General features: G+C 72.6%; 41 protein-coding genes. 19 read left to right on the forward strand and 22 right to left on the reverse strand.

Annotated elements, in window-relative coordinates:
- The 5 genes from ACME2J_RS14440 to mtnA form a co-directional block, all read right to left on the reverse strand.
- Positions 1 to 273: AlkA N-terminal domain-containing protein (locus ACME2J_RS14440; RefSeq protein WP_495545631.1), on the reverse strand; the 273-nt coding region annotated here is incomplete at its 3' end.
- Positions 270 to 728, reverse strand: coding sequence for a methylated-DNA--[protein]-cysteine S-methyltransferase (locus tag ACME2J_RS14445; protein WP_495545632.1), 459 nt, complete (start codon positions 726 to 728; stop codon positions 270 to 272). The genes ACME2J_RS14440 and ACME2J_RS14445, both read right to left, overlap by 4 nt.
- Positions 725 to 1,696 (reverse strand): zinc-dependent alcohol dehydrogenase, encoded by a 972-nt coding sequence (locus ACME2J_RS14450; RefSeq protein ID WP_495545633.1) that lies wholly within the window; start codon positions 1,694 to 1,696, stop codon positions 725 to 727. The genes ACME2J_RS14445 and ACME2J_RS14450 overlap by 4 nt, the downstream gene beginning before the upstream one ends.
- Positions 1,696 to 2,664, reverse strand: coding sequence for an alcohol dehydrogenase catalytic domain-containing protein (locus ACME2J_RS14455; RefSeq protein ID WP_495545634.1), 969 nt, complete (start codon positions 2,662 to 2,664; stop codon positions 1,696 to 1,698). The genes ACME2J_RS14450 and ACME2J_RS14455 overlap by 1 nt, the downstream gene beginning before the upstream one ends.
- Complete coding sequence (gene mtnA, locus ACME2J_RS14460) at positions 2,661 to 3,725, reverse strand: S-methyl-5-thioribose-1-phosphate isomerase (protein ID WP_495545635.1); 1,065 nt, start codon at positions 3,723 to 3,725, stop codon at positions 2,661 to 2,663. Before mtnA ends, ACME2J_RS14455 begins: the two co-directional genes overlap by 4 nt.
- 49 nt (positions 3,726 to 3,774) lie before the next feature.
- Between mtnA and ACME2J_RS14465 the strand changes: the two genes are divergently transcribed.
- Entirely contained in the window at positions 3,775 to 5,568 is a 1,794-nt protein-coding gene (locus ACME2J_RS14465; RefSeq protein ID WP_495545636.1) for a hypothetical protein, read from the forward strand.
- 45 nt (positions 5,569 to 5,613) lie between these two features.
- Here ACME2J_RS14465 and grxD read toward each other — a convergent pair whose 3' ends face one another.
- Positions 5,614 to 6,006, reverse strand: a complete 393-nt coding sequence (grxD, locus tag ACME2J_RS14470) for a Grx4 family monothiol glutaredoxin (RefSeq protein WP_495545637.1) — start codon at positions 6,004 to 6,006, stop codon at positions 5,614 to 5,616.
- 2 nt (positions 6,007 to 6,008) lie between these two features.
- Complete coding sequence (locus ACME2J_RS14475; protein ID WP_495545638.1) at positions 6,009 to 6,239, reverse strand: BolA family protein; 231 nt, start codon at positions 6,237 to 6,239, stop codon at positions 6,009 to 6,011.
- A 94-nt stretch (positions 6,240 to 6,333) separates the two neighbouring features.
- On the opposite strand from ACME2J_RS14475, the gene ACME2J_RS14480 reads away from it, so the two are divergent.
- Positions 6,334 to 6,717: a HesB/IscA family protein gene (locus tag ACME2J_RS14480; RefSeq protein ID WP_495545639.1), complete on the forward strand. Its 384-nt coding sequence runs from the start codon at positions 6,334 to 6,336 to the stop codon at positions 6,715 to 6,717.
- 263 nt (positions 6,718 to 6,980) lie between these two features.
- Complete coding sequence (locus tag ACME2J_RS14485; RefSeq protein WP_495545640.1) at positions 6,981 to 7,961, forward strand: hypothetical protein; 981 nt, start codon at positions 6,981 to 6,983, stop codon at positions 7,959 to 7,961.
- Here the strand turns inward: ACME2J_RS14485 and ACME2J_RS14490 are convergent.
- On the reverse strand, positions 7,886 to 8,947 hold the full coding sequence (locus ACME2J_RS14490) for a DUF389 domain-containing protein (protein WP_495545641.1): 1,062 nt from the start codon (positions 8,945 to 8,947) through the stop codon (positions 7,886 to 7,888). The two genes, ACME2J_RS14485 and ACME2J_RS14490, sit on opposite strands and share 76 nt — an antisense overlap.
- A gap of 28 nt (positions 8,948 to 8,975) precedes the next feature.
- On the reverse strand, positions 8,976 to 9,668 hold the full coding sequence (locus tag ACME2J_RS14495; protein ID WP_495545642.1) for a chlorite dismutase family protein: 693 nt from the start codon (positions 9,666 to 9,668) through the stop codon (positions 8,976 to 8,978).
- 28 nt (positions 9,669 to 9,696) lie between these two features.
- On the opposite strand from ACME2J_RS14495, the gene ACME2J_RS14500 reads away from it, so the two are divergent.
- The 5 genes from ACME2J_RS14500 to ACME2J_RS14520 all read left to right on the forward strand — a co-directional run bounded on the left by ACME2J_RS14500 (position 9,697) and on the right by ACME2J_RS14520 (position 15,094).
- On the forward strand, positions 9,697 to 11,805 hold the full coding sequence (locus ACME2J_RS14500) for a hypothetical protein (protein WP_495545643.1): 2,109 nt from the start codon (positions 9,697 to 9,699) through the stop codon (positions 11,803 to 11,805).
- 10 nt (positions 11,806 to 11,815) lie between these two features.
- Complete coding sequence (locus ACME2J_RS14505) at positions 11,816 to 14,170, forward strand: flippase-like domain-containing protein (RefSeq protein WP_495545644.1); 2,355 nt, start codon at positions 11,816 to 11,818, stop codon at positions 14,168 to 14,170.
- The gene (locus ACME2J_RS14510) at positions 14,167 to 14,490 is read left to right on the forward strand and encodes a DUF4333 domain-containing protein (protein WP_495545645.1); all 324 of its coding nucleotides are present in this window, start codon (positions 14,167 to 14,169) and stop codon (positions 14,488 to 14,490) included. The genes ACME2J_RS14505 and ACME2J_RS14510 overlap by 4 nt, the downstream gene beginning before the upstream one ends.
- Positions 14,487 to 14,759, forward strand: a complete 273-nt coding sequence (locus ACME2J_RS14515; RefSeq protein WP_495545646.1) for a GIY-YIG nuclease family protein — start codon at positions 14,487 to 14,489, stop codon at positions 14,757 to 14,759. Before ACME2J_RS14510 ends, ACME2J_RS14515 begins: the two co-directional genes overlap by 4 nt.
- Positions 14,760 to 14,824: 65 nt before the next feature.
- Positions 14,825 to 15,094, forward strand: coding sequence for a YdeI/OmpD-associated family protein (locus ACME2J_RS14520; protein WP_495545647.1), 270 nt, complete (start codon positions 14,825 to 14,827; stop codon positions 15,092 to 15,094).
- Positions 15,095 to 15,404: 310 nt separating this feature from the next.
- Here the strand turns inward: ACME2J_RS14520 and ACME2J_RS14525 are convergent, their stop codons facing one another.
- Entirely contained in the window at positions 15,405 to 16,433 is a 1,029-nt protein-coding gene (locus tag ACME2J_RS14525; RefSeq protein ID WP_495545648.1) for a hypothetical protein, read from the reverse strand.
- A 403-nt stretch (positions 16,434 to 16,836) separates the two neighbouring features.
- Between ACME2J_RS14525 and ACME2J_RS14530 the strand changes: the two genes are divergently transcribed.
- Complete coding sequence (locus ACME2J_RS14530; RefSeq protein ID WP_495545649.1) at positions 16,837 to 17,025, forward strand: hypothetical protein; 189 nt, start codon at positions 16,837 to 16,839, stop codon at positions 17,023 to 17,025.
- A 65-nt stretch (positions 17,026 to 17,090) separates the two neighbouring features.
- Here the strand turns inward: ACME2J_RS14530 and ACME2J_RS14535 are convergent, their stop codons facing one another.
- The 8 genes from ACME2J_RS14535 to mbhE form a co-directional block, all read right to left on the reverse strand.
- The gene (locus tag ACME2J_RS14535) at positions 17,091 to 20,681 is read right to left on the reverse strand and encodes a methionine synthase (protein WP_495545650.1); all 3,591 of its coding nucleotides are present in this window, start codon (positions 20,679 to 20,681) and stop codon (positions 17,091 to 17,093) included.
- Positions 20,682 to 20,761: 80 nt separating this feature from the next.
- Positions 20,762 to 21,106, reverse strand: a complete 345-nt coding sequence (mnhG, locus tag ACME2J_RS14540; RefSeq protein WP_495545651.1) for a monovalent cation/H(+) antiporter subunit G — start codon at positions 21,104 to 21,106, stop codon at positions 20,762 to 20,764.
- Complete coding sequence (locus ACME2J_RS14545; RefSeq protein ID WP_495545652.1) at positions 21,103 to 21,372, reverse strand: MrpF/PhaF family protein; 270 nt, start codon at positions 21,370 to 21,372, stop codon at positions 21,103 to 21,105. The genes mnhG and ACME2J_RS14545 overlap by 4 nt, the downstream gene beginning before the upstream one ends.
- Before the next feature lie 16 nt (positions 21,373 to 21,388).
- Positions 21,389 to 21,883 (reverse strand): Na+/H+ antiporter subunit E, encoded by a 495-nt coding sequence (locus ACME2J_RS14550; RefSeq protein WP_495545653.1) that lies wholly within the window; start codon positions 21,881 to 21,883, stop codon positions 21,389 to 21,391.
- On the reverse strand, positions 21,880 to 23,262 hold the full coding sequence (locus tag ACME2J_RS14555) for a complex I subunit 5 family protein (RefSeq protein ID WP_495545654.1): 1,383 nt from the start codon (positions 23,260 to 23,262) through the stop codon (positions 21,880 to 21,882). Before ACME2J_RS14555 ends, ACME2J_RS14550 begins: the two co-directional genes overlap by 4 nt.
- Complete coding sequence (locus tag ACME2J_RS14560) at positions 23,262 to 23,642, reverse strand: sodium:proton antiporter (RefSeq protein ID WP_495545655.1); 381 nt, start codon at positions 23,640 to 23,642, stop codon at positions 23,262 to 23,264. The genes ACME2J_RS14555 and ACME2J_RS14560 overlap by 1 nt, the downstream gene beginning before the upstream one ends.
- Positions 23,639 to 24,103: an MnhB domain-containing protein gene (locus ACME2J_RS14565; RefSeq protein ID WP_495545656.1), complete on the reverse strand. Its 465-nt coding sequence runs from the start codon at positions 24,101 to 24,103 to the stop codon at positions 23,639 to 23,641. Before ACME2J_RS14565 ends, ACME2J_RS14560 begins: the two co-directional genes overlap by 4 nt.
- Complete coding sequence (mbhE, locus tag ACME2J_RS14570; RefSeq protein WP_495545657.1) at positions 24,100 to 26,373, reverse strand: hydrogen gas-evolving membrane-bound hydrogenase subunit E; 2,274 nt, start codon at positions 26,371 to 26,373, stop codon at positions 24,100 to 24,102. The genes ACME2J_RS14565 and mbhE overlap by 4 nt, the downstream gene beginning before the upstream one ends.
- A gap of 112 nt (positions 26,374 to 26,485) precedes the next feature.
- Here mbhE and ACME2J_RS14575 point away from each other — a divergent pair, with 112 nt between their 5' ends.
- Together ACME2J_RS14575 and ACME2J_RS14580 are read left to right on the forward strand one after the other, a co-directional pair.
- Positions 26,486 to 27,286, forward strand: a complete 801-nt coding sequence (locus ACME2J_RS14575; RefSeq protein ID WP_495545658.1) for a DUF2182 domain-containing protein — start codon at positions 26,486 to 26,488, stop codon at positions 27,284 to 27,286.
- 2 nt (positions 27,287 to 27,288) lie between these two features.
- On the forward strand, positions 27,289 to 27,930 hold the full coding sequence (locus ACME2J_RS14580) for a DUF1326 domain-containing protein (RefSeq protein ID WP_495545659.1): 642 nt from the start codon (positions 27,289 to 27,291) through the stop codon (positions 27,928 to 27,930).
- Between the two features lie 152 nt (positions 27,931 to 28,082).
- On the opposite strand, the gene ACME2J_RS14585 is transcribed toward ACME2J_RS14580, so the two are convergent.
- Positions 28,083 to 28,757, reverse strand: coding sequence for a phosphatase PAP2 family protein (locus ACME2J_RS14585; RefSeq protein ID WP_495545660.1), 675 nt, complete (start codon positions 28,755 to 28,757; stop codon positions 28,083 to 28,085).
- 39 nt (positions 28,758 to 28,796) lie between these two features.
- Positions 28,797 to 29,540, reverse strand: a complete 744-nt coding sequence (locus ACME2J_RS14590; protein WP_495545661.1) for a hypothetical protein — start codon at positions 29,538 to 29,540, stop codon at positions 28,797 to 28,799.
- A 136-nt stretch (positions 29,541 to 29,676) separates the two neighbouring features.
- Between ACME2J_RS14590 and ACME2J_RS14595 the strand changes: the two genes are divergently transcribed.
- On the forward strand, positions 29,677 to 30,510 hold the full coding sequence (locus ACME2J_RS14595) for a PfkB family carbohydrate kinase (protein WP_495545662.1): 834 nt from the start codon (positions 29,677 to 29,679) through the stop codon (positions 30,508 to 30,510).
- Between the two features lie 131 nt (positions 30,511 to 30,641).
- Here the strand turns inward: ACME2J_RS14595 and ACME2J_RS14600 are convergent, their stop codons facing one another.
- Complete coding sequence (locus tag ACME2J_RS14600) at positions 30,642 to 32,801, reverse strand: glutamine synthetase III family protein (RefSeq protein ID WP_495545663.1); 2,160 nt, start codon at positions 32,799 to 32,801, stop codon at positions 30,642 to 30,644.
- A 271-nt stretch (positions 32,802 to 33,072) separates the two neighbouring features.
- On the opposite strand from ACME2J_RS14600, the gene ACME2J_RS14605 reads away from it, so the two are divergent.
- From ACME2J_RS14605 to ACME2J_RS14615, 3 genes are all read left to right on the forward strand, one after another.
- Positions 33,073 to 34,524 (forward strand): ammonium transporter, encoded by a 1,452-nt coding sequence (locus ACME2J_RS14605; protein WP_495545664.1) that lies wholly within the window; start codon positions 33,073 to 33,075, stop codon positions 34,522 to 34,524.
- Positions 34,521 to 34,892, forward strand: coding sequence for a P-II family nitrogen regulator (locus ACME2J_RS14610; protein WP_495545665.1), 372 nt, complete (start codon positions 34,521 to 34,523; stop codon positions 34,890 to 34,892). The genes ACME2J_RS14605 and ACME2J_RS14610 overlap by 4 nt, the downstream gene beginning before the upstream one ends.
- Positions 34,893 to 34,993: 101 nt before the next feature.
- Positions 34,994 to 36,232 (forward strand): PucR family transcriptional regulator, encoded by a 1,239-nt coding sequence (locus ACME2J_RS14615; protein ID WP_495545666.1) that lies wholly within the window; start codon positions 34,994 to 34,996, stop codon positions 36,230 to 36,232.
- 42 nt (positions 36,233 to 36,274) lie between these two features.
- Here the strand turns inward: ACME2J_RS14615 and ACME2J_RS14620 are convergent, their stop codons facing one another.
- Entirely contained in the window at positions 36,275 to 36,862 is a 588-nt protein-coding gene (locus ACME2J_RS14620) for a hypothetical protein (RefSeq protein ID WP_495545667.1), read from the reverse strand.
- Between the two features lie 299 nt (positions 36,863 to 37,161).
- On the opposite strand from ACME2J_RS14620, the gene ACME2J_RS14625 reads away from it, so the two are divergent.
- The 4 genes from ACME2J_RS14625 to ACME2J_RS14640 all read left to right on the forward strand — a co-directional run.
- On the forward strand, positions 37,162 to 37,902 hold the full coding sequence (locus tag ACME2J_RS14625; RefSeq protein WP_495545668.1) for an MlaE family ABC transporter permease: 741 nt from the start codon (positions 37,162 to 37,164) through the stop codon (positions 37,900 to 37,902).
- Positions 37,902 to 38,699 carry an ABC transporter permease gene (locus tag ACME2J_RS14630; RefSeq protein WP_495545669.1) on the forward strand — a complete coding sequence of 266 codons (798 nt, stop codon included), beginning with the start codon at positions 37,902 to 37,904 and terminating at the stop codon, positions 38,697 to 38,699. The genes ACME2J_RS14625 and ACME2J_RS14630 overlap by 1 nt, the downstream gene beginning before the upstream one ends.
- 5 nt (positions 38,700 to 38,704) lie before the next feature.
- The gene (locus ACME2J_RS14635; protein WP_495545670.1) at positions 38,705 to 39,787 is read left to right on the forward strand and encodes an ABC transporter ATP-binding protein; all 1,083 of its coding nucleotides are present in this window, start codon (positions 38,705 to 38,707) and stop codon (positions 39,785 to 39,787) included.
- A 96-nt stretch (positions 39,788 to 39,883) separates the two neighbouring features.
- A partial coding sequence (locus ACME2J_RS14640) for an MMPL family transporter (protein WP_495545671.1) occupies positions 39,884 to 41,263 on the forward strand: 1,380 nt, incomplete at its 3' end.

Genomic DNA, 41,263 nt, shown 5'->3' on the forward strand with positions numbered 1-41,263 from the left:
GCCGACCGCCGCCCGCGCGCCGACGAGCGCCGTCAGCCGGCCCACGGCATCCGCGCGCGCATCCCGGCCGGGACGCCCCGCGAACCGCGCGCGGGCGCGATCGGGCCCGAGGTCGAGAGCGACGACGAGCGGGCCGTCGCGCGTCGGGACGACCCGCCGATACGTCGTGCCCTCCACGCTCTCGACCCCGGGGACCGCTCGGGCGGCGAGCCAGGCGAGGAGGCGCTCGCCGTCGAACGGCGTCGTGGGCGCGAGATCGGTCCCGGCGCTCACCCGCGCTCGAGCGCGAGGAGCGCGCGCTTGCGGGCGAGTCCGCCGGCGTACCCGGTGAGGCGGCCGCCCGCGCCGACGACCCGGTGGCAGGGCACGACGACGCAGAGGGGGTTGGCCGCGTTCGCCGCCCCGACCGCCCGGGCCGCCCCCGGTCGCCCGAGCGCGGCGGCGAGCTCGCCGTAGGTCCGCGTCTCGCCGTACGGGATCGCCGCGACGGCCGACCAGACACGGCGCTGCCACGCCGTGCCGTCGCCGCGGGCGGGCACCGTCATCTCGCGCCGCTCGCCGGCGAAGTACTCCTCGAGCTCGGCGCGGGCCGGGCCCAGCGCCCCGGCCACCTCCCGCCACTCGGGGTCACGTGGGAGGTCGAAGGCAGCGTGGCGCAGCGCGTCGCCGTCGCCGACGAGGCGCAGCGGGCCGATCGGGGTCGGCATGACGGTCGTGACGAGCCTCATGCAGATGCAACGGCGTCGCGGGCCGTCGTGTGAGGAGCGATGCGCGGGTCGACGACGACCTTGCGCGCGGCGCCGCCCGGCGACGGGGCGTGGAGCGCGCCGGCGAGCTGTTCGAGGGCGACGACGTCACCGAGGAGGGCGGCGCCGTCGACCTCTCCCGTGGCGAGCAGCGTGAGCGCCGCGTCGACCTCCGCGCGATCGTGGTGGAAGGCCCCGCGCACGTCGACCTCCTCGTAGTGGATCGCGCCCGCCGGCAGCGCCGCGCGCGTGCCGCTCGGACAGCCGCCGACGAGCACGGCGCACCCCCCGGGCGCGACGGCCGTCACGGCGTCCGCCCAGGCTTCGGGACGGCCGACCGCCTCGAAGACGAGATCGTGGCGCCCCTCGAGGCGCTCGGCGGTCCGCGCGCCCCAGGCCTCCGCCTGCGCCCGTCGCGCCGCATGGCGGTCGGCGAGCAGGACCTCCCGCCCGTCGAGGACGAGCAGCCGCGCGATCATGAGCCCCATCGAGCCGCCGCCGAGCACCGCGCAGTCGGCGCTCGACGTCCCTCGTGCGACGGCGTGCATGCACGCCGCGAGCGGCTCGGCGACCGCGGCCGTCGCGAAGTCGAGCCCGCGCGGGAGGGCATGGAGGGCAGCCGCGGGGACCGCGATGCGCTCCGCGAAGCCGCCGAGGATCCAGCGCATGCCGCGGCAGAGCTGGGCGCGGCCGGCGAGGCACGGCGCGCAGCGCCCGCACGCGACCGAGTCGCCCACGAGCACCGCCTCGCCGGTGTCGGCCCGGACCCCCGCCATCTCGTGACCGAACCGGCAGGGGTACGGGCCGAGGATGCGATGCCCGTGACGCAGCATCTTCGCGTCCGTCCCGCACGCCGTCGCGGCGCGGATCTCGACGACGACCTCGCCGCGCGGGTCCGGGACCTCCTCGACGCGGAGGTCGTCCGGGCCGTGGAGGACGGCGGCGCGCATCACGGGACGACGAGCGCCTTGATCGCCGAGCCGGTCCGCTGCAGGTCGAGTGCCCGTGCCGTCTCCGCGAGCGGGAGGCGATGCGTGACGAGGGGGAGCGGATCGACCTCGCCGGTGCGCAGGAGCGCGAGCGCGGCGCGCATCTCCGCGGGGCCGGCCGAGTAGCTGTGGTGGATCTCCGCCTCCGCGAGGTAGAGCGGGAGCGCAGGGAGGTCGAGCCGCGCCTCCGGGGAGGGCGGGGCGTAGAGACACAGTGCGCCGCCCGGCGCGAGCGCACCGGCGGCGTCGGCGATCGCGGCGGCCGCCGGGGTGCACACCAGAGCGACGTCGGCCTCCTCCGCGCCCTCGTGGACGGTCGCGCCGAGACGCACGGCGAGCGCGCGCCTCTCCTCCCGCGGCTCGCGGACGAGCACGCGCGCCACGCCACGGGCGCGTGCGGCCGCGACCGCGAGGAGGCCGCTCGTGCCCGCCCCGACGACGAGGAGGGCGTCGTCGGGCCCGAGCCGCGTGCGATCGAAGGCGCGCAGCACGCAGGCGAGCGGCTCGGTGAACGTGGCCCGCTCGACGTCGAGCCCGTCGAGCGGCAGGAGCTCGTCGACGAGGTCCGCCGGGACGCGCACGCGCTCCGCGAACCCGCCCGGATCGAGGGCCGTCGTGCGGAAGCGGTCGCAGAGCGTCTCGTGCCCGCGACGGCACCGCCGGCACTCGCCGCACGGCGCGTGGTGGTGGACGACGACCCGGTCGCCCGGCGCGAGGCCGTCGACGCCCGCGCCGACCGCCTCCACCTCGGCGCACAGCTCGTGCCCGAGGACGACCGGCACCTTCTTCGCGACCCACCCCCGGCTCACGTCCGACCCGCACACGCCGCACGCGAGGACGCGGCCGACGACCTCTCCCGGCCCGGCGACGGGATCCTCGATCTCGACGATCTCGACGTCGTCCGGGGAGGTCGAGCGCGCCGCCCTCACGCGACGCCCGCCTGGGACCGCGGCGGCACGAGCCGCAGGACGCCCTCGCGGTCGACGGGGCGGGCGACGCCGCGCTCGGTGACGAGAGCGGAGACGAGCCGGGCCGGCGTGACGTCGAACGCCGGGTTGCGTGCCGCCGACCCCTCGGGCGCGACCTCGCGGCCGTCGAAGCTCGTCACCTCGCCGGGGGCGCGCTCCTCGATGACGATGCCCTCGCCGCTCTCGAGGCCCGGGTCGATCGTCGACGTCGGGCCGGCGACGACGAACGGGATCCCGGCGTCGGCGGCGGCGAGCGCGTGGGCGAGCGTGCCGACCTTGTTCGCCGCGTCGCCGTTCGCCGCGACGCGGTCGCATCCGACGACGACGGCGTCGACCTCGCCGCGGAGGATGAGCCCCGCGGCCGCGCCGTCGACGAGCACGGCGTGGGGGAGGCCGCGGCGGCGGAGCTCCCACGCGGTGAGCCGGGCTCCCTGGAGGAGCGGCCGGGTCTCGCACGCGAGGACCTCGACCGCGACGCCGCGGTCGGCGAGGGCGCCGATGACGCCGAGGGCGCTGCCCGTCCCGCCGGTCGCCAGCGCCCCGGCGTTGCAGTGCGTGAGGATGCGGACGCGCTCGCCGCCGACGAGGCCCGCGAGGAGATCGGCGCCGAGCCGGCCGATCTCGGCGGAGGCCGCATGCTCCTCGGCCTCGATCGCCTCGGCCTCGGCCCGCGCGGCTGCCGCCATGCGGGCGGGGCCGGCGGCGAGGGCCGCGTCGCGGACCCGGTCGACCGCCCAGGCGAGGTTGACGGCGGTCGGACGCGCGTCGCGCAGCGCGGCGGCCGCGTCCTCGAGCGTGCCGAGGGACGGCTCCGCGCGGAGCGCGGCCGCGAGGCCGTAGGCCCCGGCGATCCCGATGTTCGGGGCGCCCCGGACGACGAGCCGCCGGATCGCGTCGACGAGCTCCGCGGTCGTCTCGGGCACGACCCACGCCTCCTCGTGCGGGAGCCGGGTCTGGTCGAGGAGGTGGAGGCGGGAGCCGTCCCAGCGCAGCGCGGCGTGCTCTCCGGTCGGCAGATCCATCGAGGCAATCCTACGGCCGGGGATCGCATCGGCCGATAGTGGTCGTGCCATGGGCAGGATCCTCCGCTACGGTGCCGCCGTGCCGCGCCTCACCGCTCTCGCCGCCGTGCTCCTCCTCGTCGGGCCCGCGGCGACGCCGGCACGCGCGCAGGCCGAGCCGATCATGCCGCTCGCGGAGGTGGGGCCCGGCCTCGCCTGCTGGGGCGCGACCGTCGTCCGGGGCGTGGACATCACGACCTTCGGCGTCGAGGTCCTCGACGTCATCGCCGGTGACACGGGCGCCGCGAGCCCCCGCATCCTCGTCCGCGTCTCGGGGCCGGCCGTCGACGCGACCGGCATCGGGCCCGGCTTCTCGGGATCGCCGATCCGCTGCCTGGATGCCGCGGGCGTCCCGCGGAACATCGGCGCGATCAGCGAGGGGATCGGCGAGTACGGCGGCAAGGTCGTGCTCGCGACGCCGATCGAGCTCATCCTCGGCACGGACGTCGCCGTCCCGGCGGCCACGCGACGGGCGCCGCGCACGCTGCGCGCGGCGCGACCGCTCGCGAGCCCGCTCTCGGTCTCGGGCGTGAGCGGGCCCGTGGCGCGGCTCCTGCGCCGCGCCGCGCGTCGCGCGGGGCGCCCGCTCGCCATCTCGCCGGCGGGGGCGCCGCGGAGCCGCTCCGTCTTCCCGGTCCAGCCGCTCGTGCCGGGCGCCTCCGTGTCGGTCGGCCTCGCGAGCGGCGCGGTGAGCGTCGGCGCGATCGGGACGGTCGCCTACGCGGCCGGCGACGCCGTCTGGGCCTTCGGACACCCGTTCGACGGCGTGGGGGCCCGCTCGCTCCTCCTCCAGGACGCGTGGGTGCACACGGTCGTCTCGAACCCGCTCGGCTCCGAGGAGCTCACGACGTACAAGCTCGCGTCCCCGGGCCACGACGTCGGCACCCTGACGAACGACGGGAACAACGCGGTCGCCGGACGGGTCGGCGCGCTCCCCGCCCGCTTCCCGCTGCGGATCGTCACGACCGATGTCGACCGGGACCGCACCCGCGTCCAGGAGATCACCGTCGCCGACGAGTCGCGGCTCGGCCTGCCGACCGGCGTCTCCGGGCTCGGGATCGCCGCCCCGACGGCGATCGGCAACGGCGCGCTCGCCGCGCTCGACGGCGGCCCGGCCCGGCAGTCCGGGCAGATGTGCATGCGCATCGAGCTGCGCGGGCGCGAGAGGCCGCTGCGGTTCTGCAACCGCTACGTCGGCGGCGGACCTGGTCCCAACGGCGCCGCGATCACCGACGTCTCGACCGCGATCGCGCTGCTCGACTCCTTCGAGCTCGGCGTCCTCGACATCGACCGCGTGGAGGTCAACCTCCGTCTCTCACGGGAGTATCCGCAGGCCTACCTCCGGTCGATCCGCGCGCCGCGTCGCGCCCGGCGGGGGTCGACGATCCCGGTCCGGCTCTCGCTGCGTCGCTCGCGCGGCGCCGCGATCACGCGCACGGTCCGGATCCGGATCCCCCGGGACACGCCGCGCGGGGTGCGCGAGCTGCGCCTCACGGGCGCCGCTCCCGACTCGCCCACGGGAGCCGAGGAGGCGCTCATCGACGTCCTCGACGTGGGTGGGCTCTTCGGGGACGAGGGGGCGGACGGGGGCGAGGCCTCCGGGCCGGCGACGGTCGACGAGCTCGCGGAGGAGATCGCCGCGATCCGCCGCGACGACCGCATGCGGGTCTCGTTCTCCGACCCCGACGACCCTGTCGTCGATCCCGAGACGGGGGAGACGCTGGACCCGGGCCGCCCGGTCGCGCGCGTCGGGGATCTGCGAATCGGCGGCCGGGCGAGCCGCCGCATCCGCATCACGGGCTGAGCCCAGGGAACGGGCTCCGCGGCCGCGCGTCGCGGCCGCCGTCGTCTAGGAGAGGCGGTTCTCGATGCCGAGAGGGCCCTGCGAGGCGTCGGGGGCCTGCGACGGCGCCTCCTCGGGCGTCTCGACCTTGAGCGCCGACGCGAGCTCGCCGGTCTCGTACATCTCCATGACGATGTCGCAGCCGCCGATGAGCTCGCCCGAGACGAAGAGCTGGGGGATCGTCGGCCAGCTCGAGAGCGCGGAGAGCTCCTGGCGGATGCGCGGGTCCGGGAGGATGTCGACCGCGGCGAACGGCGCGCCGAGCGCCTGGAGAGCGGCGACGGTGCGGGCGGAGAAGCCGCACGCCGGCGCGTCCGGCGTGCCCTTCATGAAGAGGATGACCTCGTTCTCCTTGATCGCCTCGGCGATCGCTTCGCGGATCGGGTTGTCGTCGGACATGGTCACTCCGGGGTTCTTGTGGTGAGGCTGAGGGCGTGGATCGGGCCGCCGATCTCGTCTCCGAAGATGTCGTAGACGAGTCGGTGCTGCGCGATCCTCGAGAGACCGTCGAACTGCGGGGCGACGACGGTCGCACGGAAGTGGTCCCCTCCGCCCGTCCAGTCCTCGACCTCTGCGGTCGCACCCGGGAGGGCGGCCTCGATACGGTTCTTCAGATCGGCTGTCGTCGGCATCGGGTCTCCGAGCGTAGCGCAGAGACCCCTCTGCTCTCGGCTGCGGGGAAGCCCCTCGGAGTCGGTCGCGCGGACCGCTATACTTCGTGAAGCGATGAGCACCCAGGTCACCTACAACGCCAAGGGCATCACCTTCTCGGAGAAGGGCGCCGAGAAGGTCCAGGAGTTCCTCGCCGCCCAGGAGGCCGACGTGAGCGTCGCCGGTCTGCGCGTGGGCGTGAAGGGCGGGGGCTGCTCCGGCTTCCAATACCAACTCGCCTTCGACGAGCAGCGGGACGGCGACATCGTCTTCGAGGATCACGGTCTGCGCATCCTCGTGGACAGTCCCAGCCTGCCGTACGTCGACGGCTCGACGATCGACTACATCGAGGCGATGACCGGCGCCGGGTTCCAGGTGAACAACCCGAACGTCGTCGCGGCCTGCGGCTGCGGGTCGTCGTTCCGCGTCGAGGACGAGGACGAGGTCAGCGCGGTCTGACCCTCCGCCGCGCCGCCGCGGCCGCGGCGGCGCTGCTCCTCGGGCTCGCCGTCTCGTCCTGCGCGGACGACGTCGACCCGCGACTCGCCGAGCGCGCCGACGGCCCCCGCGAACAACGTCTCGCGCTGGGGCTCACCGAGTTCAACGCGCAGCTCACGCTGCCGGCCGGCGCGGGGCCACCGCCCGCGGGCTTCGCCGGCTACCGCGACCGCGTCGAGGCGCTGCGTCCTCGCTACGTCCGCGTCGTCGTCGACTGGCCGCGCGTGCAGCCGGACCCGTCCGCGCCCGCCGACCTCGCCCAGCCGCAGGACGGCTGCCTCCGCGGCGCGCCGCCGTGCGCGCCGTTCGCGGGGCTGCGGACCCAGCTCGAGGCGATCCGCGAGCAGCAGCGCCTCCACGGAGGCTGGGAGGTCGTCGTCGTCATCGCCTGGACGCCCGAGTGGGCGGCGCTCCCCGCGCGCGGATGCGAGCAGGAGGGCGCGCAGCCGCGGATGCGCCCGATCACCGCCGAGGGGCTGCGCGCCTACCGCCGGCTCATCGGCGACCTCGTCGCCCTCGGCCGCGACGTCGGCGTGCCGCTGCGGTGGTGGAGCCCGTGGAACGAGCCGAACCACCCGACGTTCGTGAGTCCCCAGAGGGACCGCTGTGACGCATCGGCGCCCTCGAACGCTCCCGCGGTCTACGAGCGCTTCGTCCGGGCGGCCCGCGAGGAGCTCGCGGCAGCGGGCGGGGACCGCCGACTCGTGCTCGGCGAGCTCGCCGGCTTCCGCGCGCCCGGGCCGCGGTCGACCGGCGTCACCGAGTTCGTCTCCGCGCTCCCGGACGACGTCGCGTGCGCGGGGGACGTCTGGGCCCAGCACCAGTACGTCCGTCCCGACCGCCGGCAGCACGACGCGGTCGGCGAGCTCCGCGCGGCGCTCGACCGCCGCGAGTGCACGCAGGACCGGCCGATCTGGGTGACGGAGACCGGGGTGGGAGGCAATCGGGTGAGTGGCCCGCGTCCGGTCGACGAGCCGTCGCTGCGCGCGCAGTGCCGCGCCCAGCACGCCCAGCTCGTCGAATGGGACGCGACACCGGGCGTCGAGGCGGTCTTCCAGTACACCGCCCGGGAGGACCCGCTCTACCCCGTCGCGCTGTTCGACCCGCCGCTGCGGCGGGTCTATCCCGTCTACGGCGCCTGGCGGGCGTGGGCGGAGACCGGGCCGGACGAGCCGGTGCCGGCGCTCCCGGAGGTCTGTCGCTGATCGCCCGTGCGCCCGATCTCGCGACGGGTCCCGGCGATGCGCTCGACGACCACGACCGTCCCGTCGGGAACGTCGGCGGCGAGGCGCCGCCGGAGATCGTCGTCGTCGGCGGGCCCCCTGAGTCCGAGGACGGTGATGTGGAGGTCGTCGCCGCGGTACTCCGCCGAGATCACGCGCTCCCCGCGCTCGCCGGCCCACTCCTCGGCGGTCGCGAGAGCCGCGGCTTCCCTCGTCTCGCGGACGACCGTGTGCAGCGTCCCCGCCGCAAGGGCGAGGACGAGGACGACGGACACGGCGCCGACGACGCGGTACGCGCGGCGGCGGTCGAAGCCCGGCACCGCGTCGGTGCGGGCGTGCCCGACGGCCGTGAAGACGAGGCACGCGGTGACGATGATCGCGACGACGTTCGTCCCGAAGAGGAGGAGGGCGCCGAGGGCCTTCGCGAGCTCGTCCTCGACGGCCGTCACGCCCACGACCGCGAGGGGCGGGACGAGCGAGATCGCGATCGCGACCCCGGGGAGGATGTCGCCGACGTCCTTGCGGGCGATCGCGTAGGCGCCCGCGAGGCCGGTCGCGGCGGCGGCGAGCAGGTCCACGAGGCCCGGGCTCACGCGACCGGTGACCTGCGAGTTGTCGGAGAGCGAGACGACGTCCGGGAGCACGAGCGCGACGACGGCGCCGATCCCCGCGACGGCCGTGGCGCCGAGGAGGAGCAGCAGGAGGTGGGTGCCGAGCGACCCCGGCCGTCCGACGACGATCGAGTGGGCGACCCCGTGGATCGGCGTCGCGAGGGGGGCGATGATCATCGCGCCGATGACGGTCGCCGTCGAGTCGGCGACGATGCCGGCGCTCGCGATGACGGCCGAGAGGACGAGGAGCGCCCAGTAGCGCGACCGCTTCGCCGCGACGTCGCCGGTGTCGAGGAGGACGGCCTCGGCGACCTCGTCGGCCGTCCGCCGAGGACCCGCGAGGACGGCGGTCCACACGGTCCCCACGGAGACGCCCCGGTCGCGCCTAGCCGATGGCCTCGCGGGTGAGCGCCCCGCCGTCGAGCGCGTTGACCGCGCGCTCGACCGACGCCCGGATGCACGTGAAGCTCGGGGTGTCGCGCTCCGTCCACGCCGACGCCTCGGTCGTGCGCAGCCGCTGCACGAGGTCGAGGAACGCCCCCGCGTCGTCGGTGTCGAACGCGACGACGAACTCCTGGTCGTCGAGGCCGAAGCAGTACGTCGTGTGGTTGTCCACGGTCGGGTACTCCTTCCCGACGCGGATGTGCTCCTGCATGATCCGCCAGCGCTCGTCGGGCTCGAGCCCGTACCACTCGCGGCGCTTCACGAACGGGTAGACGAAGAGGTACTTCCCGTTGAAGGGCCGGGGCTGATGGCGCTGCTCGTCGCTGTACTCGGAGGTCTTGCGCAGGCCGAGGAACGAGTACGGCTGCTCGGCCCACTGCATGAGGCCGCTCTGGACGAGGACGACGTGGAACTCGTGGATCCGGTCGAGGTTCTCGGTCTCGACGACGAGCATGAGCTCGGCGTCCCCCCGGGTCCCGACGAGCGAGAACGCCTGGAGGAAGTGGTCCTCGGCGAAGTCGCTGCACGCCGCGAGGAACTCGCGCTTGTGCTCGGCCCGCTCGGCCTCCGGCAGGCGGCGCCATGCGGGATCCATCTTGAGGAACGTGTACTTGACGAAGTGGCGGTCGGCCATGGCTCTCGTTCGAACTATAGTCACGGCGATGTCTGTGCCCCGCCGCGTGGGTGCGGCGCCGCGCCCGACGCGGACGCGGCCCCTCCTCGCACTCGCGGGCCTCCTCGCGACGGCCGTCGCGGCCGTCCTCCTCGTCGTCGGCCCGGTCGCCTCGGCGGAGGCCGCCGACCGCGCTCCGCGCGTCGTCCTCGCGTTCCTCCCCTTCGACGAGGATCCGCCCGACGACGGCGTCCTCCCGCGCGTCTCGATCCTCGACCGGCTCGAGGAGCGCGCGGCCCTCGCGCTCGGGCTCACGGGCGCCTCGCAGGGCACGTACAAGCAGATCCAGGCCTTCCTCGACATGAGCCAGGGATCGCGGGTCTCGACGGCGACCTACCGTCCGACGGAGCCGCCCGAGCTCGAGCTCTACCCGGAGGGCGTCGGCGGGCTCTACCAGCGCTGGCTCGAGACCCTCGACCGCGCCGACGACGCGCCCGCGGACGTGCGGCCGGGCCTGCTCGGCGAGGCCGTCCCCGGCGGGACGGCGTACGTCGGCGTCGAGGGCCGCCACCACCTCGAGGGCATCGTCGCCGCAGATCGCGCCGGCCGGATCGACCTCGTCTCGATCGGCGCCGGGCGCGACGTCGCCGACCGCGCGCTCGGGGCGCTGACGTCGAAGCGCTTCGTCGTCGTCGGGTTGCCGACGGGGGAGCCCGGCGGGCACGCGCTCAACGAGCTCATCAACAGCCACGACCCGCGGGACCTCCTCATCGTCATGCAGACGCCGCCCGACTTCCGGGCGCCGCAGCTCCTCCCGACCGGCGTGCTCGGGCTCGGGACGCCGGGGGGGCTGCGCTCGGACACGACGAGGCGCGACGGCCTCGTCGCCGGGATCGACATCCTCCCCACGGTCCTCCGGCATCTCGGCGTCGAGGTCCCGTCCGGAGTCGCGGGTCGCGTCATCCGCGTCGAGGGGAAGCGCGACGCCGACGCGCTGAGGGAGCTCAACTCCCGGCTGCGCGTGCTCGGGTCCCGTCGCTTCCCGGCGCTCGAGACGATGATCGCGGTCTGGCTCTCGGTCCTCCTCGTCGCCGGGTTCTTCGCGGACCGCCGCGGCGTCCGCGCGGGCCTGCGGGTCGGTGCGCTCGCGTTCCTCTGGATCCTCCCGGTGCTCCTCGTGACCGCGGCCCTCGCCCCGAGCCGCGACGCGGAGCTCCTCCTCGTGGCCGGGCTCGCGTTCGGCCTGGGGCTGCTCACGGACCGTCTCGTCCCATGGCCCCGGGGGCCGGTGGTGCCCGGCCTCGTGACGGCCCTCGTCTACATCGCCGACCTCGTCCAGGGGTCCGACCTCATCATCCGCTCGCTCCTCGGGCCGAACCCGCGGTTCGGCTCGCGTTACTACGGGATCGGCAACGAGCTCGAGTCCTCGCTGCCGGTCGTCCTCTTCCTCGGCCTCGCCGCTCTCCTGTGGCGCCACGGGCGCTCCCGCCGCTCCGCCGCCGTCTTCGCGACGGGGGGCATCGTCCTCGGGGTCGCGGTCGGAGCGGGCCGGCTCGGCGCCGACGTCGGCGGCGTCATCACGATCGGCGCCGGGACGGCGGTCGCCACGGTGCTCATGCTTCCCGGCGGCTTCACGAAGCTGCGGGCCGCGGTCGTCCTCGCGGTCCCGGCGCTCGCCCTCGCCGCGCTCGCCGCGATCGACCTCGCGACGGGAGGCGACGGGCACTTCACGAGGACGGTCCTGCGCGCGGAGGAGGGCAGTGACCTCGTCGACACGGTCGAGCGGCGCTTCGAGCTCGCCTGGAACGTCCTCACACGAGGTCTCATGCCGTACGCGACGGCGATCTCGGCGTTCGCGATCGCCTACGCGTGGAAGTACCGGCGTCGCATCTTCGCCCCGCTCGCAGGCGATCCGGCCTGGCGCGCGGCCTTCCTCGGCGGGGCGGCCGCGGGCATCGCCGGCGCGGCCTCCAACGACTCGGGTCCGATGCTCCTCCTCATCGCGACCGTCGTCCTCGCGATCGGCGTGGCGTACGTCCGGGGTGATCCGCGACTGGCCGACGCGGATCTCCGTGCGGCGGACACGACGATCGACGATCTCGCGCCGCACACCGGGACGCGCCCTGCGGACTCCCGGTCCATGGTCGCCGACCGGTAGAGTGCCGCGGATGCGCATCGCGCTGGTGTCCCCATACTCGTGGACGTATCCGGGCGGTGTGACGCGGCACATCGAGGCGCTCGCCGAGCAGTTCACTGATCGGGGGCACGACGTGCGCGTCCTCGCCCCGTTCGATCCGCCGGACGGCCTCTCCGCTCGCCTGCACCGCGGCGCGCACCCGGAGCAGCGCCCGATGCCGGACTACCTCGTGCCGCTCGGCCGCACGGTGGGGTTTCCCGCGAACGGCGCGGTGTCGAACCTCTCCGTCCTGCCGCAGACCGTGAACGTCCTGCGCCGGACGCTCGAGACCGGCGGCTTCGACGTCGTGCACGTCCACGAGCCCGTCGCGCCGGTCGTCGGCTGGGACGTCCTCTGCTCGACCGACGTCCCGCTCGTCGGCACGTTCCACTGCTACTCGACGAACCCCCTCACGAACGGGACGGCGGCGAACGTCCTCGGCGCCCGCCGCCGGCTCAACCGCCTGCGCGTGAGGATCGCGGTGAGCGAGGCGGCGGCGTGGACGGGTCGGCGCTTCTACGGGGGCCGCTACCGCGTCATCCCGAACGGCGTGACGGTCCCCGACGGGTCCGCCGTCGATCTCGCGGCCGGCGCGGGCACGCCGGCGCCGGGGCCGCTCCACATCGTCTTCGTCGGGCAGGCGGTCGAGCGCAAGGGCCTCCCGCTGCTGCTGCGCGCCTTCGAGGCGCTGCGCGAGCACGTCCCGGTGCGGCTCACCGTCGTCGGCGCCGGGCACGAGGACGTCGCCCCCGTCCTCCTCGACCAGCGCGGCGTGACGGCGCTCGGGAAGGTCGACGACGCGACGAAGCACGCGGTGCTCCGGGACGCCGACGTCCTCGCCGCTCCGTCGCTCGGTGGCGAGAGCTTCGGGATGGTCCTCACGGAGGCCTTCGCGGCGGGGACGCCGGTCGTCGCCTCCGACATCGCGGGCTACCGCGACGTCGTCCGCGACGGCGTCGACGGCGTGCTCGTCCCGCGCGGGGACGCGACGGCCCTCGCCGAGACGCTCCGCGCCCTCGCGCTCGACCCGCAGCGCCGGGCGCGCATGGGCGCCGCGGCCGCCGAGCACGCCGAGCGCTACGCCTGGCCGCGGGTCGCCGCAGAGGTGGAGTCCGCCTACGAGGACGCGATCGACTGCCCCGAGCCCGCGACCGCCGTCCAGCGCGCGGCCGTGCGGGTCGGCGCGATCCCCGCGGACCTCGGGCCGCGCGTGCCGGCCCAGCGCCTCGCATCCCTCGAACCGGCTCCCGAGGCGGGCGCGCCACGTCGCGGCTTCGCGATCGCGCGCCGGGTCGGCGCCGGCGTCGCGGGCCTCGCGGGCGCGGGTCTCGCCGTGCTCGCGCTCCAGCGCATCGGCGTGGACCGCGTCGGGCAGTCGCTCATCGACAGCTCGCCGCCGTGGGTGCTCCTCGCGCTCGGGCTCATGTGCCTCTCGATGGCGGTGCGCGCCCTGTCGTGGACCGCGATCCTGCGCGCCGCGCTGCCGGCGAGGCGCGTCCGCACCGCGGACGCGATGCAGGGCACGTTCATCGGCGTGCTCATGTCCGCGACGCTCCCGGCGCGGCTCGGCGAGCCCGCGCGCGCGATGATCGTCGCGAGGCGGGTCGGACACCCGCGCGAGAGCTTCCCGGTCGTCCTCGGCACGATCGTCTCGCAGACGCTTCTCAACCTCCTCGCGCTCGTCATCCTCGGGATCGTCATGTTCTCGTCCGTCGGGTACTTCCGCGGACAGCACAGCGCGCTCCTCCTCTTCGCCATCGCGCCGGTCGCCGTGCTCCTCGTCGTGCTCGTCCTGCCGGCGCTGCTGCGCGGCGGCCTGCCGTCGCGCTCGCGGCGGGTGTCGAACGCGCTCCACAAGGCGCGCTCCGCGCTCGTGCAGGTCCGCGACGGCCTCACCGTCTTCCGCCGCCCGCGCAAGGCGGCGATCGCGACGAGCGCGCAGCTCACCGCGTGGGCGATCCAGTGGGCCTCGTGCTACGTCCTGCTCGTCGCGTTCGGCCTCGACGACCAGGCGGGCATCGGCGCCGCGGCGGCGGTGCTCTTCGCGGTGAACGTGACCGCCGTCCTGCCGGCGACGCCGTCGAACCTCGGCGTCTTTCAGGCGGCCTGCGTCGCCGTCCTCACAGGCGCCTACGGGGTCTCGAGCGCCGACGCGCTCGGGTACGGCATCGTGCTGCAGGCGGTCGAGATGGCGACCGCCGTCGTGATGGGTGCGCCGGCGCTCCTCAAGGAGGGGCTGAGCTGGAAGGACGTCCGGCTCCGCGCTCTGCACGCCTCTCCCGTCGAGCTCCCGCCACACCCGGCCTACGCCCGCCGCAGCCGCGGCTCGGAGCGCGTCGAGGCGTGAGCGGGGCGCGTGCGGCCGTCGTCGCCGTCGCCGTGCCCCTCGTCCTCGCCGCGGCCGGCTGCGAGTCGACGACGCTCGACGAGGGGGGCCTCGAGCAGGAGATCGCGGCCGAGCTCGAGCGTCGCACCGCCGAGCGGCCGTCCGTCGACTGCCCGGCCGACGCCGAGGCCGTCGCGGGCTCGACGTTCCGGTGCCGGCTGCGGCTCGCCGACGGCTCGGCGTCCGCGGTCCGGGTGACCGTGCTCAGCGAGGCCGGCGACATCCGCTTCGAGCTGCTCCCGCCGGGCGCCGTGCCCGACGAGGGGGAGGGGGCGGGGTGAGCGCCGCGTGGGTCTACCTCGTGCGGTGCGCCGACGGCTCGCTCTACTGCGGGTGGACGACCGACGTCGATGCGCGGCTCGCCGCGCACAACGCGGGGCGCGGCGCGCGCTACACGCGAGCCCGGCTCCCCGTCGCGGTCGTCTGGTCGGCGCCGATGCCCGACCGGGCGAGCGCGCAGCGCGAGGAGGCGCGGATCAAGGGGCTCACGAGAGCCGAGAAGCTCGCGCTCGTCGCGTCCGGCAGGCGGGACTCCCCGGCGTCTCCGTGAGCGCGGTCGAGGTTCGGGACGCCCGCCCCCGAGGGGCGCGACGCTAGGCGCATTACCATCACGCCATGACCGTCGATCAGGTGGCCGGCGGCGTCGTCCACGAGATGCCCGCCGATCTCCGCGAGGCGCTCCTCGCGAACCCGACCGCGCTCGACCTCTGGAACGACTGCACGCCCCTGGGCCGCAACGAGTTCATCTGCTGGGTCGAGGACGCGAAACGCGACGAGACCCGCGCGCGCCGCATCCGTCGCACCCAGGAGGAGCTCGAGGAGGGCAAGCGCCGCCCCTGCTGCTGGCCCGGCTGCAAGCACCGGGAGCGGACCGGCAAGCCGTAGGAGCGACATGTGGCGCGGCTGCGGCGTGTGCTCGCGGAGTGAGCGCCCAGGCGCGTGGACGAGCGTTTCCGCGGGGCGCCGCGTCCGTGTGACGTTCGGGCGACGATCAGCGTCGCCGGATCTCCACACGTCGCGAACGGCGGCGACGTGTGACGTCCTGGCGACGCGGAGCGTCGTTGGGACGAGCCACGGGGGTTGGCGGCGCTTGGACGCTCGTCCTCGGAGCGAGCCATTGTGGGAAAACGCCTCGGGGCCTGCTTTCACGCGGAAGGAGAAGTCCGAGCTCGCCCAAATGTAACCCGAGACACCCCTAATCCAACTTCTCGAACCTCGGCTTCGGAGCCACGACGCGGACAGCCCGCTCCGTCATGTGCAGCCACTCAGGGGCTTGGACGGAGAGGAGCTGATGGTCGGCGGAGACGAGCTTTGTCTGGGCCGCTTCGTCGAGCGCCGCCTCAATGTCGACGACCTTGACCGCGCCGTAGCCTTCAAGCTGCGACTGGAGTCGCTGCGCTTTTGCGCTCGGCTTCGTCCAGTAGTCGGGCTGCTCCTGCTTGCCGAGCGTGAGGATGGCGCGCGCGACCGCGTGGTAGCCGTCGTTGAATAGACCCATGAAGCCTTCAGGATCGGGGAGCACGGCTAGATGGAGACCTTGCCAGCGTCGATAGCCAGGCTTGAGGTCTTCAGCCTCCGGGACGATGCCAACTCGAAGTCCCTTGCCGTCCTCGAGCAACCGCCAGTTTGACTTGATGGTGGCGCCCGCGTAGCGGTCCGAGTCGGCGACACCGAGGAAGATGTCGGTTTTCCACATGTGCTGGATGCGCGGAGCGCTCTTAGCAAGAATGGGTTCAGCGATCTTGCCTTGGGCGGCAATCGGCACCCACTTTGCAAAGTGGAACGGCCGCCCAGATCCGTCGGGTAGCAGGAGCGCGGACTCGCCAGCATCGCTGACCACGGCGTCGAGGAAACCAAGGTACCGCGCGCGCTCGTAGCCGAAGAGGAGGGAGGTCGGAGTGCCGTCCCGCAGTCGCGGCGAAGCCTTCCCCATCGCTGCGGAGAGCGGCTCCAACACCTTGGGCTCGCCGCCGAGGACGGCCTCGTGCACAGCCCACTCGAACCCATCGCCTCGCAGGCCCTTATCGCGAGTCAGCCGGACGACGTGCCCGAGCTGGAGCAAAGTGACATCCTCACGGTCGCAGTTAAGGACCTCCAGTTCCGTAGGCCCGAGCTGATCCAATAGGGCCCGAACGACCGACCGGCCTACGGCATACAGCGCGCGTCCGTACTCCTCAACCGGCTCGTCCTGCTTCAGGAAGGTCACTTCGCTCCGTGCGGCCATCCACGCAGCCTATTGCGACCCTGCGCGCAGTCCACTGCTCGGGCTCGATTCAGGCCGCCCGCTTCTCCTTTCGCGTGAACGCAGCACTAGTACGCAGACGTTTCCGCGGGAACGCTTGACCATGCAACCGTCCACGGGTGGCGTCGCTCCTCCCTCCGAGCCGAAGCGGACGCTGGCCGAGCGCCGCGCGAAGTTCTCGCTCAGCGGGAGCTTTCCGCGGGGCGTCGGCTCGCCTCCTTGGCCGGCCGCTCGCCACGCCGGCCGGCTCCCGCGGCGCCGGCCCCAGGACGCTCCCGCGTGAGCGCAGCACCGGCGCCCACGCCGGACGCATCACCCGCCGCCGGCCGGGAAGCGCCACCGGTCATCACGCGGCCCTCCCGCATCCGTCATCGTCCGACGGGAGATGCAGAGCGACGACGAGACCGCCGGGACGAGGGAAGACGGCGAGGCCGACGCCCTGCGGCGCGCCTACGAGGAGGGCCGGGCGGCCGCGCTCGCGGGCGAGGAGGCCGCGCCGGGCTGCACGACCACGGAGGCCGGCCGGGCGTGGCTGAAGGGCTACGTCGCCGGCGCTGCCGAACGCGAGCCCTGACCCATCCCGCCTGACGAAGCTCACGCCGGGCGTGAGCTTCGTCAGGTCGGGGGACGGGATCGGCGCTACGAGGAGACGGCCTCCGGCGCGGACTCCTCCTCGACGGGGCCCTCCTGCGGGTCCTCGTCGGGGAGCTCGGCGAACAGCGACGGGTCGCGCGGCGAGCCCTTGATGACGTCGTCCGGCGAGCCGTCCGGGAGGAGCCGGCCGTTGCGCATGCCGTAGTAGATCGCCTGCGGGTGGTGGAGGACCATCGCGAGCGTCGACTGCTCCGGCTCCGGCGCGTGACCCGAGGTGATCGACATGCCGACCTTTTCGAGCCCGAGGAGCTCGTCGACCTTGTCGTGCTCGGACTGGTCGGGGATCGCCGGGTAGCCCCACGAGAGGCGCCGGCCCTGCGTCTCGGGGATCCCGAGCCAGTTCCGGACCTTCCAGTGCAGCCACTCCGAGAGGCCCTCCGCGGTCTGGACGCCGAGGCCGTGGACGAAGAGCTGCTCGGCGAACTCGCCGTCCTTCTCGAGCTTCGCCATCAGGTCGGTCACCTCGTCGCCGACGGTGAGCGCCTGGAGGGCGATGACGTCCAGCTCGCCGCTGTCCTTCGGACGGAAGAAGTCGGCCGTGCAGAGACGGTCGCCCTTCGGCTGACGCGGCGTCGTGAAGCGCGTGAGCTCGGTCTCGCGGTCCTCGGGATCGAGGATGACGATGTCGTTGCCCTCGCTGTAGCAGGGGAAGAACCCGAGCAGCGCGCGGGGGTGGAGGTAGTCCTGGTCGCGCCACATGCGCTCGAGCTTCGGGCGGAAGCCCTCGTCCTCGTCGGTGCCGTGGAGGAGCTTCTGCCACTCCTCGCCCTTGATGCCCTTGCCGCCCCAGTGGAGCTTGAAGAGGACGTGGGTGTCGAGGTGCGAGTAGAGCTCGTCCATGTCGACGGGGATCTCCTGGACGCCCCAGAAGGGCGGCTCGGGGACCGGGTTGTCGGTCCGCACGTCGGAGCGCACGGAGTCGTCGTCGTAGTTGAGGTTCTCCTCCTCGGCAGGGCCCTTCGCGCGGAACGCCTCGGCGTCCTCGCGGAGCTTCCTGCGGAGGTCCTCGTGCGTCTCCTCGTCGACGAGGCGGTCCATCACCGACAGGCCCTCGAACGCGTCCTTGCAGTAGTAGACGCCGGCGCCGTACTGCTCGTCGCTCTCCTTGCCGCCCGGGTAGAGCGCGCGGAAGCCGAACGCCTTGTTGATCGCCGCGCCGCCGATGAGGACGGGGTACTCGAGGCCCTTGCCGTGCAGCTCCTGGATGCACGCCGGCATCTGCTTCGACGTCGACACGAGGAGCGCGCTGAGGCCGATCGCGGTCGCGTCGTGCTCCTGGGCGGCGTCCACGATCGTCCCGATCGGCACCTGCTTGCCGAGGTCGACGACCTTGTAGCCGTTGTTCGTGAGGATGGTGTTGACGAGCGACTTGCCGATGTCGTGGACGTCGCCGAACACGGTCGCGAGGACGACGGTGCCCTTCGTGTAGCCCTCGACGCGGTCGAGGTACTGCTCGAGCTGGGCGACCGCCCGCTTCATCACCTCGGCGCTCTGGAGGACGAACGGCAGGATGAGCTCGCCGGCGCCGAACTTGTCGCCGACCTCCTTCATCGCGGGGAGGAGGACGTCGTTGAGCGTGGGGACCGCGCCGATCTTCTCGACCGACTTGTCGATCTGCGCCTCGACGCCGTCGCGCTTGCGGCGCAGGATGTGCCAGTGCAGCGCCTCCTCGGGCTCCATGTCGGCCGTCGGGTCGGCGGCGCCGGCGCCCTCGTCCTCCGAGGTGCCCTTGCTCTCGAAGTGCTCGATGAGCCGCTCGAGGGCGTCCTCGCGCTTGTTGAAGACGAGGTCGTCGGCGAGCTGGCGCTCCTCCTCGGGGATCTCGCCGTACGGGGTGATGTGGTTCGGGTTGACCATCGCGAGGTCGAGCCCGGCCTCCACGCAGTGGTGCAGGAAGACCGAGTTGATGACCGCGCGCGCCTGCGGGCCGACGCCGAACGAGACGTTCGAGACGCCGAGCGAGGTCTTCACGCCCGGCAGCGCCGCCTTCACGTCGCGGATGCCGTTGATCGTCTCGACCGCCGACGGCCGCCACTCCTCGTCACCGGTCGTGAGCGTGAAGGTGAGGACGTCGAAGATGAGCAGCTCGGGATCGAGGCCGTGCTCGTCGCAGCAGATCTCCTTGATCCGCGTCGCGATCTCGACCTTGCGCTCGGCGGTCTTCGCCATGCCGACCTCGTCGATCGTGAGCGCGATGACCGCGGCGCCGTGCTCGATCGCGAGCGGGACGACGACGTCGGCCTTGTCGCGGCCGGCCTCGAGGTTGATCGAGTTGACGATCGCCCGGCCGGGGATCTGCTCGAGCGCGAGCTTGATGACCTCGGGCTCGGTCGAGTCGATCTGGATCGGCGCGGGCTGCGAGAGCGAGACGCGCTTGGCGACCTCCCGCATCTGCTCGTCCTCGTCGGTGCGCTCGGTGAGCGCGACGCAGAGGTCGAGGATGTGGGCGCCGCCCTCCACCTGGTCCTCGGCGATGCGCACGAGGCCGTCGTAGTCGTCGGCGAGGAGCATCTCCTTCGCCTTGCGCGACCCCTGCGAGTTGACCCGCTCGCCGACGAGCGTCGGTGGGGGGTCCTGCACGAGGGCGGTGCTCGTGATCATCGACGAGACGCGCGGCGGGCCGGCCTTCGGACGCGAGAAGTCCGTCCGCGAGGCGGCACGGGCCCGCTCGGCGATCGCGGTGATGTGCTCGGGCGTCGTGCCGCAGCAGCCGCCGACGACCGAGACGCCGTAGCGCTCGATGAAGTCGCCGAGGACGGTCGCGAGCTCCTCCGGTCCCTCGGGGAAGACCGTCTCGCCGTCGTCGCCCTGCTGCGGGATGCCCGCGTTCGGGATGCAGTGGACGGGGACCGTGCAGTTCTCGCCGAGGTAGCGGATCGCGTCGCGCATGTCCTCGGGGCCGGACGAGCAGTTGAGGCCGATCACGTCCACCTTGAGGGCCTCGAGCGTCGTCAGCAGCGACGAGATGTCGGTGCCCAGGAGCATCGTGCCGCCGTTGGGCAGCACGAAGGCCGAGACCTGGATGGGGAGGACCTTGCCGGTCTTCTTGAACGCCTCGCGGGCGCCGAAGATCGCCGCCTTCGTCTCGAGGATGTCCTGCTGGGTCTCGATGATGAGGACGTCCGAGCCGCCCTTGATGAGGCCCTCGCTCTGCTCGGCGAAGACCTCGACGAGCGTGCTGAACCGCATGTTGCCGAGGGTCGGGTCGTCCGACGCGGGGAGGAAGCCGGACGGGCCGATCGACCCGGCGACGAAGTTCTTCTCGCCGACCGCCTTGCGGGCGATCTCGGCGGCGCGCTGGTTGATCTCGAGCGTGTGCTCGCCGAGACCCCACTCGTCGAGCTTGAGCCGGCTCGCCTGGAACGTGTCGGTCTCGACGACCTCGGCGCCCGCCGCGATCATCGACCCGTGGACCTCCTCGAGGACGTCCGGGCGGTTGAGGACGAGCGCTTCGTGGCAGCGGCCAGGGAGCTTGTAGTCGTCCTCGAGCGAGAGGTCCATCTCTTCGAGGAGGGCTCCCATGCTGCCGTCGAACACGACGACGCGGGACCGGGCGGCTTCGAGAAAGTCACGCATTCACGCGACTCTAGCAAGGATCGGGCCAACCTTGACACGATCGTGTCAACCTACTGCGGCGGGCCCTCCCGGCGGCGGGATCAGCGGCCGGCGTCCTCGGGCGCCGGCTCCCGGCCCGACTCGTCGAAGGTGTCGGCGTGCGCGGGCTCGCGGGTCGCCCACGCCGACTGCGCGATGACGTGCGAGGAGATCGGCGTCGTGAGCAGGAGGAACGCCGCGATGAGGATCGAGCGCGTCACCGTCGCGCCGTCCCCTTCGATGATCGAGGCGACGAGGAACGCGATGACGCCGAGGAAGACCGCCTTCGACGCGGCGTGGAGCTGGGTGTAGACGTCCGGCATCCGGGCGATCCCGAGGACGCCGATCGTCATGACGGCGATCCCGAGGACGACGAGGACGTTCGTGACGACCTCGGCCGCGCTCACCGGAACACCTTCCCCTCGGCGTGGTACCGGCAGGCCGCGATGACCGCGATGAACGAGAGGACGGCGAGGAGGAGCGCGGCATCGAGGTAGTACGCGGAGTCCTCGCTGTCGCTGAAGAGCACGAGGAGCGCGACGAGGATGAGGCTGAGCATGTCGAGCGCCAGGATCCGCGTCGGCGCGCTCTTCGCGCGGACGACGAGGACGGCGCTCACGGCGAGGAGGCCCGCCATCCAGGCGGCCGCCCCGAAGAAGATGGCGTCGATCATCGGGCGGGGACCTCGGTCACGGGAACACGGCCTTCTGGAAGCGCTGGTAGAGGTGCTCGTGGTGCGCGCGCACGTCGTCGGGCGCCGCGGCGTCGAGCACGTGCATGTAGTAGACGCCCCGCTCCCAGTCGATGTCGACGAGGAACTCGCCGGGGGAGAGGGTCGCGGCGATCGCCGAGACGACGACGCCGACCGGGCTGCGCTCGCCGATGGGGATCGCGACGATGCCCGGCTGCTCGAGGCGCGCGGCGCCGACGACGACCTTCGCGACCTGCCACGTCCCGACCGTGATCTCGCGCGCGACGACGAGCGCGAAGAGGGGGAAGGCCACGAACCGCCCGAGGAGGTCTGCCCGGCGCGGCGGGCCCGCCGGGAAGAGGAAGCGGCGCAGGCCGACGAGGACCGCCACGGCGAGGGACACGCCGATCGCGAGGTCCCACGGCTCGTCGCTCGCGAGCTCGAGCAGGTAGACGCCCACGAGGAGGACGAGGATGAGCGCGAGCCGCGTCACGAGCCGGACCCCCGGAGCATCGCGGCGGCTTCGTCGCTGATCGCGAGTAGGGGCTCCGGCCACACGCCGAGGACGACGATCGCGAGCGCGACGACGCCGGCGGCCCCGCGCATGACCGCGTTGCTCGCCTGCGCCTCGTGCTCCTGGCGCCAGAACTCCGACTGGTAGATCTGGAACATGTAGACGAAGGAGAGCGCGCCGCCGAGGAAGATGAGCGTGACGATCGCCACGGCGCCGGCGGTCGACTCCGCCTCGATCCCCGTCCTGAAGAGGGCGAGCTTGCCGAGGAAGCCGGCCGTCGGCGGGATCCCGGCGACGCTGAGGGCGCCGATGACGAAGGCGGTCGCGACGAACACCCCGCGCACGCCGTTCGCGAGGAAGAGGAGCGTCTTGTTCAGGGAGTTGACGACCGCGTAGAGGACCGCGGCGGCGAACCCGACGGCGCCGCCGATCGCGATCGCGACGATGACGTATCCCGCCTGGCCGATCGCGGAGTACGCGAGGACCTCGGTCGCGGAGCGCCGTGAGAGCGCCTGGAGCGAGCCGTAGAGGATGCTCGCGGTGCCGAGGACGATGAGAGCGGTCGACGCGATCTCGACCTCGGTGTCGAGGATGTCGCCGCCGAACCGCAGGAGCCCGTAGGCGCCGATGTTCGCGAGGGCGCCCGACAGCATGGCCGCGACGGCGGGTCGCGCCCCGGCGTACACCGCCGGCAGCCAGAAGTGGAACGGGAAGAGCCCGAGCTTCACGCCGAACGCGACGAAGAGCGTGACGCCGATGATGATCGCGCTGCCGGAGTCGACCTCGACGAGTCGGGTCGCGACCATGTCCATGTCGAGCGTGCCGGTGACGTGGTAGAGCGCGCCGATCCCGATGAGGAAGAGGAACGAGCCGAGGAGGTTGACGACCGCGAAGATGAACGCGGCCCCGATCTGCCGCGACTCGCCGCCGTGGGCGGTGAGCACGTAGGCGGCGATCATCGAGAGCTCGAAGAAGACGTAGAAGTTGAAGACGTCGGCCGTGAGGAAGATGCCGACGAGCCCCGCCGCCATGAAGAGGACGATCGAGGGAAGCGTGCGGCTGCACTCGCCGCTCGCGACCTCGTGGGCGAGCGCCGCGGCGAGGACGAGCACCGAGAGGAGCGCGAAGAGCACGCCGAGGGCGTCGGCGCGCAGCCGGATGCCGAGGCCCTGCGGCCAGCCGCCGGCGACCGTGTCGCGCGGGCCGTCGACGACGACCTGGCCGAGGAGGACCGCGAGGAGGGCCGCTGCGGCGACGAGCGCGAGGACCGCCGCCCAGCCGACGGCGCGTCGACGGCCGTCGAGCGCCATGAAGGCGACGGCCGATCCCCACGCGACGCCGAGCCCCGCGACGATCATCAGACCTCGATCTCCTCGCGCTCGAGCTCCGCGGCCGTTCGCGCCTCGCGCTGGGACAGCTCGTCGAGGTCGACGGTCGCGTGCGACGTGTAGACGCGGTACGCGAGGCTGAGCAGGAGCGCGGTGACGCCGAGTCCGATGACGATCGCGGTGAGGGTCATCGCCTGCACGAGCGGATCCGAGACCGGCTCCCCGGACTTCTCGTCGGCGCCGACGAACGGCGCGACGCCCCGGCTGAGGCCGGCGGACATGAGCGTGAGGTTCGCCGCGTTCGAGATGAGGACCATCCCGACGACGACGCGGAAGAGGTCCGGCTTGAGCATGAGGTAGGCGCCCGAGCCGAAGATGACCCCGATCGTCATGGCGAAGAGCAGCGTCACGACGTCCCTCCGGCCGGAGGCCGCTCGAGCTCGGCGGTGCGGTCGTGCAGCGCGATGAGACGCACCGAGCCCACGATGGCGCCGACGACGAGGAGGAAGACGCCGAGGTCGAACGCGACGGCGGTGATGAGCTCGAGCGTCCCGAGCTTCGTCACATCCTCACCGGGCGGCGGGCTGTGCGTGAAGATCGCGTCGCCGCGCAGCAGCGGGGTGAAGGCCACGACGAGCGAGAGAGCGAGCCCGGCGACGGCGACGAGGCCGACGTGGCGCAGCGGCAGCAGGCGCTCGACCTCCTCGGTGCCGAACGCGACGTACTGCAGGAGCACGGCGAGCGCGACGATGACGCCGGCGTTGAAGCCGTCGCCGGTGTCGGCGTAGCCCTTCACGAGGATCGCCGCGGCGATCATGAGCGCGGGAGCGAGGAGGAGACGCGCGATGACCTGGGTCGGGAACGACCTCATCCCATCTTCCCCCTTCGCAGCAGCGTCGCGATCCCGAGGAACGCGACGCCGACGACCGTGATCTCGATGATGGTGTCGAGGCCGCGGAAGTCCGCGAGGATCGCGGTGACGCTGTCCTTCGCGTGCGCGTCCTCGGTGCGCGCGAAGAGCTCCTCGCTCACCGACTCGCCCGGCGACGGCCGCGACAGCGCGACCCAGGCGACGACGAAGGCGAAGAGGCCGGAGATGACCCCCACGACCGCGTTGCGGCGGATGCGCAGCGCGGTGACGGGGAGGTTGGCCTCGCGCCGGAGCACCGCGCGGGGGAGGAGCGCGAAGATGCCGAGGAAGAGGAGCCCGAACACCGTCTCGACGAGGACGGCGACGAGCGCCACGTCGGGCCCGCCGAACAGCGCGTACACGACGGCGAGCGAGAACCCGACGGCGGAGACGACGAGGACGAGCATGAGGTGGTCCCGCGGCACGCACGCGGCGACCGCCGCCCCTGCGCTCACGACGAGCATGAGGGCGAGGGGCACGTCGTCGCTCTCGATCGTCCCGACCTCGAAGAGGTCGTCGAAGGGCGTCGCGAGGATGCCCGCCAGGACGAGGATGCCGGCGGGGAGGAGGACCGCCGCGACGCGCGTGCGGAGGTCGCGGACCTCGAAGGAGTGGACGGCGTCCGAGAGCGCGTTGAGCTGGCGCAGGCCGACCTCGTAGACACGCGCCGGCCCGAGGCGCTCGCCGAGTCGCGAGACGCCGAGCGCGGCGGGCCGCCACGCCGACTGGCCGAAGAGCAGCAGGAGGCCGAGCGTCCACGCCGCGATCGCCATCACGTTCTCGGCCCGCAGGTCGAGGTGGTAGGCGGGCTCGCCCGGCGTGGGAGCGCCGAAGGTCGCGGCGCCGGCCTGCTCCGCGAGCCGCTCGAACGGCCCGACGACGAAGCCTCCGGCGATCGCCACGGCCGCCAGGACGACGACCGGGGCGACGAGGACGGCGGCGACGGGATCGGTCCGCCCCCGCGGCGCCCCGAGGAAGACGCCGGTCCAGAAGCGGCCGATGTACGCGAACGTGATCCCCGCGGCGACGACGGTCGCGAGCGCGTACGGCGTCCCGCGCTCGACCGCCGCCTTGAAGAAGAGCTCGTCCTTGAAGAACCCGATCGTGAGGGGAAGCGCGGCGAGCGACGCCGCGGCGAGGCCGCTGCCCACCGCGAGGGCTCGATGGGTCCGCCAGAGCCCGCCGGCTCCCGAGAGGAGCTTCGAGCCCGTCGCCTCGGTCACCGCGCCGGCGGTGAGGAAGAGCGCCGCCTTCGAGATCGCGTGGGCAACCACGTAGAACGACGCGGCGAGAGCGCCGTAGGGGCCGCCGATCCCGAACAGCAGGACGACGTAGCCGTACTGCGAGATCGTCGAGTAGGCGAGGACCTGCTTGAGGTCGTCGCGCGTGAGGGAGATGACGCCGCCGACGGCGATCGTCGCGAGGCCGATGACGAGGAGAGCGTCGAGGAGCAGGTCGCTCGTCTGGATGAGCGGATAGGTGCGGCCGAGGAGGAACACGCCGGCGGCGACCATCGCCGCCGAGTGCAGGTAGGCGGAGACCGGGGTCGGGGCGGCCATCGCCCGCGGCAGCCAGAAGTGGAGCGGGATCTGCGCGCTCTTGGCGAGCCCTGCGACCGCGATGAGCGCGCAGGCGACGGTCACGGTCGTCCCGCCCTCCGCCGCCGCCTCGAAGAGGACCGGGAGCGAGAACGTCCCGTAGTCGGCGTAGAGCATGAGCGCGCCGATGAGGAGGCACACGGCGCTGATCCCCGTGATGAGGAGGGCCATGAGCGCGGCGATCCGCGACTCCCGCTGGTGGCGGTCGTACCCGATGAGGAAGTAGGACGCGATCGCCGTGAGATCCCAGAAGACGAAGAGGAGGATGAGGTCCTGGGCGGTCGCGAGACCGACCATCGAGACCATGAAGAGGACGAGGAGCGCGTGGAACCGCCACGAATCGGCCACCGGCTGCGAGCGGCGCGGCTCGGTGTGGGCGTGGTGGATCGGGAGGTACCGGCTCGAGTAGAGGAAGACGGCCGCGCCGATGCCGGTGGCGAGGAGCGAGTACAGCGCGCCGAGGCCGTCGAGCGTGAACGTGAGCCGCAGGTCGAGCGTCGAGGCCCAGGGCTCGTCGATCGTCCCGCCCCCGTCGAGATGGAGGAGGAGGACGGCGATGAACCCGGCGACGGCGAGCGCGCACGCGAGGAGCGCAGGGACCTGCTCGGCGGGGATGGGGCGTCGGCGGGGCACCGGGAGCGCCGGATTCTCGCGCATCCCCCGCGCGGCGGCGCGTCACGCGGCGCTCGGCCTCGTCTTGCGGACGCCGCGGAGGTGTGGGAGAGTCGCCGCAGAGGAGGTCGGCATGCGTGTGATCACGCTCAGGCCGTCGCCCCGGAGGACGGCGGTGCACGTCCCCGCGGGATCCGCATGGGTCTCGGCGGCCCTCCTCGCGCTCGCCGCCGCAGGCTGGTGGTGGTCCGCCCGGATGGCGGACTCGATGGGCGGCGACGCGATGGGCGGGGCGATGGCGATGGATGCCTCGATGCCGATGTCGCTGGGGGCTTTCGTCGTCGCCTGGGTGGCGATGATGGCGGCGATGATGCTCCCGGCGGTCCTGCCGGTCGTGCGGCTCTACGGCCGGGCCGCGGCGCGTGGACGGGCCGCGCCGATGCCGTTCTTCGCGAGCGGCTACCTGCTCGTCTGGACGCTGCCGGCGCTGCCCGCCTGGTTCGCCTTCCGCGCACTCGAGGAACCGGTGGCCGACGGCGCGGTGTGGGCCGGGCGCGTCGCCGGCGCGACGCTCCTCCTCGCCGCGGCGTGGCAGCTCACGCCGTTGAAGGCGGCCTGCCTGCGGCACTGCCGCTCCCCGCTCGGCTTCTTCATGCAGCGCTCCGGCGGCGCCGGCCGGCCGCTCGGCGCGCTGCGGATGGGGGTCGAGCACGCCGGCTTCTGCGTCGGCTGCTGCTGGGCGCTCTTCGCCGCGCTCGTCGCGCTCGGCACGATGGACCTCGCGTGGATGGTCGTCATCACGGCGCTCGTCCTGCTCGAGAAGCACGCGTCGAGGGGAGAGGGGATCGCCCGCGTCGCCGCGGTGGGGCTCGCGGTGCTCGGAGCGGTCCTCGTCGCCTCCCCATCGACGATCACAGAGATCACCTGGAGGTGACCATGTCCGCGACAGACACAGAGACCGCCGCGAGGACGGCGTGGCAGATGACGGGGACGGGCTACGAGTTCTGCAACTGCCAGCCCGGCTGCACCTGCAACTTCAGCGGCTTCCCGACCTCGCCCGACGGCAGCTGCAAGGCGGCCGTCGTCAACAGCATCGACCAGGGGAGCTGCGGCGACGTCGACCTCTCCGGGGTCACCGCGCTCGCGGTCATCGACTGGCCGAAGGCCATCCACGACGGCGGCGGTCGCGTCGTCTTCGTCGTTCCGCCGGCGGTCACCGACGAGCAGCTCGACTGCCTCGCGCAGATCTACACCGGCGCCCTGGGCGGCATGCCGTGGGAGATCCTCGGCTCGACCTACGAGGTCGCGGGAGTCGTCCGCGCCGACGTCCGCGTCGACGAGGACGGCATCGAGAGCGGGTTCACCGCCGACGGGGTCGGAGAGGCCCGGGGCACGACCCTGCGCAACCCCGTGACCGGCGAGCCGCACGGGGTGACCATCGATCTCGACCAGGGCTTCATCTGGAAGCGAGGGGACTGCGGGCAGGGGTCGTTCCGGGTGAAGGCCGGCGATCTCGATCTCGCCTTCGAGGACAGCAACTGGATCCACTACCGGTTCGACTGGAGCAACGCGACCTGAGCCGGCCCACGGCTCACGTGAGGCCCTCCCCGCTGCGCTCCGCAAGGGCGCGGCGGGTGCCGGCCGCGTGCTCCGAGCGGTCCGCCGTCGCGTCGGCCGGGCGCGTGACGCGCCGTCACGGCCCCGCGAGGAGGCGCCGACCCGTCGCGGCGTCAGGCGGCGGCCGGAGCGGGCCGCATGCCGCGCACCGCGAGGACGGCGCGCCAGGAGGCGACGGCCACGATGGCGCCGACGAGCCACCCGGCGAGGACGTCGCTCGGGTAGTGGGCGCCGAGGTAGATGCGGCTCAGGCCGACGCCGACGCAGATCGCGAGACCAGCGGCGATGACGTAGCGGCGACCGCCGCGGCCCTGGAGCTCGTGGGCGGCGATGAGCGCGAGGATGCCGTAGAGCGCGACGCTGCTCGCGCTGTGTGCGCTCGGGAAGGAGTAGCCGCCGGCGTTGATGAGCGCTTCGCCCTCCGGCGGGCGGTCCCGCTCGACGAGCGGCTTGAGGACGGCGCAGACCGCCTGCGTCGCGAGGACGGAGAGGACGAGCGCGGCCGCCCCGTGCCAGTGCCGGCGGGCGATGAGCCCGAGCGACACCCCGACCGTCACGAGGAGGAGGCTGTCGGTGCCCGCGACGTCGCTGACGGTCCGCATGACGTCCGTGAGGACGGAGGTCGCGCCGTCCTGGACGAGCCGGACGGCGGCGAGGTCGATCAGGCCGAGACCGAGGTCGAGCCGCGTGCCGAGCGCGAGGGACGCGACGATCGTGAGGCCGATCACGGCGAGGACGATCTCGACGGCGACGCGGCGGGGGTGGGCGGGGCGCGGGGGAGCAGGCATCGGCGCTGTCCTCCCCTTACCCGGAATCGGCAGAGGAGGTTACGCCTTCTTATCGGCCGCGGCGGTCGTCTCCCGCAACGCGACGAGGAAACCCGCGAGGAACAAGGGCTCCGCAGCGAGCTTGAGCGACTCCTCGGCGACGAACTCCCACGCCGTCGCGGGGAACGTCGAGTCGAGGGCCTGGGAGGCGAAGGCGAACGCGACGCCGACGCCGAAGAGGAGGAGGGAGCGCGGGTGACGCAGGAGGACGAGGGAGCGCACGAGGAGCGCGACGAAGACCGTCGCGAGGAGGAAGACGACGAGCGCAGCGTCGAGGTCCGCGAGGCCGAAGGCGGTGTGGACGCCGGCGGCGTCCTGCAGCCAGTGGCTGAGGAACACGGTCGGCTGCGCGATCTCGACGACGGCGAGCGTGGCGAACACGCCGGCCGAGAGGCCCCAGAACGTGGCGTGCCACCGCTCCCCGGGGGCCGCGGTGCGCGTGTGGACCGCCCACGACGTCGCCGCGCAGGCGAGCATCGCGGCGAAGCTCAGCCAGGTGCCGGGCATGAGCTCGCGGAACGCGACGGCCTGGTCGTCGACGAGGAGCAGGCCGAGCGGGATGCCGATCGCGGCGATGCCCGCCGCCGCGGCGAGCAGGATCGCGGCGGCACGCCCGGGGCGCTCGCTCCAGGAGACCGCGGCGGCGTCGGCGCGGGCGAGGACCCGGCCGATGGCCTCCTCCCATGCGCGGTGCGCCGGCAGCGGGGCGCCGGACGGTGCGGGTCGGTGCGGGGAGAGGCGCACGCGCCAAATGTGACGATGGCGTGAACTCGTGTCAACCGGCACGTGCAAGGGCGCTGTCGCGCGCCTGCACTCGGACCGGCGACGCCGCGCCGGGCACCGGTCCGGACGCGCGCGAGACCCCGGTAGCGTCGAGTCCGTGAGCGGAGACTCGCCGCGGATGGCCGTCGTGGGACACGTCGAGTGGGCGGACTTCATCGTCGCGGCGCGGATGCCCCGTCCCGGGGAGATCCTCCACGCGGGCGGCGTGCGCGAGGGCGCGGGCGGAGGCGGCGCGATGGCGGCGCGCGCCCTCGCCGCGCTGTCGGGCGGCTGCCGGTTCGTCTGCGCCCTCGGCGACGATCGCCGCGCCGACGAGGCTGCCGCGGAGCTCGCGGAAGCCGGGATCGACGTCGTCGCGCAGCGGCGCGCCCGTCCTCAGCGCCGCGTCGTCACCTTCCTCACCGACGACGCCGAGCGGACGATCGTCGTCCTCGGCGAGCGGCTCGTCCCCGAGGGCGACGTCGACCTCGGCGGCGCCGACGGCGCGTATCTCACCGGCGGCGACGCCGCGGCGGTCCACGCGGCCCGGCGGGCGAGGGTCCTCGTCGCGACGCCGCGCGCCGGAGCGGCGCTGCTCGACGCCGGCGTGACGTTCGACGCCCTCGTCGCGAGCGCGGGGGACCCGGGGGAGCGCATCGACGACGAGCTGCGAGGGCGCGCGCGCCACGTCGTCCTCACCGAGGGCGCGCGTGGTGGAGAGTGGACGGCCTCGGACGGCACGACCGGCCGCTGGAACGCCGTCCCGCCGCCCGGACCGCCGGCCGACGCCTACGGCTGCGGAGATGCCTTCGCCGCGGGGCTCACCCACGGGCTCGCGGCGGGCCGGGGGATCGCGGAGGCCTGCGAGCTCGGCGCCCGCTGCGGCGCCGCCGTCCTCGCGCGACCGGCGCCCGAGGTCGGCGCGCTCGCCCGCCTCGTGCATCCCTCCTGACGTTGCTCACGCTCGGCGTGAGCAACGTCAGGTCGAGAGCGCACGACCGGGACGGCACGGTCCGGGATCCCGCACGACGAGGGCCCCGCCGCGGCGGGGCCCTCGGTCCTGCGCCTCGTGTCGCGGAGTCGCTACTTGATGAAGAGGATCTCCGCGTACTTCGGCATCGGCCAGAGGTCGTCGGCGACGATCTTCTCGAGCTTGTCGGCGCTCTCGCGGACGGAGTTCATCGCGGCGAACACGGTGTCCCGCATGTACATCGCGTGCTTGACGCCGCCCTCGGGACCGTCGTGGTCGTTCGCCTTCTCGAGCGCGAAGATCCCGTCGACGAGATCGTCGATGAGGCCCGAGAGCTCGCCCTTGAGCTTCTCGACGCCCGGCCCCTCGCCGGCGTCGTCGAGCAGCTCCATCTGGCGGAGCGCCGCCGGGAGGATCATCGTCCGCGCCATCGACGCGGCGGTCTCCGCCTCGATGTTGAGCTTCGTCGAGTACTGCTCGACGAAGACCTCGTAGCGCGACTCGAGCTCGCGCTTCGAGAGGACCTTGTACTTCTTGAACGCGTCGACGGTCTGCTTGTGGGTGACCCACGGCAGCGCGTCGGGGGTCGTCGGGAGGTTGACGAGGCCGCGCTTCTCGGCCTCCTTGTGCCACTCCTCCGAGTAGCCGTCCCCGTCGAAGACGATCTGCTTGTTCTCGGTCCAGACCTGCTTGACGATCGCGGCGACGGCCTTCGCGACGTCGCCCTTCGCGGCCTTGACCTCCTTCTTGAGGTCGCCGGTGAGCTCCTCGATGGCGTCGGCGGCGATCGTGTTGAGCACCGTGTTAACGAAGCCGAGCGACATGCTCGACCCGACGGCGCGGAACTCGAACTTGTTGCCGGTGAAGGCGAACGGCGACGTGCGGTTGCGGTCGCCGCCGTGCTTGGGGATCGTCGGGAGGACGTCGGTGCCGAGGCCCATGAGGCCCCGCTTCGCGCTTCCGCCCTTGCCCGTCGCGATCTTCTCGAACGCCGCCTCGAGCTCGGCGCCGAGGAAGATCGAGATGATCGCCGGCGGGGCCTCGTTGGCCCCGAGACGGTGGTCCTGGCCGACGTTGGCGACCGACGCCCGCAGCAGCGCCTGGTGCTTGTTCACCGCCTTGATGACCGCCGAGCAGAAGAACATGAACTGCATGTTCTCCACGGGGGTCTCGCCCGGCTCGAGGAGGTTGTGGCCGGTGTCGGTCCCCATCGACCAGTTGTTGTGCTTGCCCGACCCGTTGACGCCGGAGAACGGCTTCTCGTGGAGGAGGCAGACGAGGCCGTACCGGCGGGCGACGTTCTGGAGGACCTGCATCGTGAGCTGCTGGTGGTCCGAGCTCACGTTCGAGTTCTCGAACAGCGGCGCCAGCTCGTACTGCGCCGGGGCGACCTCGTTGTGCCGGGTCTTGATCGGCACGCCGAGCTTCAGCAGCTCCTCCTCGGCCTCCATCATGTAGGCGAGCACGCGCTCGGGGATCGACCCGAAGTAGTGCTCGTCGAGCTCGTGGCCCTTCGGGGGCTTCGCGCCGAAGAGCGTGCGCCCGGTCGTGTAGAGGTCGGGCCGCTCGTAGTAGTACTGCTCGTCGATGAGGAAGTACTCCTGCTCCGGCCCGACCGTCGTGAAGACGCGCTGCGAGCGCTCGTCGCCGAGGACGCGGAGCGCCTCCATCGCCGCCTTGCTCATCGCGTCCATGGAGCGCAGGAGCGGCGTCTTGTGGTCGAGCGCCTCGCCGGTCCAGGAGACGAACGCCGTGGGGATGCACAGGAGCGCCCCGTTCGGGTTCGGCATGAGGAACGCGGGCGAGGTCGGGTCCCACGCCGTGTAGCCGCGGGCCTCGAAGGTCGCGCGGATGCCGCCCGTCGGGAAGGACGAGGCGTCCGGCTCGCCCTGGATGAGCTCCTTGCCGGAGAACTCGGCGATCGCGGTGCCGTCGCCGACGGGCTCGAAGAAGCCGTCGTGCTTCTCGGCGGTGAGGTTCGTCAGCGGCTGGAACCAGTGCGTGTAGTGGGTCGCGCCCTTCTCCATCGCCCACTCGCGCATCGCCTGCGCGACCGAGTCGGCGAGGGAGGCGTCGAGCGCCGTCCCCTCCGAGAGCGCGGCCTGGAGCTGCTTGAAGACGTGCTTGGGCAGGCGCTCGCGCTGGACGGCCGTGGAGAAGACGTTGGACCCGAAGACCGACGCGCCCGGCGCGGTGAGGTCGGAGACGCCGAGCGCGGAGCCGTTCGCGCTCCACTGGGCGGCGGTGACGTTGTGCTGACGGGTGCGAGGCATGAGGTTCGGGAGTCCTCCTGAAGGGACGTCTGAGACACGTGGCGAGCGCACAGGTGATTCCCGCGCGCGGAAACTGGTGACCACGCTAGATGGCGATTCTCGCAAGCACCTTATCCCGATGTCCAAAGCCGACGTCGAGGGCTTCGCCCGGGCGTCGGGAGGGCTCCGACCGGTTGGCGAAACGGCCCCGGGGAAGTTCCGACACCTGGCTAAAGAGCTGCGGCCTCCTCTCCCGGACGATGGTTCGGCACTTCGACCCAGGAGGACGTACATGAGTCGTTCCATCGCGTTCAAGGGGGCCGCCCTGGCCTTCTTGACCGCACTGATCGCACCGGGTTCGGCGTTCGCGCAGGACGCGCCGCCGAACATCGCCGAGGTCGCCGCGTCCGTCGACACCACGTGGGTGATCGTCGCGACGGTGCTCGTCTTCTTCATGCAGGCGGGCTTCGCGTTCCTCGAGATCGGCTTCTCGCGTGGCAAGAACGTCGGGACGGGGATCGCGAAGATCCTCATCAACTTCTCCGTCGCCTCGATCGCGTGGTGGGCCTGCGGGTTCGCGATCGCGTTCGGCGGTGCGGCGACTCTCGCCGGCGACACGGGCTTCTTCTTCCAGTTCGGCCGCGAGGTCGACGGCGTCGCCGCAGGCGCGGGCGTCGACGGGGGAGCCGCGTTCTTCGTGTTCCAGTTCATGTTCGCGGCCGTGTCGCTCGCGATCGTGTGGGGCACGACGCTCGAGCGGATCAAGTTCATCGTCTACCCGATCTTCGCCCTCGTGTTCGCGGGCGTCATCTACCCGCTCATCGCCCACTGGGGCTTCGGCGGCGGCGTCTTCGCCGAGATCGGCGACGGCGTCCTCGACTTCGCGGGCTCGTCGGTCGTCCACCTCACCGGCGCCACGGCGGCGCTCGCGGCGCTCCTGCTCCTCGGGCCGCGCAAGGGCAAGTACGGCCCCGACGGCAAGCCGCGGGCGATCCCCGGCCACAACATGCCGCTGTTCGGCCTCGGCGTCCTCATCCTCTGGCTCGGGTGGTTCGGCTTCAACGCCGGCTCGACGGTCAGCGCCGCGGGCAGCCAGTTCGCGGAGATCATCGTCGTGACGAACCTCGGTGCCGCCGCGGGCGTCATCGGAGCGTCGCTGCTCGTCTGGATGAAGACGAAGACCCTCGACGTCGGCATGTGCGGCAACGGCGCGATCGGCGGCCTCGTCGCGATCACGGCCCCGTCCGGCTACATCGAGTTCTGGGCGGCCCCGATCATCGGCCTCATCGGCGGCTTCGTCGTCGTCTACGGCGTCTACTTCTTCGAGCGGATCAAGCTCGACGATCCGGTCGGCGCGCTCTCGGCACACGGTCTCGCCGGCATCTGGGGCACGCTCGCAGCCGGGCTCTTCGCCTCGCCGCGTCTCGTCGACGAGGTCAACCAGGGCCTCTTCTACAGCGGCTCGGCGTCGCAGCTCATCTCGCAGGCGCTCGCCGTGCTCCTCACGTTCGGCGCCGTCTTCATCCTCTCCTACGCGACCTTCTACCTCATCAAGGTGACGGTCGGGCTGAGGGTGGACGAGGACGCCGAGGAGGCGGGCCTCGACATCACCGATCACGGCATGTACGGCTACCCGGAGCAGTTCATCCCGGCGCCCGAGCTCGTCGGCTACGGTGCGGCTCCGGCCAGCTCCGCGCTGAGCGGAGCGGCTCCCGCAACGACGACGAAGGAGGTGACGGCGTGAAGAAGGTCGAGGCCTTCATCCGCCACGAGGCCTTCGAGCCGATCCGGCTCGAGCTCCTCGAGCTGGGGTTCCCGTCGCTGAGCATCAGCGAGGTCAAGGGCTCCGGTCGGCAGAAGGGCATCACCGAGCGCTACCGCGGCGCTGAGCTCACGAACTACCTCCGGCCGAAGGTGAAGCTGGAGTGCGTCGTGGCCGAGAAGGACGTGCAGACGATCGTGGACACGATCCTCAAGCACGGCCGGACCGGCGCCGTCGGTGACGGGAAGGTGTTCGTCCTGCCGGTCGACGAGGCCTACCGCGTGAGGACGGGCGAGGCGGGGGAGGAGATCCTCCAGGCTCACCCGGACGCCGCGGCGACCTCCGCGTAGCGACAGGCCACAGGCCCACGGTCCACCGGGGCGGCGGGAACGCGACAGCGATCCCGCCGCCCCGCTCTCTTTCCGCGCCCCTCCGACCCTCCCTCGCGCCGATGCCCGAGCCCGTCCCCGCCCCGCCCACGCCACCCACACCCCCCGCCGCAGAGCTCGTCGCGCGTCTGCGTGCCGTCCATCTCGAGATGGTGGAGGCCGTCCTCGGCGGTGACGGGCTCGGACGCGTCGCGGACCTCGCTGCGGAGGCGGCGGGCGCGCCGGTCGTCATCGTCGTCCCGCGACTCGGCGTCACCGCCGTGAGCGGCGGGGAGGACGTGCCCGAGGAGACGCTCGCGGTCGTCCGCAGCTACGTCGCGGAGCGCACGAAGGTCCCGGACGGGCCTCTCACGGAGGTGCCCGAGGTGCTGCTCACCGAGGTCCCGATCCTCAGCGGGGACGAGGCCGTCGGCGCGGTCGTGCTCCTCGCGCATCCCGGATGCACTCCCGCGGCGGACGCGGGCGAGTACCTCCACCTCGCGGCGGTCGCGTCGCTCACCGAGGTCGCCATCGAGGAGGCGAAGGAGGAGGTCGAGCAGAACCTCCGAGGCTCCTTCCTCGAGGACCTCCGCGCGCGGCCCGACCTCGAGCCGCGCGAGATCGTCCGGCGTGCCGACCGGCTCGGCTGCGACCTCTCGCGAGGCTGCGTCGTCCTGTGCGCCGAGCTGCGGACCGACCGCCCGCGCCACGTCGTCGCGATCATCGACGGCGACGAGCCCGGCGCGCTCGCGCAGCTCATCGAGGACCGCGTGTACGCCCTGCTGCCGGCGGCCGGCGGCGACGATGCGCCGGAGGCGACGCTCGAGCGGGCGCGGCGCCTCGCGCAGCGGCTCGGTCGCTACGGCACGGTGGGCCTCTCGAGCTTCTACGCGGACCCCGGCGAGTTCGCGCGCGCGATCCAGGAGGCCGAGCTCGTCCTCGACGTCCTGCGGCAGAGCGAGGGCGTGAGCGGCCTCGACTCGCGCGACATCGGGACGGGGACCTACCGGCTCCTCTTCCGCGTCCTCGCGTCGCACCCCGAGGAGGTCCGGAGCTTCTACGAGGACACCGTCGCGCCGATCGTCCGCTACGACGACCAGTACCGGACGGACCTCGTCGGGACGCTCGAGGCCTATCTCGACCAGAACTGCAACATGAACGCGACGGCGGCGACGATCTACGCCCACCGCCACACCGTCGCCTACCGGCTCGAGCGGGTGAAGGAGCTCACCGGGCTCGATCCCATGCTCAGCGAGGACCGCGAGCGCCTCGGGCTCGGGCTCAAGGCCTATCGCATCATCGCGCCGCGGCTCCCGAAGTGAGGGAGATCGGCGGACGCGGGAGCCCGGTCCGCCGGCCCGCGGTCAGCCCTCGTCGGGCTCGACCCGCTCGACCTCGCCGGTCCGCGGGTCGACGCGCGCCTGCGCGGGCTCCTCGTCGATGACGACCTCGAAGGAGCCCTCGGGGGCGCCGCCGTCCGGGAGCTGCGCCTTCGCCTCCCCGTCGAGGCCCGCCGCGACGCGGTAGCCGACCGTGTGCGTCCCCGCCTCGACCGGGGTGACCGCCCAGCGGAAGGTGCGCGTCTTGCCGGGGGCGAGCTCGCCGAGCGACCAGGTGCCCGTGTAGGCCGAGACGCCGCCCTCGGGCTCCTCGTCGACGACCCAGATCGGCCGCGAGGGGTCGGCGAGGTCGGGCTGCTCGGAGTCCCGCGAGAAGGAGTCGATCGTGACGGCGACGACCGGGACGGGCTTGGTGTCCGCGTTGCGGACGGTGATCTCCATCTCGGTCGGCTCGGCGAGCGACTGCTCCTCCGGGAACGAGGCCTCGACGACCTCGACCGTGTACGTGCCGCTCGGCTCGTTCGCGTCCTGACGCTCGTCCCCGCCGCAGCCCGCGACGGCGAGGGCGACGGTGGCAGCGACGACCGACCCGATTCGCGTTCCCCTCCTCATCCGGCGCGGAACGTACCAGAAGCCGGGGCGCCCGAAGGCCGGTTCGCGTCGCTTCGCACGGAACCCCGCCGCTCTCTCCCGCAAGGGGGATGAGCGTCCACCCGCGTGGGTGACACCCCGAAACGGCGCGCTGCCGCCGGTTCTCGTTTGTCAGCGATCCGCGCGGTCGCATACACTGCCGACCCCGGCGCCGGGATCGGCGTCGGATCTCGCCCTGAGGAGGGGACAGGCAAGTGGTACGCAACGTCGCCGATCGAGCGTTTCTTCCGACGAAGAACCTGCTCGAAGAGGTCGGGGACATGATGATCCTGACGGGGAAGACGATCGTGTCGACCCTGCGACCTCCGTATCCGTACGGCGGCGAGTTCGTGCAGCAGTTCCTGTTCACGCTGCGGCTCTGCTGGTTCCCGCTCCTCGTCTCGACCGTCGCCTTCGGGTACGGCGCGCCGGGGCTGCAGGCGGCGAACTTCCTCGTCCTCTTCGGCGCGATCGACCGGCTCGGCGGCTTCTTCGTCCTCGCGTCGATCCGCGAGTTCGCCCCGTTCGTCACCGCGATCGTCCTCGCCGGCGTCGCCGGCACGGCGATCACGGCGGATCTCGGCGCCCGCAAGATCCGCGAGGAGCTGGACGCTCTCCAGGTGCTCGGCGTCGACCCCGTGAAGAACCTCGTCGTGCCGAGGTTCCTCGCGCTCATGCTCGTCACGGGCCTCTTCGACGTCTACGCGCTCCTCTTCGGCATCTTCGGCGGCATCCTCGCGACGCTCGTCAACGGCGCGCCGCTCGGCCCGTTCTGGGCGACCTTCTTCACGAACGCCTCCGTCACGGACCTCTGGGGGTCCGTCCTCAAGTGCACGATGTTCGGTGCCATCATCGCGATCGTCTGCTGTTACAAGGGGATGACCGCGTCCGGTGGCGCCGAGGGGGTGGGCAGAGCCGTCAACCAGGCGGTCGTCATCGCCTTCCTCGGCGTCTTCGCGTTCAACTACGTGTTCACCCAGACGCTGCTCGCGACGAACCCCGAGATCACGGTGATCCGCTGATGCCCGGCTGGCTCGCCGTCCCGCGCGACTGGATCGCCACCTTCGGGGAGATCGCGAAGTTCTGCGGCAAGATCGTCGGGCAGGTCTACAGCCTGCGCGTCCTCAAGTTCTTCGGCGAGGCGCTGCGCCAGTGCGGCATCCTCATCCTCAGCTCGACGCTCGTCATCTGGGGCCTCGTCTTCATCATCGGCCTCCAGTGCGGCATCGAGGGCGCGTACTTCAACCGCTCGGTCGGCGCCCCCGCCTACGCCGGCGTCTTCTCCGCCTGGTGCGACCTGCGGGAGCTCGTCCCCTACGCCTTCGGCTACATGATGGCCGCGAAGGTGGGCACCGGCATCGTCGCGGAGCTCGGGTCCATGCGGATCTCCGACGAGATCGACGCCCTCGAGGTGATGGGCATCGACTCGACGCTCTTCCTCTGCGCGACGCGCCTGCTCGCCTCGTGGCTCGTGCTGCCCTTCATGTACATCGCCGCCGTCGGCGCCGGCTTCTTCGCGAGCTACCTCGCGGTGGTCGAGCAGATCGGCGAGGTGTCCTCGGGCGGCTTCTTCCTCATCTTCTGGATGTTCCAGAATCCGCCAGACCTGCTCTACAGCGTCATCAAGGGCATGTCGATGGCGACGGTCATCGTCCTCGTGGGGTGCTACTACGGCTACCACGCGAGCGGAGGTCCGGTCGGCGTCGGGACGGCGACCGCGAAGTCAATGGTGTTGAACATCGTCCTCGTGCATCTCATCGGGATGCTCGGGACACAGCTCTTCTGGGGCGCGAATCCGCGCGCTCCGATCGGAGGTTAAGAGAGATGCCGCGCATTCCGAAGTGGGGGTCGGGAGACGACGAGGGACGGGACGAGCGCGACGAGCGCGAGCGTCCCGAGACCGACGACTGGATGGCCGACGAGGCCCCTGCCGTCGACGATCCCGCCTCCGCGGCGAGCGACGACCTCGCGCCCTGGGCCGAGGACGAGCCGGGGACCCAGGAGCAGCCCGCCGCTGCCGCCGAGCAGCGCGGCCAGGCCGGCCGCGTCTCCATCGTCAACGAGCCGGATGGCGATGAGGAGTACCAGTGGCACACCTACAAGACGACGCGGACCGAGTTCCCCGACGCCGTCGAGTTCATCGACGTCCACAAGGCGTTCGGCCGCAACCAGATCCTCAAGGGCGTGAACATGGGGATCCCCGAGGGGACGATCTCGATGATCCTCGGCCCGTCGGGCACCGGCAAGTCCGTCTGCATCAAGCACATGGTCGGCCTCCTCTACCCCGACCAGGGCGACGTCCTCGTCCACGGCGAGTCCGTGCCGAACATGCCCGACGAGGAGCTGTTCGAGATGCGCAAGAAGTTCGGCGTCCTCTTCCAGGACGGCGCGCTCTTCGGCTCGATGAACATCTTCGACAATGTCGCGTTCCCGCTCCGCCAGCACACGGAGAAGAGCGAGAGCGAGATCGCCGACATCGTCAACCGCCGCATGGAGGAGGTCGGTCTCGGCGCGGCGAAGGACAAGTTCCCGAACGAGCTCTCGGGCGGCATGCGCAAGCGCGCCGGCTTCGCCCGCGCCCTCGTCCTCGACCCGGACATCGTCCTCTTCGACGAGCCGGACTCCGGTCTCGACCCCGTCCGGACGGCTCTTCTCGGCGAGCTCATCCAGGAGATCCACGAGGAGACGATGAACGACGCGAGGGCGCGCAACAAGCCGCACCTCCCGGCCTTCGCGATCATCTCGCACGACATCATGACCTGCCGCCGGGTCGCCGAGTACATCTCGGTGCTCTGGAAGGGCCGCATCGTCGAGGCCGGTCCCGCGCAGGAGATGCTCAACTCGGAGAACCCCTTCATCCGGCAGTTCCTCTCGGGCGAGTCCATGGGCCCGCTCACGATGGACTGACGACCCGTCCCCTCCCTCCGCGATCGGCGCCGCGGCAAGCGGCTCCGAACGCGCACGCCGTCGCTACCGTGACGGCGTGGAGGGAACGCGCGCCGCATGATCACCCGTCTCGTCGCGCCGCTGATGCGCGCGGCCGCCGCCCGCCCCCTGCGTGCCGTCCTCACCGTCGGCGCGCTCGTCCTCCTCTTCTCGCTGCTCGCGCTGCGGCTCGAGCCGACCGCGACGACCGAGACGCTCGTCGGTCAGGGCAACGACTCCTACGCGGCGACCGCGGAGTTCCGCGAGAGCTTCGGCGACGAGGCGGTCGCCGTCCTCGTGCAGCAGCCGCTGCGGTTCAGCGTCCTCACGGCGGACCTCCAGCGCATCATCGGCCTCGAGGGCTGCCTGTCGGGCAACGCGCCCGAGGGCGTCGAGCCTCCCGGCGGCCCCGGGGGACCGTGCGCGCGCCTCGCGGCGACGAAGCCGGCGAAGGTCGTCTTCGGCCCCGGGACGTTCCTCAACGAGGCCGTCAACCAGATCGCGACGCAGTTCGCCGCGCAGCAGCAGGCGACGGCGCAGCAGGCGCAGCAGGCGGCGGAGCAAGCGCGCGAGAAGGCGCGCGAGGAGGGCAAGAGCGACGCCGAGGTGCAGCGCGCCGGGGAGCGCGCCGAGCAGGCGGTCGGCGAGGAGTTCACCCGCGGCCTCCTCCAGCTCGCCGTCCGCTACGGGCTCGGGCTCAACTCCCTGCCGCGCATCGACAACCCCGACTTCATCTCGCGGATCGTCTTCGACGAGGAGCGTCCGGCGGGGTGCCCGAAGGCGCGCTTCGCGTCGATCTTCCCGAGCTGCGAGTCGGCGCTCATCCAGGTCCGCATGCGGCCCGACCTCTCCGAGTCGGAGCGCCGGCAGGCGATCGCCGACGTGCGGGCGGCGGTCGCCATGCCGGAGTGGACGCTCGAGGACGGCGGCGGCGCCTACCTCGTCACCGGGGCGCCGGTCGTCATCTCGGATCTCACGGACGCGATCACGGACGCGATCCCGCCGCTTCTCGTCGCGTCGCTGCTCGTCATGGCGTTCACGCTCGCGGTCGTCTTCCGCCAGCGGCTGCGTCTGCTGCCGCTCGTCGTCGCGCTCGCCGCGACGGGCCTGACGTTCGGCACGCTCTCCCTCGCGGGCGCCGGGCTGACGATGGCGTCGCTCGCCGTGCTCCCGATCCTCATCGGGCTCGGCGTCGACTACGCGATCCAGCTCCATGCCCGCATCGAGGAGCATCGCGCGGCGACGCCCGACGGCGACGTCGACGGCGCCGTCGAGGGCGTGCTCCGTCGCGGGGCGCCGACCGTCGTCACGGCGGCTGCGGCGACCGCGGGCGGGTTCCTCGTCCTCGTCCTCAGCCCCGTCCCGATGGTCCGGGGGTTCGGCGTCCTGCTCGTCGTCGGCATCGTGCTCGCGCTGCTCTGCGCGATCGTCGTCGGCACGGCCGTGCTCGCAGGCGCG

The sequence above is a fragment of the Paraconexibacter sp. genome, from assembly GCF_059438195.1.

Bases quoted from the DNA above. Each gene is read 5' to 3' on its own strand.
- ACME2J_RS14600 (WP_495545663.1), bottom strand. From the start codon at position 32,801: ATGCCTCGCACCCGTCAGCACAACGTCACCGCCGCCCAGTGGAGCGCG.
- ACME2J_RS14475 (WP_495545638.1), bottom strand. From the start codon at position 6,239: ATGCCGACGACAGCCGATCTGAAGAACCGTATCGAGGCCGCCCTCCCG.
- ACME2J_RS14495 (WP_495545642.1), bottom strand. From the start codon at position 9,668: ATGGCCGACCGCCACTTCGTCAAGTACACGTTCCTCAAGATGGATCCC.
- ACME2J_RS14535 (WP_495545650.1), bottom strand. From the start codon at position 20,681: ATGCGTGACTTTCTCGAAGCCGCCCGGTCCCGCGTCGTCGTGTTCGAC.
- ACME2J_RS14545 (WP_495545652.1), bottom strand. From the start codon at position 21,372: ATGATCGACGCCATCTTCTTCGGGGCGGCCGCCTGGATGGCGGGCCTC.
- ACME2J_RS14555 (WP_495545654.1), bottom strand. From the start codon at position 23,262: ATGATCGTCGCGGGGCTCGGCGTCGCGTGGGGATCGGCCGTCGCCTTC.
- ACME2J_RS14525 (WP_495545648.1), bottom strand. From the start codon at position 16,433: ATGGCCGCACGGAGCGAAGTGACCTTCCTGAAGCAGGACGAGCCGGTT.
- ACME2J_RS14480 (WP_495545639.1), top strand. From the start codon at position 6,334: ATGAGCACCCAGGTCACCTACAACGCCAAGGGCATCACCTTCTCGGAG.
- grxD (WP_495545637.1), bottom strand. From the start codon at position 6,006: ATGTCCGACGACAACCCGATCCGCGAAGCGATCGCCGAGGCGATCAAG.
- ACME2J_RS14585 (WP_495545660.1), bottom strand. From the start codon at position 28,757: ATGCCTGCTCCCCCGCGCCCCGCCCACCCCCGCCGCGTCGCCGTCGAG.
- ACME2J_RS14620 (WP_495545667.1), bottom strand. From the start codon at position 36,862: ATGAGGAGGGGAACGCGAATCGGGTCGGTCGTCGCTGCCACCGTCGCC.
- ACME2J_RS14615 (WP_495545666.1), top strand. From the start codon at position 34,994: ATGCCCGAGCCCGTCCCCGCCCCGCCCACGCCACCCACACCCCCCGCC.
- ACME2J_RS14505 (WP_495545644.1), top strand. From the start codon at position 11,816: ATGCGCATCGCGCTGGTGTCCCCATACTCGTGGACGTATCCGGGCGGT.
- ACME2J_RS14445 (WP_495545632.1), bottom strand. From the start codon at position 728: ATGAGGCTCGTCACGACCGTCATGCCGACCCCGATCGGCCCGCTGCGC.
- ACME2J_RS14635 (WP_495545670.1), top strand. From the start codon at position 38,705: ATGCCGCGCATTCCGAAGTGGGGGTCGGGAGACGACGAGGGACGGGAC.
- ACME2J_RS14520 (WP_495545647.1), top strand. From the start codon at position 14,825: ATGACCGTCGATCAGGTGGCCGGCGGCGTCGTCCACGAGATGCCCGCC.
- ACME2J_RS14565 (WP_495545656.1), bottom strand. From the start codon at position 24,103: ATGAGGTCGTTCCCGACCCAGGTCATCGCGCGTCTCCTCCTCGCTCCC.
- ACME2J_RS14625 (WP_495545668.1), top strand. From the start codon at position 37,162: ATGATGATCCTGACGGGGAAGACGATCGTGTCGACCCTGCGACCTCCG.
- mtnA (WP_495545635.1), bottom strand. From the start codon at position 3,725: ATGGATCTGCCGACCGGAGAGCACGCCGCGCTGCGCTGGGACGGCTCC.
- ACME2J_RS14630 (WP_495545669.1), top strand. From the start codon at position 37,902: ATGCCCGGCTGGCTCGCCGTCCCGCGCGACTGGATCGCCACCTTCGGG.
- ACME2J_RS14450 (WP_495545633.1), bottom strand. From the start codon at position 1,696: ATGCGCGCCGCCGTCCTCCACGGCCCGGACGACCTCCGCGTCGAGGAG.
- ACME2J_RS14575 (WP_495545658.1), top strand. From the start codon at position 26,486: ATGCGTGTGATCACGCTCAGGCCGTCGCCCCGGAGGACGGCGGTGCAC.
- ACME2J_RS14605 (WP_495545664.1), top strand. From the start codon at position 33,073: ATGAGTCGTTCCATCGCGTTCAAGGGGGCCGCCCTGGCCTTCTTGACC.
- ACME2J_RS14465 (WP_495545636.1), top strand. From the start codon at position 3,775: ATGGGCAGGATCCTCCGCTACGGTGCCGCCGTGCCGCGCCTCACCGCT.
- ACME2J_RS14580 (WP_495545659.1), top strand. From the start codon at position 27,289: ATGTCCGCGACAGACACAGAGACCGCCGCGAGGACGGCGTGGCAGATG.
- ACME2J_RS14500 (WP_495545643.1), top strand. From the start codon at position 9,697: ATGTCTGTGCCCCGCCGCGTGGGTGCGGCGCCGCGCCCGACGCGGACG.
- ACME2J_RS14530 (WP_495545649.1), top strand. From the start codon at position 16,837: ATGCAGAGCGACGACGAGACCGCCGGGACGAGGGAAGACGGCGAGGCC.